Source organism: Delftia sp. WSY_16, assembly GCF_043104415.1.
Classification (GTDB): domain Bacteria; phylum Pseudomonadota; class Gammaproteobacteria; order Burkholderiales; family Burkholderiaceae_C; genus Comamonas; species Comamonas tsuruhatensis.
In genome coordinates this window covers 1-55155 of sequence record NZ_JBICKS010000011.1, presented here as the reverse complement: position 1 = coordinate 55155, position 55155 = coordinate 1, and the positions used below count along the sequence as shown (strand labels likewise).

General features: G+C 66.9%; 53 protein-coding genes and 1 tRNA gene (1 of these 54 only partly in view). 28 read left to right on the top strand and 26 right to left on the bottom strand.

Annotated features, from left to right (window positions below):
* From ACF8O7_RS06645 to ACF8O7_RS06610, 8 genes are all read right to left on the bottom strand, one after another.
* On the bottom strand, positions 1-412 hold the 5' portion of the coding sequence (locus tag ACF8O7_RS06645) for a biopolymer transporter ExbD (RefSeq protein WP_016453907.1). Its footprint begins 14 nt before the window's first position; only the first 412 of its 426 coding nucleotides appear in the window; it begins with the start codon at positions 410-412; its stop codon lies off the left edge, out of view.
* Between the two features lie 30 nt (positions 413-442).
* Entirely contained in the window at positions 443-1147 is a 705-nt protein-coding gene (gene tolQ, locus ACF8O7_RS06640; protein ID WP_016450454.1) for a protein TolQ, read from the bottom strand.
* On the bottom strand, positions 1144-1560 hold the full coding sequence (gene ybgC / locus ACF8O7_RS06635) for a tol-pal system-associated acyl-CoA thioesterase (RefSeq protein ID WP_016450455.1): 417 nt from the start codon (positions 1558-1560) through the stop codon (positions 1144-1146). The genes tolQ and ybgC overlap by 4 nt, the downstream gene beginning before the upstream one ends.
* A 12-nt stretch (positions 1561-1572) precedes the next feature.
* The gene (locus tag ACF8O7_RS06630) at positions 1573-2757 is read right to left on the bottom strand and encodes a pyridoxal phosphate-dependent aminotransferase (protein WP_126311697.1); all 1185 of its coding nucleotides are present in this window, start codon (positions 2755-2757) and stop codon (positions 1573-1575) included.
* A gap of 114 nt (positions 2758-2871) precedes the next feature.
* On the bottom strand, positions 2872-3462 hold the full coding sequence (nusB, locus tag ACF8O7_RS06625; RefSeq protein WP_016453904.1) for a transcription antitermination factor NusB: 591 nt from the start codon (positions 3460-3462) through the stop codon (positions 2872-2874).
* A complete protein-coding gene (gene ribH, locus ACF8O7_RS06620; protein ID WP_016450458.1) occupies positions 3459-3929 on the bottom strand; it encodes a 6,7-dimethyl-8-ribityllumazine synthase in 471 nt (156 codons plus the stop codon). Before ribH ends, nusB begins: the two co-directional genes overlap by 4 nt.
* Before the next feature lie 3 nt (positions 3930-3932).
* Positions 3933-5054 carry a bifunctional 3,4-dihydroxy-2-butanone-4-phosphate synthase/GTP cyclohydrolase II gene (ribBA, locus tag ACF8O7_RS06615; RefSeq protein WP_016450459.1) on the bottom strand — a complete coding sequence of 374 codons (1122 nt, stop codon included), beginning with the start codon at positions 5052-5054 and terminating at the stop codon, positions 3933-3935.
* Between the two features lie 212 nt (positions 5055-5266).
* Entirely contained in the window at positions 5267-5581 is a 315-nt protein-coding gene (locus ACF8O7_RS06610; RefSeq protein ID WP_016450460.1) for a 2Fe-2S iron-sulfur cluster-binding protein, read from the bottom strand.
* 155 nt (positions 5582-5736) lie between these two features.
* Between ACF8O7_RS06610 and ACF8O7_RS06605 the strand changes: the two genes are divergently transcribed.
* The 5 genes from ACF8O7_RS06605 to gshA all read left to right on the top strand — a co-directional run bounded on the left by ACF8O7_RS06605 (position 5737) and on the right by gshA (position 11423).
* On the top strand, positions 5737-6168 hold the full coding sequence (locus tag ACF8O7_RS06605; RefSeq protein WP_126311696.1) for a hypothetical protein: 432 nt from the start codon (positions 5737-5739) through the stop codon (positions 6166-6168).
* Positions 6169-6347: 179 nt separating this feature from the next.
* On the top strand, positions 6348-6494 hold the full coding sequence (locus ACF8O7_RS06600) for an ArsR family transcriptional regulator (RefSeq protein ID WP_126311695.1): 147 nt from the start codon (positions 6348-6350) through the stop codon (positions 6492-6494).
* 669 nt (positions 6495-7163) lie between these two features.
* Complete coding sequence (locus tag ACF8O7_RS06595) at positions 7164-7679, top strand: CC0125/CC1285 family lipoprotein (protein ID WP_128422741.1); 516 nt, start codon at positions 7164-7166, stop codon at positions 7677-7679.
* 1036 nt (positions 7680-8715) lie between these two features.
* On the top strand, positions 8716-9627 hold the full coding sequence (locus tag ACF8O7_RS06590) for an SDR family NAD(P)-dependent oxidoreductase (RefSeq protein WP_016453901.1): 912 nt from the start codon (positions 8716-8718) through the stop codon (positions 9625-9627).
* A 266-nt stretch (positions 9628-9893) separates the two neighbouring features.
* Positions 9894-11423: a glutamate--cysteine ligase gene (gene gshA / locus ACF8O7_RS06585; RefSeq protein ID WP_043791886.1), complete on the top strand. Its 1530-nt coding sequence runs from the start codon at positions 9894-9896 to the stop codon at positions 11421-11423.
* A 7-nt stretch (positions 11424-11430) separates the two neighbouring features.
* Here gshA and ACF8O7_RS06580 read toward each other — a convergent pair whose 3' ends face one another.
* Together ACF8O7_RS06580 and ACF8O7_RS06575 are read right to left on the bottom strand one after the other, a co-directional pair.
* Positions 11431-11643 carry an oxidoreductase-like domain-containing protein gene (locus tag ACF8O7_RS06580; RefSeq protein WP_043791884.1) on the bottom strand — a complete coding sequence of 71 codons (213 nt, stop codon included), beginning with the start codon at positions 11641-11643 and terminating at the stop codon, positions 11431-11433.
* A gap of 2 nt (positions 11644-11645) precedes the next feature.
* Complete coding sequence (locus tag ACF8O7_RS06575) at positions 11646-11888, bottom strand: hypothetical protein (protein WP_013803403.1); 243 nt, start codon at positions 11886-11888, stop codon at positions 11646-11648.
* A 168-nt stretch (positions 11889-12056) separates the two neighbouring features.
* Here ACF8O7_RS06575 and ylqF point away from each other — a divergent pair, with 168 nt between their 5' ends.
* Positions 12057-13010 (top strand): ribosome biogenesis GTPase YlqF, encoded by a 954-nt coding sequence (ylqF, locus tag ACF8O7_RS06570; RefSeq protein WP_016453899.1) that lies wholly within the window; start codon positions 12057-12059, stop codon positions 13008-13010.
* 126 nt (positions 13011-13136) lie between these two features.
* Positions 13137-15425 (top strand): bifunctional diguanylate cyclase/phosphodiesterase, encoded by a 2289-nt coding sequence (locus tag ACF8O7_RS06565; RefSeq protein WP_026062425.1) that lies wholly within the window; start codon positions 13137-13139, stop codon positions 15423-15425.
* A 42-nt stretch (positions 15426-15467) separates the two neighbouring features.
* Here ACF8O7_RS06565 and ACF8O7_RS06560 read toward each other — a convergent pair whose 3' ends face one another.
* Entirely contained in the window at positions 15468-16676 is a 1209-nt protein-coding gene (locus tag ACF8O7_RS06560; protein ID WP_043791882.1) for a M20 aminoacylase family protein, read from the bottom strand.
* A 233-nt stretch (positions 16677-16909) separates the two neighbouring features.
* Between ACF8O7_RS06560 and ACF8O7_RS06555 the strand changes: the two genes are divergently transcribed.
* Positions 16910-17902, top strand: a complete 993-nt coding sequence (locus ACF8O7_RS06555; protein WP_016453896.1) for a DHH family phosphoesterase — start codon at positions 16910-16912, stop codon at positions 17900-17902.
* On the opposite strand, the gene ACF8O7_RS06550 is transcribed toward ACF8O7_RS06555, so the two are convergent.
* Positions 17842-18711 (bottom strand): pseudouridine synthase, encoded by an 870-nt coding sequence (locus tag ACF8O7_RS06550; protein WP_277849656.1) that lies wholly within the window; start codon positions 18709-18711, stop codon positions 17842-17844. The two genes, ACF8O7_RS06555 and ACF8O7_RS06550, sit on opposite strands and share 61 nt — an antisense overlap.
* A gap of 228 nt (positions 18712-18939) precedes the next feature.
* Between ACF8O7_RS06550 and ACF8O7_RS06545 the strand changes: the two genes are divergently transcribed.
* Positions 18940-19938 carry a diaminopimelate dehydrogenase gene (locus ACF8O7_RS06545; RefSeq protein WP_126311692.1) on the top strand — a complete coding sequence of 333 codons (999 nt, stop codon included), beginning with the start codon at positions 18940-18942 and terminating at the stop codon, positions 19936-19938.
* Here the strand turns inward: ACF8O7_RS06545 and ACF8O7_RS06540 are convergent.
* Positions 19935-21308, bottom strand: a complete 1374-nt coding sequence (locus ACF8O7_RS06540) for an MFS transporter (protein WP_016453893.1) — start codon at positions 21306-21308, stop codon at positions 19935-19937. The two genes, ACF8O7_RS06545 and ACF8O7_RS06540, sit on opposite strands and share 4 nt — an antisense overlap.
* Positions 21309-21398: 90 nt before the next feature.
* Between ACF8O7_RS06540 and ACF8O7_RS06535 the strand changes: the two genes are divergently transcribed.
* Complete coding sequence (locus tag ACF8O7_RS06535; protein ID WP_012204400.1) at positions 21399-21746, top strand: hypothetical protein; 348 nt, start codon at positions 21399-21401, stop codon at positions 21744-21746.
* A gap of 356 nt (positions 21747-22102) precedes the next feature.
* The gene (cls, locus tag ACF8O7_RS06530) at positions 22103-23554 is read left to right on the top strand and encodes a cardiolipin synthase (protein WP_061289586.1); all 1452 of its coding nucleotides are present in this window, start codon (positions 22103-22105) and stop codon (positions 23552-23554) included.
* A gap of 64 nt (positions 23555-23618) precedes the next feature.
* On the opposite strand, the gene ACF8O7_RS06525 is transcribed toward cls, so the two are convergent.
* Positions 23619-24461: an META and DUF4377 domain-containing protein gene (locus ACF8O7_RS06525; RefSeq protein WP_016450473.1), complete on the bottom strand. Its 843-nt coding sequence runs from the start codon at positions 24459-24461 to the stop codon at positions 23619-23621.
* A 330-nt stretch (positions 24462-24791) separates the two neighbouring features.
* On the opposite strand from ACF8O7_RS06525, the gene ACF8O7_RS06520 reads away from it, so the two are divergent.
* The gene (locus ACF8O7_RS06520) at positions 24792-25370 is read left to right on the top strand and encodes a DUF2242 domain-containing protein (protein ID WP_016450474.1); all 579 of its coding nucleotides are present in this window, start codon (positions 24792-24794) and stop codon (positions 25368-25370) included.
* Positions 25371-25394: 24 nt separating this feature from the next.
* On the opposite strand, the gene ACF8O7_RS06515 is transcribed toward ACF8O7_RS06520, so the two are convergent.
* The 5 genes from ACF8O7_RS06515 to ACF8O7_RS06495 all read right to left on the bottom strand — a co-directional run bounded on the left by ACF8O7_RS06515 (position 25395) and on the right by ACF8O7_RS06495 (position 31676).
* Positions 25395-26276: a peptidoglycan DD-metalloendopeptidase family protein gene (locus ACF8O7_RS06515; protein WP_016450475.1), complete on the bottom strand. Its 882-nt coding sequence runs from the start codon at positions 26274-26276 to the stop codon at positions 25395-25397.
* A 94-nt stretch (positions 26277-26370) separates the two neighbouring features.
* Positions 26371-28488: a DUF3300 domain-containing protein gene (locus ACF8O7_RS06510; RefSeq protein WP_280048205.1), complete on the bottom strand. Its 2118-nt coding sequence runs from the start codon at positions 28486-28488 to the stop codon at positions 26371-26373.
* 161 nt (positions 28489-28649) lie between these two features.
* Positions 28650-28967 carry a DUF2322 family protein gene (locus tag ACF8O7_RS06505; RefSeq protein WP_016453887.1) on the bottom strand — a complete coding sequence of 106 codons (318 nt, stop codon included), beginning with the start codon at positions 28965-28967 and terminating at the stop codon, positions 28650-28652.
* Positions 28968-29023: 56 nt separating this feature from the next.
* Positions 29024-29740: a class I SAM-dependent methyltransferase gene (locus ACF8O7_RS06500; RefSeq protein ID WP_016450552.1), complete on the bottom strand. Its 717-nt coding sequence runs from the start codon at positions 29738-29740 to the stop codon at positions 29024-29026.
* Between the two features lie 127 nt (positions 29741-29867).
* Positions 29868-31676, bottom strand: coding sequence for a glutamine--tRNA ligase/YqeY domain fusion protein (locus ACF8O7_RS06495; protein WP_280048206.1), 1809 nt, complete (start codon positions 31674-31676; stop codon positions 29868-29870).
* 229 nt (positions 31677-31905) lie between these two features.
* Here ACF8O7_RS06495 and ACF8O7_RS06490 point away from each other — a divergent pair, with 229 nt between their 5' ends.
* The 7 genes from ACF8O7_RS06490 (at position 31906) to ACF8O7_RS06460 (ending at position 37057) form a co-directional block, all read left to right on the top strand.
* Positions 31906-32289, top strand: a complete 384-nt coding sequence (locus ACF8O7_RS06490; protein WP_280048207.1) for a hypothetical protein — start codon at positions 31906-31908, stop codon at positions 32287-32289.
* 125 nt (positions 32290-32414) lie between these two features.
* The gene (gene aroQ, locus ACF8O7_RS06485; protein WP_016450549.1) at positions 32415-32858 is read left to right on the top strand and encodes a type II 3-dehydroquinate dehydratase; all 444 of its coding nucleotides are present in this window, start codon (positions 32415-32417) and stop codon (positions 32856-32858) included.
* Positions 32855-33739 carry an alpha/beta fold hydrolase gene (locus ACF8O7_RS06480; RefSeq protein WP_016453884.1) on the top strand — a complete coding sequence of 295 codons (885 nt, stop codon included), beginning with the start codon at positions 32855-32857 and terminating at the stop codon, positions 33737-33739. Before aroQ ends, ACF8O7_RS06480 begins: the two co-directional genes overlap by 4 nt.
* A complete protein-coding gene (gene arfB, locus ACF8O7_RS06475) occupies positions 33732-34142 on the top strand; it encodes an alternative ribosome rescue aminoacyl-tRNA hydrolase ArfB (protein ID WP_016450547.1) in 411 nt (136 codons plus the stop codon). The genes ACF8O7_RS06480 and arfB overlap by 8 nt, the downstream gene beginning before the upstream one ends.
* A gap of 72 nt (positions 34143-34214) precedes the next feature.
* Positions 34215-35162 carry a dioxygenase gene (locus ACF8O7_RS06470; protein ID WP_047219655.1) on the top strand — a complete coding sequence of 316 codons (948 nt, stop codon included), beginning with the start codon at positions 34215-34217 and terminating at the stop codon, positions 35160-35162.
* Positions 35163-35257: 95 nt separating this feature from the next.
* A complete protein-coding gene (locus tag ACF8O7_RS06465; RefSeq protein WP_016450545.1) occupies positions 35258-35923 on the top strand; it encodes an alpha/beta hydrolase in 666 nt (221 codons plus the stop codon).
* Positions 35924-36145: 222 nt separating this feature from the next.
* Positions 36146-37057, top strand: a complete 912-nt coding sequence (locus ACF8O7_RS06460; protein ID WP_126311687.1) for a DUF3014 domain-containing protein — start codon at positions 36146-36148, stop codon at positions 37055-37057.
* An 18-nt stretch (positions 37058-37075) separates the two neighbouring features.
* Here ACF8O7_RS06460 and ACF8O7_RS06455 read toward each other — a convergent pair whose 3' ends face one another.
* Positions 37076-37546 (bottom strand): Lrp/AsnC family transcriptional regulator, encoded by a 471-nt coding sequence (locus tag ACF8O7_RS06455; protein ID WP_012204416.1) that lies wholly within the window; start codon positions 37544-37546, stop codon positions 37076-37078.
* A 104-nt stretch (positions 37547-37650) separates the two neighbouring features.
* Between ACF8O7_RS06455 and mdeB the strand changes: the two genes are divergently transcribed.
* Positions 37651-40281, top strand: a complete 2631-nt coding sequence (gene mdeB, locus ACF8O7_RS06450) for an alpha-ketoglutarate dehydrogenase (protein ID WP_392442804.1) — start codon at positions 37651-37653, stop codon at positions 40279-40281.
* A gap of 323 nt (positions 40282-40604) precedes the next feature.
* Positions 40605-42785, top strand: a complete 2181-nt coding sequence (locus ACF8O7_RS06445) for a c-type cytochrome (RefSeq protein ID WP_392442801.1) — start codon at positions 40605-40607, stop codon at positions 42783-42785.
* A 241-nt stretch (positions 42786-43026) separates the two neighbouring features.
* On the opposite strand, the gene ACF8O7_RS06440 is transcribed toward ACF8O7_RS06445, so the two are convergent.
* Positions 43027-43842 carry a sulfite exporter TauE/SafE family protein gene (locus tag ACF8O7_RS06440; protein WP_392442798.1) on the bottom strand — a complete coding sequence of 272 codons (816 nt, stop codon included), beginning with the start codon at positions 43840-43842 and terminating at the stop codon, positions 43027-43029.
* A 66-nt stretch (positions 43843-43908) separates the two neighbouring features.
* Here ACF8O7_RS06440 and ACF8O7_RS06435 point away from each other — a divergent pair, with 66 nt between their 5' ends.
* Entirely contained in the window at positions 43909-44877 is a 969-nt protein-coding gene (locus tag ACF8O7_RS06435; protein ID WP_151019580.1) for a LysR family transcriptional regulator, read from the top strand.
* On the opposite strand, the gene ACF8O7_RS06430 is transcribed toward ACF8O7_RS06435, so the two are convergent.
* From ACF8O7_RS06430 to ACF8O7_RS06410, 5 genes are all read right to left on the bottom strand, one after another.
* Complete coding sequence (locus tag ACF8O7_RS06430; RefSeq protein ID WP_016450539.1) at positions 44868-45737, bottom strand: zinc-dependent peptidase; 870 nt, start codon at positions 45735-45737, stop codon at positions 44868-44870. The two genes, ACF8O7_RS06435 and ACF8O7_RS06430, sit on opposite strands and share 10 nt — an antisense overlap.
* Positions 45734-46609, bottom strand: coding sequence for a UDP-2,3-diacylglucosamine diphosphatase (locus ACF8O7_RS06425; RefSeq protein ID WP_016450538.1), 876 nt, complete (start codon positions 46607-46609; stop codon positions 45734-45736). The genes ACF8O7_RS06430 and ACF8O7_RS06425 overlap by 4 nt, the downstream gene beginning before the upstream one ends.
* A gap of 157 nt (positions 46610-46766) precedes the next feature.
* Entirely contained in the window at positions 46767-47273 is a 507-nt protein-coding gene (locus ACF8O7_RS06420) for a peptidylprolyl isomerase (RefSeq protein ID WP_016450537.1), read from the bottom strand.
* Positions 47274-47330: 57 nt separating this feature from the next.
* Positions 47331-47918 (bottom strand): peptidylprolyl isomerase, encoded by a 588-nt coding sequence (locus ACF8O7_RS06415; RefSeq protein ID WP_016450536.1) that lies wholly within the window; start codon positions 47916-47918, stop codon positions 47331-47333.
* Between the two features lie 147 nt (positions 47919-48065).
* Positions 48066-48599, bottom strand: coding sequence for a tetratricopeptide repeat protein (locus ACF8O7_RS06410; RefSeq protein WP_016450535.1), 534 nt, complete (start codon positions 48597-48599; stop codon positions 48066-48068).
* A gap of 204 nt (positions 48600-48803) precedes the next feature.
* Here ACF8O7_RS06410 and cysS point away from each other — a divergent pair, with 204 nt between their 5' ends.
* From cysS to ACF8O7_RS06380, 6 genes are all read left to right on the top strand, one after another.
* On the top strand, positions 48804-50189 hold the full coding sequence (cysS, locus tag ACF8O7_RS06405) for a cysteine--tRNA ligase (protein ID WP_047325717.1): 1386 nt from the start codon (positions 48804-48806) through the stop codon (positions 50187-50189).
* A 49-nt stretch (positions 50190-50238) separates the two neighbouring features.
* On the top strand, positions 50239-51048 hold the full coding sequence (locus ACF8O7_RS06400; protein ID WP_016453875.1) for a DNA-3-methyladenine glycosylase: 810 nt from the start codon (positions 50239-50241) through the stop codon (positions 51046-51048).
* Positions 51049-51131: 83 nt separating this feature from the next.
* Positions 51132-52109: an acetyl-CoA carboxylase carboxyltransferase subunit alpha gene (locus tag ACF8O7_RS06395; protein WP_016450532.1), complete on the top strand. Its 978-nt coding sequence runs from the start codon at positions 51132-51134 to the stop codon at positions 52107-52109.
* Positions 52110-52217: 108 nt separating this feature from the next.
* On the top strand, positions 52218-53249 hold the full coding sequence (gene tilS / locus ACF8O7_RS06390) for a tRNA lysidine(34) synthetase TilS (protein WP_126311679.1): 1032 nt from the start codon (positions 52218-52220) through the stop codon (positions 53247-53249).
* Positions 53250-53425: 176 nt separating this feature from the next.
* A complete protein-coding gene (locus ACF8O7_RS06385; RefSeq protein ID WP_016450530.1) occupies positions 53426-54691 on the top strand; it encodes an aspartate kinase in 1266 nt (421 codons plus the stop codon).
* A 53-nt stretch (positions 54692-54744) separates the two neighbouring features.
* Positions 54745-54837, top strand: a tRNA-Ser gene (locus ACF8O7_RS06380).
* The last annotated feature ends 318 nt before the right edge of the window (positions 54838-55155 follow it).

The following is a 55155-nucleotide window of genomic DNA, read 5'->3' as shown; positions in this document are numbered from 1 at the left end:
TGACGCCGAAGGCCACGCGCTTGACGCCGGCCGATTGCAGGGCCGACATGGCGGCCATCACGGTCTCGAAGGGCAGCTTCTTGTCGGCCGAGATCAGCACGGCGCTGTCGTCGCTTTGCTGGTCCTGCCAGCTCCTGGCGACCGCGCCCAGTTCCTGGATCGTGACGGTCTTGTCGGTGCTGCCGGCCTTGATGCGGATGCCGCCGTCCTTGTCGATCATCACGTCGGCGCGCTTCGGGGGCGTGCGCGCGGCCTTGCCGGCACTGGGCACGTTGATGGAGCCCGGCGTGAGCATGGGCGCTGTCACCATGAAGATGATGAGCAGCACCAGCATCACGTCGATGAAGGGCACCATGTTGATCTCGTTGACGGTGCGGCGGCTGCGGCCGCCGCGCGAGGCTACTGCGGGCATGTGCTCACTCCTTGCAAACTGTGCACGACTTCAATGGCCGGACGGGGTGCTGGAGCCGGTCGCACCCACGTTGCGCTGCAGGATGTTGGAGAACTCTTCGATGAAGGTTTCCTGCTGGCTGGCCACGCGGTCGATCTGGTGGGCGTAGCGGTTGTAGGCCGTGACGGCCGGGATGGCGGCGAACAGGCCCATGGCCGTGGCCACCAGCGCCTCGGCAATGCCGGGGGCCACGGTGGCCAGCGTGATCTGCTCCATGTTGGCAAAGCCGGTGAAGGCGTGCATCACGCCCCAGACGGTGCCGAACAGGCCCACGTAGGGAGAGACCGAGCCCACGGTGCCCAGGAAGGACAGGCCCGATTCGACCTCGTCCATCTCGCGCTGGAAGCTGGCGCGCATGGCGCGGCGGGTGCCGTCCATCAATTGGTTCACATCGGCGATGCGGCGCTCGCGCAGCTTCTGGTACTCGCGCATGCCGCTGGCGAAGATGCGTTCCATGGGGCCGCCCTGCTTGGCGTGGTGGGCCGCCGAGGCATAGAGGTCGTTGAGGCTGGTGCCCGACCAGAAGTCCTGCTCGAAGCCGTCGTTGAGCGTGCGCACGCGCTTCAAGGTCTGCGACTTGCGGAAGATGGTGGCCCAGCTGGCCACCGAGGCGCCCACAAGGATCAGCATGACCAGCTGCACGACCCAGCTGGCCTGCAGCACGAGGCTGAGTATGGACATGTCATGGGAGTTCATGAGAGTTGCTCCAGGATGCGGTTCGGAATTCTTGCGGGGCGCATGGTCGAGCCATCCACCCATCCAATGCGGATCGTGCCTTCGCACAACAGGGGCGGCGGCGCATTGCCATCGCCGGCGGATGCCAGCAGCGCCTGCTGGCGTATTGTCAGCGAAGCGCGGCCACTGCTTTGCAGCTCGGCGGTAACAAGGAGTTGGTCATCGAGCCGGGCCGCCCGCAGGTATTGCAGCTGGGCCTGGGTTACGACAAACATGCCGCCCGTTTGTTCCCGCAGCTGCTGCTGGCCTATGCCCAGTGCGCGCAGCCACTCGGTGCGGGCGCGCTCGAAGAACTTGAGGTAGTTGGCGTAGAACACGATGCCGCCGGCATCGGTGTCCTCCCAGTAGACGCGGATGGGAAATTCGAAGGCCATGTGCGGCGGGCCTCAGGCCAGCAGGCGCTGCAGGCGGCGCACGGCCTCCTGCAGCTGTTCCATGGAGTTGGCCGTGGAAAAGCGCACGAAGTCGGCGGTCTCGAACGTGCCGAAGTCGCGGCCCGGCGTGATGGCCAGGTGGGCGCGCTCCATGACGGCGTAGGCAAAGTCCCAACTGCCCTGGACGCCGAGCTGGGCGGCAGCGGCACGGCAGTCGGCCCAGGCGTAGAAGGCGCCGTCGGGCTGCACGGGCACGGGCAGGCCCAGGGCCTCGAGCGCGGGGATGAAGAAGTCGCGCCGGGCCTTGAACTCGGCGCGGCGGCGTTCGTACTCGGCAATGGACTCGGGCTCGAAGCAGGCCAGGGCGGCGCGCTGCGAGACGGTGCTGGCGCAGATGAAGAGGTTCTGCGCCACGCGCTCGACCACGGGCACCATGGCCTCGGGCACCACCATCCAGCCCAGGCGCCAGCCCGTCATGTTGAAGTACTTGCTGAAGCTGTTGATGCTGATCACGTCCTCACCCAGCGCCAGCGCGGTCTGGCCGAAAGCCGCATCGTACGAAAGGCCCAGGTAGATCTCGTCGATGATGGTCAGCCCGCCCCGGGCGCGCACCACGTCGAGGATGCGGCGCAGCTCGGCCGGCGCAATCGAGGTGCCGGTGGGGTTGGAGGGCGAGGCCAGCAGCACGCCGCGCGTGTGCGCGTTCCAGGCGGCCTCGACCTTGTCGGCGCTCAGCTGGTAGCGCTCGGCCGCCGTGGTCGGCACCATCACGGCCCGGCCTTCGGCTGCGCTCACGAAGTGGCGGTTGCAGGGATAGCTGGGATCGGGCATGAGGATTTCGTCGCCCGCGTCGATGGTCGCCAGGCAGGCCAGCTGCAGCGCGGCCGAGGCGCCGGCCGTGACCACGATGCGCCGCGCCGGCACATCCACGCCGAAGCGCTGCGCATACCAGTGGCTGATGCGCTCGCGCAGCTGGGGCAGGCCCAGGGCCGGCGTGTACTGCGTGGCGCCGTCCTGCACGGCACGGGCCGCAGCCTCCTGCACCAGCGGGGGCGCGGTGAAGTCGGGCTCGCCGATGTTCAGGAAGATCATCGGCGTGTCGCTGTCCGCGCAGCCGCGCGCCATCTCCTGCGCCGCCTTGGCGATCTCCATCACGTAAAAGGGCTCAATGCGGTCGGCGCGGGTCGAAAACTTCATGACGGGTGAAATCCTGAAAGAGGCGCCCGCGCCCGGCAGGCGCGGGCGGGCCAGGGACGGCCGGATGCGGCGGGCCTGTGCCCCGGTGGATGCAGGCGCGTGGCAGGACGCGCTTCAGCCGGCCTGGCCGGCCGCGTCGTCGGCCGCAGGCGCGGCCGGTGCAGCAGGCGCTGCGCTGCTCTTTGCGGCGCGGTCGTGTGCCACCTCATCGGCGCGCAGCGTGGGCGCCAGGCCGTTGAGCACGGCGTTCACGTACTTGTGGCCGTCGGTGCCGCCGAACTCCTTGGCCAGCTCGATGCACTCGTTGAGCACCACGCGCCAGGGCACGTCCATGCAGTGCTGGAATTCATAGACGCCTATCCACATGCTGGCGTGCTCGATGGGCGAGATCTCGGCCATGGTGCGGTCCAGCTTGGGGGCGATCAGTGCGTCCAGGTCCACCTGGGAGTTGATGCAGCCGCGCAGCAGCGCGTCGTAGTGCACCGAGTCGGCCTTGTGAAAGCCCGACAGGTCGCGCGTGAAGCGGTCGATGGCCTCCACGTCGTTGCCGCCCACCAGGTGCTGGTACAGGGCCTGCAGCGCGAATTCACGCGCGCGGCTGCGGTTGGACTTGGAGGCGGCCTTGCGCGCGCCGGTGCTGGTCAGGCCGGTGCGGCTCTGGCGGGGGGGGCGTGCGGAGGCCGGTGTGGAGTGTTCGTCGCTCATGGTCGGTCAATGGTTTGGAGCAGGTTGGCCATTTCCACGGCGACCCGGGCCGCGTCGCGTCCCTTTTCGGTCTGGCGTGCAATGGCCTGCTCGGTGTTCTCGGTGGTGATGATCGCGTTGGCGATCGGCAGCTGGTAGTCCAGGGCCAGGCGCGTGACACCCGCGCCCGATTCGTTGGCCACCAGCTCGAAGTGGTATGTCTCCCCACGGATGATGCAGCCCAGCGCCACCAGGGCGTCGTAGCGGTCGGACTCGGCCATCGCCTGCAGCGCCACGGGCACTTCGAGGGCGCCGGGCACGGTGACGTGGTCGATGTTTCCGGCCTGCACGCCCAGGGCCAGCAGCTCTTCGCGGCAGGCCTGGGTCAGGCTGTTGGTGATGCTTTCATTGAAGCGGGCCTGCACGATGCCAATGCGCAGTTGCGCACCATCAAGATTCAGGGCCTGGCCCTTTTCTGCGTTCAACATTTCTTATTCCTTGGGGATGTAGCCGCTGATTTCGAGGCCGTAGCCGGCCATGCTGGGCAGGCGGCGCGGCTGGCCCATGAGCTGCATGCGCTGCACGCCGCACTCGCGCAGGATCTGCGCGCCCACGCCATAGGTGCGCAGGTCCATGCGGCCGCGCTCGGGCGCCTGGGCGGCGCGTGCGCTGCCGTCGAACTGGGCCAGCAGCTGGTCGCCGCTTTCGCCGCAGTTGAGCAGCACGGCCACGCCGTGGCCCTGGCGGGCGATGTATTCGAGGCTGGTGTCCAGGCTCCAGGAATGCAGGGTGCGGCCGGTCTCCAGCGCGTCCAGCACGGACAGCGGCTCATGCACGCGCACGGGCACGGGCGTGTCGGCATCCCACTGGCCCTTGACCAGGGCCAGGTGCACGGACTGGCTGGGCAGGTCGCGGAAGGCATGGGCGATGAACTCGCCATGTGCCGTCTGCAGCGGGCGCTCGCCGACCTTGCTGAGCAGAGTTTCGTTGCGGCTGCGGTACTGGATCAGGTCGGCAATGGTGCCGATCTTCAGGCCGTGCTCGGCCGCGAACAGCTGCAGGTCGGGCAGGCGGGCCATGGTGCCGTCGTCCTTCATGATCTCGCAGATCACGGCGGCGGGGCTGCAGCCGGCCAGGGCGGCGAAGTCGCAGCCGGCCTCGGTGTGACCGGCGCGCATGAGCACGCCGCCGTCGACGGCCTGCAGCGGGAAGATGTGGCCCGGCTGGACCAGGTCCGTGGGCTTGGAGTCCTTGGCCACGGCCGCCTGCACGGTACGGGCGCGGTCGGCGGCGGAGATGCCGGTGGTCACGCCCTCGGCCGCTTCGATGGAGACGGTGAAGGCCGTGCTGTACACGGTACCGTTGCGCGCGGCCATGGGCGGCAGCTTCAGGTATTCGCAGCGCTCGCGCGTGAGCGTCAGGCAGATCAGGCCGCGGCCGAAGCGCGCCATGAAGTTGATGGCCTCGGGGGTGACATGGTCGGCGGCCAGCACCAGGTCGCCTTCGTTCTCGCGGTCTTCCTCATCGACGAGGATGACCATGCGGCCCGCGCGCATGTCGGCAATGATGTCTTCCACCGGCGAGATGGGCACGGGGGACGTGGAGTTGTTCATGGAGTGCCTTCTGGAGGAGCCGGGTCGTGCGGACGGGGCGCGGCACACGCGCCGGCTTCCTCGGCCTGGCAGGCGTCAGAAGTGGGCTTCCAAAGAACGTGTGGCGCGGCGCAGCCGCTGTCGGCAATCGGCATGACCCGGAATGACCTTGCGAAAGCGCACATTCTATTCCAGCGGCCATCGGCCGCAGGCGGCGCGGGCTTTGGCCGGATTCAGGGGCCGGGGTCCTGCAGCACCACATCGCCTTCGGGATAGGCGATGCAGGGCAGCACGCAGCCCTCGGCCCGCTCCTCGCGCGTCACGCCCGGCCATTCGATCTCGTAGCGCACGCTGCCCGACACCAGCTGCCCGATGCAGGTGCGGCAGGTGCCGTTGCGGCAGGAACTGGGCCAGTCCACGCCGCCCTGCTCCAGCGAGTGCAACAGCGGCTGGTCGGCCCAGGCATCGACCTGCAGGCCGCTGGGCGTGAGGCGGGCCGTGAAGAAGGGCGGGGAAAAAGGGGAGGAGGCGGGGGAATCCTGGCTCATGGTTATCAAGGGGGGCTGCAATTCTGTGGGGCGAAGGGTGTTTGTACCCTGTATCGGGCTCTGTATCGGGCCTATATCAGGCAATGTCTGGCACCAGGGGCCGGGTTGAGGTGGGTCTCCCGGGCAGCGGTCAGCGGTGCGCTAGGCTTGGCTCCATGCATATCAAGCCCTACCTCCTGCCTGTGCTCGTTTTCCTGCTGGTCGGTCCCGGTGTGGGCGTGCTGACCGTGATGCTTGTGGGCGCGGACGGTGCGCCGGTCCTGCCGGTGAACTGGCTGCTCGTCGTGTTCGGCTACGGCATAGGTGCTGTTCCTGCCGCTTTGGCGGGGATGATCTATGTGGTCGGCTGGCCTCTGAGGGGCCTGCTCCAGGTACTGAGCACCAGGGAGTTCGGCGCCGTGCTGGGTGCGGTGAGCGGTGTCGCCGCGCTGGCTGCATGCTTTTCAGCGACCTCCGGCACGCCGTTTCCCAAATCCCTCGGCGTCTATGTCTTTCCCCTGGTTGCCGGTGCCGTCTGCGGGGCGCTTGCAGCGCATGCGCGTGATGAGGCCTATAGGGGAGTGGGCTCGACTAGGGCTGAGTATTAGTTGGCTTGGTGACGAATGGTCAATTGGATATATGGTGATGCGACGAGTTGTGACCCGATCCGCATTGATCAATCCCAGGTCCTTGCAGGCGAGCGGCGCCTTCCCATCCTTCAACGTATCAAGGAGCTAGGAGCGCATTTCGCCCATCAAGCAATGGGAGAGATAGAGGCCATCGGTGTGTGACTGTGGTTGCAGAGATGCTGCAGATGATCCAGCCGACGGTACGCCGGCACCTGGAGTTCCTGAAACATGCGGGATTTCTTCATGCGACGAAGTCTGGCAAGTGGATTTTCTATTCCAAAGATGAGATCGTGCTGGACGGATAAAAGTCCTGGCTATGCAGCCAGATTTGATGCGCGAAGGCATCGAAATGGACAGTGGTGTCCCGGGCGGATGCATGGTGATGCTCTGCTGGGGTGTCTAGGACTTCATGCGGAGTCTGCTGATCGGTTAAATGGACATCGCCGAAAACCCCCTCTGGCTCGCAACAGTGCCACCTTGTCGGTCATCTTGTGCTTGCGCGAAAAGCTGTCATTTGCGACCTGAGGTGCTATTTTGACAATCTCATAGGCATTGCGATTCCGTCCGGCAATGTGCTTCGTAAACTGTGCGGCGGCTCTCAAGGCCTGCGCTACGCCTTGCTGGCCATGTTGGGTTTCAGTATTGATTTCTTCATTTTGGCATATCTGCGGATAGTTCCCATGTCACCGCTGACTTCTTTTGCTTGGCGTTCAGTCAAGTAGTTTCTTTCATGGCTTAGGAAATTTTAGAAATGGAGCGCTGATTCAGTAGATGCGTGGATGCTGCGATTTGTAGCATTACTTATGCAATCGCTTTTGGTCAATGCAGAGTGGGGCTCTACATCTATGCATCTGGCGTTGGCAATCTTTAGCTCGTCGCCCCATTGGTCCGGTTTGAAGGTGCAGGTGTAATGGCCTCAGGCGGGGTTGGATGTGCATCGCTTTTGTGCTATAAACTGAATTGGATAAATTTTGTTGCAAAATTTGCGTAACGTTAATTTGATTTATATGAAAAAACTAAGTGCTATTGTTTTTGTGTGTCTTTTGTCTGGGTGTGCGACGCCATATCAGCCATATAGCTATTTGGGTGGTGGGGGTTATAAAGATGTCCAATTAAGTGAAAATAGTTTCAAAATTACCGTTGAAGCCAATGGTTATACAAGTAAAACTCAGGCGTCGGATTTGGCATTGCTTCGTGCGGCAGATTTGACGCTAGAGAATGATTTTAAGTATTTTGTGATAATTGGCTCTGCGGATGAGGGAGGTGGAGTGGTATACGCAGCCCCTGCAACCACGTCAGTAAATATATATGCAAATAAATATGGAGCCACGGGAACTGCTCAAACTTACGGGGGGCAAACATTTTATGTGGCATTCCCTGCTCCTGTCTTAACCATATTGGCGTTCAAAGATAAGCCAGCCATATCGGGTATGGTTTACGATGCGCAAATTACATCGCGCTCACTTAAAAATCAAATGAATATCAAGTGATTTTATTTGAATAATTGAAAATTGCAGTGCATGGGTGGCTAAAAGCATCAAATCTGTCGTGATAATTGTCGGCTTGATGGCGCCATTCATGTCCTCAGGTACGGAACCTAACATTAACTGCATTTTTCCTGACTTTGCTTCGGATTTATTGATTCCGCTAGGGCTGTTATTTGAAGCAATCGCTTCAGTGACTGGGCGTTCAGCTACAATAATTTTCTAAAGAACTTAACTGTTTTTGTGGAATGAGTGTCTGGAGAATTTTTAAATATAATAGTGCATATTGTCGATAAATTAACGGAATATACTTGAAGCCATTTTGCCAATCGGTGGATATGGTTTTATTGTCTAAGCGATTCAAGCCATGGCTGAAATTTACTGGGAGGGGCTTCGTATCGGTTTGCGTGGGTCACTGTTGTCTTTGCAAGGCTGACCTGGGCTCGTGAACGCCTGACTCGAAGCTGTTGAACGGGCTCCAGAGCCTGCTGATTGCCTATTTTTTGAGCAATTGGCTTGCTTGTTTGTCAAATCAATGACTTATGCTGCGAATTCGGCATTTTTGGCGGCTTGTCCACATGCTTGTCCAGTACGAATGGGGGTAAATGCGTACATGCAGGTTGCGCGGTGGATAAGCGGGACGTGGCCCGAAAATCCGGGGTCTTCTGCCTATTTTTTAAGCGATCCTCCTGTTTCTCTTCTGAATCAATGACTTGCGTGCCTTATCCCGCCCGCTGTGAAAGTTGTTCACAAGATTGTTCAGGGTGAGGCGGGATAAGTCGGGCACACGACTTGTGGATTTGATTAAAAAATAGGCAAAACGAAAAAATCTAATCAAAACAATTACTTAACCAGCCAGTCCCGAGCCTGCACATGGTTTTCCACAGGCTTGTCACGAAATGATGGGGACAAGGCCGGCGGGCCTGCCGCAGTCGCTTCGGCAACCGGAATGCGGCCGGCGTCCGTCTACATTGCTGGGTGGCCGGTGCCCTGCCATCCGGAGGGCGCAACCGGCATCCAACGACACAAAGGGAGCATCTCCATGGCGATTGAGTTTGAAGGCCGCGTGGCCATCGTGACGGGGGCCGGCGGCGGCCTGGGGCGCCTGCATGCGCTGGCGCTGGCGGCGCGCGGCGCCAAGGTGCTGGTCAATGATCTGGGCGGCGCGGTCGATGGCAGCGGCGGTTCGGCCACGGCGGCCCAGGCCGTGGTGGACGAGATCCGCGCGGCGGGCGGCCAGGCGCTGGCCAACGGTGCATCGGTCACCGATTTCGAGGCCGTGCAGGCCATGGTGCAGCAGGCCGTCGATGCCTGGGGCCGCGTGGACATCCTGGTCAACAACGCCGGCATCCTGCGCGACAAGAGCTTTGCCAAGATGGGCATGGACGACTTCCGCCTGGTGGTGGAAGTGCACCTGATGGGCGCCGCGCATTGCTGCAAGGCCGTGTGGCCGCACATGCAGGCGCAGAACTACGGGCGCATCGTGATGACCACCTCGTCCACGGGCCTGTACGGCAACTTCGGCCAGGCCAACTATGGCGCGGCCAAGCTGGCCCAGGTCGGCCTCATGCAGACCCTGGCCATCGAAGGCGCCAAGCACGGCATCCATGTGAATGCGCTGGCACCCACGGCGGCCACCCGCATGACGGAAGGCCTGATGCCCGAGGCCGTGCTGGCCGCCCTCAAGCCCGAGGCCGTGGTGCCCGCCATGCTGGTGCTGGCCCACGAAAGTGCGCCCACACGCACCACGCTGTGCGCAGGCGCGGGCGGCTTCGAGGCCGCCTTCATCACGCTGACCGAAGGCGTTTACCTGGGCCAGGGCGAGCAGGTGCCGGAACAGCTGGCCGCGCAACTGGCCCAGGTGCTGGACCGCAGCGGCGAACAGGTGCCCGCCAGCGGCGCCGCCCAGGGCACGCTGGAAGTGGGCAAGGCCATGGCTGCAGCCCGTCGATGACCAGGGGCTGGCCAGAGATTTCGCCGCTGGCCGGCCTGCCCTTGCCCGGTATCAAGGCAGCGCCGGCCGGGAGGGCGAAACTCTGACATATTCCTTTCGCTCGCGGCGATCCCATGCGGGGCAACAGGCCAAAACGCGTGGTTAAGCGGACAGGCGCCATCGCGTTTCCTGCCGTTTCTCTATCATTCGGCGTCCGGGTCGGGTCCGCCGGGAATCCTGGTGGTTTCCGTGTGGGCCGATGCCCATCAACGAATCGGTAAACAAGAATGAAAACATCGCAGGCATCCATGGCGGTTCCCGGTCCTGAGCGGCTCAAGGGCATACGCCGTGGCATAGAAAAGGAGGGCCTGCGCGTGCTGCCTTCCGGCAGCCTGGCACTGACGCCGCATCCCCTGGCGCTGGGCTCGGCGCTCACGCATCCGCACATCACCACCGACTACAGCGAATCGCAGATCGAGCTGATCACCGGCGCGCGGCTGGGCGTGCAGGAATGCCTGGACGAACTGGTGCAGATCCACCAGTTCGTGCTGCGCAGCCTGCGCGATGCGGGTGGCGAGATGCTGTGGTCGTCCAGCATGCCCTGCCAGCTGCCCACGGACGAGACGATTCCGCTGGCGCGCTACGGCTCCTCGCACTCGGGCCGCTCCAAGAGCGTGTACCGCATGGGGCTGGGCCACCGCTATGGCCGGCGCATGCAGACGATTTCGGGCATCCACTACAACTGGTCGCTGCCCGGCGTGACCAGCGACCAGTATTTCTCGCTCATCCGCAATTTCCGGCGCCATGCCTTCGTGCTGCTGTACCTGTATGGCGCGTCGCCCGCGCTGTGTCCCTGTTTCGTCGAGGGGCGCGAGCACCGGCTGCAGCCGCTGGGCAATACGGGCCAGGCGCTGTACCTGCCCCACGCCACCTCGCTGCGCATGGGACGCCTGGGCTACCAGAGCGATGCGCAGGCCAGCATCAACGTCAGCTACAACGGCCTGGAAGGCTATGCGAATTCGCTGTACGACGCGCTGACCCAGCCCTATCCCGCCTACGAGATGCTGGGAGTGCGCAACCCGGGCGGCGACTACAACCAGTTGGGCACGGGCCTGCTGCAGATCGAAAACGAGTTCTACGGCACCATCCGCCCCAAGCGCACCGTCAGCCGCGGCGAGCGCCCGCTGCACGCGCTGCGCGAGCGCGGCGTGGAGTATGTGGAAGTGCGCCTGATGGACCTCGATCCCTTCGAGGACGTGGGCATTGCCGCGCCCACCATGCGCATGCTGGACGTGTTCCTGCTGCACTGCCTGAACGCCGACAGCCCGCCGGATACGCCGGACGAGATCGCGGAACTCAAGCACAACCAGCACCTGACGGCCGAGCGCGGCCGCGAGCCGGGCCTGCAGCTGGTGCGCGCCGGCCGAGAAGTGCCGCTGCGCGACTGGGCCCATGAAGTGCTGGACCAGTGCCGACCCTACGCCCAGGCGCTGGACAGCACCCACGGCACGCAGGACTACAGCGCCGCCCTGGCCCAGGCGCTGGAGCGCCTGGAGCACCCCGAGCGCACGCCGTCGGCCCATGTGCTGGGCGAGCTGACGGGCGCATACGGCAACAGCTTTGCGAACTTCACGCTGGCCCGGTCCGAGCAGGCCTGCGACTCGCTGCTGGCCCTGCCCTGGAGCCAGGCGCAGCAGCAGCGCTTCGAGCAATGGTCGGCGCAGTCCGTGCAGGAGCAGCGCGACATCGAGGCCGCGGACACGCTGTCGTTCGAGGAATGGCGCCTGCGCTACATGGCGCCGGAGAACCTGCGCTGAGCGCGCTTCAACCCCGCCCGGCGCCCAGCGCCTGGCCTGCGTCCTCGCACCAGAACAGCACGGCGTCGTAGAAGCCCTCCCAGACGCAGCCGTTGCAGCCGCGGCCGCAGCAGCTCGTGGGCTGGGGCGGCACAGGGCGCAGTGCAATGCCTGCGGCCTGGGCGCGCTGCTGCCACAGCTGGATCTGCGACAGCGCCTGCTCCAGCGGCCCCTGCACCATGCTCAGCGCCGCGCCTTGCTGCGGCGCACCGCAAACAGCACGATGAAGGCCGTGCCCAGCAGCAGGGCGAACCAGCCGACCAGGTACGACTGGGCCATCATCTGCACGATGCCCCCGGGCGCCATGAACTGTGGCGCCAGCAGAATCACCAGCCCGATCACGGCGCAGGTCACGCCCTTGATCAGCAGTTCGATGTCTGCCTTGCGCGAGGCGGAGCGGGACGAGGGGGTATCGGGCAAGGACATGGGCAGTGAGGCTGGGCGTAAAAGCGGGGGACAATTGCGGTTTGCGCAAGAAAAAATGGAAGTCTGCGGGTTGCGCCGGGGCGCCGCGCGTTGTTGCATCCTGTCTGCGCAAGCCATGAATTATCCTTGCGCCCCTGCCAGTCCCCCCGTTTCCCAGAAAGTAATCCCATGGCCATACAGTGGTTCCCCGGTCACATGAATCTCACGCGCAAGGTGATCACCGAGCGCGTCAAGGAAATCGATGTGGTCATCGAAGTGCTGGATGCGCGCCTGCCGGGGTCGAGCAGCAACCCGCTGCTGCAGGAGTTGACGGGCCACAAGCCGCGCCTGCAGGTGCTCAACAAGCAGGACCTGGCCGATGCCGCGCGCACGCCGCTGTGGCTGGACTGGTACAACGCCCAGAGCGACACGCGCGCCATTGCGCTGGACGCCTCCGAGCCCGCGCCCACGCGCCGGCTGATCGAGGCCTGCAAGCTGCTGGCGCCGAACCGTGGCGGCATGGCCAAGCCCATGCGCGTGCTGATCTGCGGCATCCCCAACGTGGGCAAGTCCACGCTGATCAACTCCATGAGCGGCAAGCGGCAGGCCAAGACGGGGGACGAGGCCGGCATCACCAAGCTGGAGCAGCGCATCGTGCTGGCCGACGACTTCTACCTCTGGGACACGCCCGGCATGCTGTGGCCGCGCATCATCGTCGAGCAAAGCGGCTACAACCTGGCCGCCAGCGGCGCCGTGGGCCGCAACGCCTATGACGAGGAACTGGTGGCGCTGGAGCTGCTGGGCTATCTGCAGAAGAACTACGCGGACATGCTGGAGGCGCGCTACAAGCTGGGCCTGGATAACGAACGCATCGCCGCCCTGCACGACGACGAGCTGCTGGACGCCATCGGCCGGCGCCGCGGCGCCATGATGGGCGGCGGACGTGTCAATGTGCAAAAGGCGGCCGAGCTGGTGCTCACGGATTTCCGCGCAGCGGTCCTGGGCCGCATCACGCTGGAGACGCCCGAGGAGTACGCGCAATGGCTGGCCGTGGGCCAGCAGCGCGATGCCGAGCGCCAGGCGCGCAAGGACGCCGTCAAGGCGCGCAAGCGGCCGCCGCGCGAGCGCAAAAGCGCGCCCTGAACCGGCGCCCGCATACCCTGTTTGGTGCAAGAGCGCGTCCGACCGGGGCGGTGGCACAACCACCACAGCCGCAGGCGGCGCCGACCGCTAGCATGTTGAGTGTTCTTTCTCTGTTGGGGCTTTTTCATGCGGCGTCATCGAGTCGAGGCGGAAACCCATTTGTCCCTGCGCAGGGTGGTCCTGGTGGGCAGCATATGGATCACCAGCCTCACCGTGATGCTGGCCATGGCGCTGCTGATGCAGGACCCCGTTCCCTGGCTCAGCGTGCGGCTGAACCTGGTTGCCGCAGGCGTGAGCTTCGGTGCCGTGCTGCTGGGCTGGCGCCGGCACTGGCGGCTGGCCTCCAATGTGCTTGTCTGGGGCACCTGGACGGCGGCCGTGACCGTGGTGGCCGCCACGGGCGGCGTGCAAAGCGGCTCGGTGCTGGCCTTTCCTGCCCTGCTGGTCATGTGCGCCTGGGTGCTGGGCGTGCGCACCACGCTGGTCATGCTGGTCCTGTCCGTGCTGACCATGGCCGGTTTCTGGGTGGCGGGCCGGGAAGGCGTTGACTGGATCGGCCAGCGCGAGACCTCGCCCGTGTTCTCCATGCTCTACTTCGTGGGCATGCTGGGGCTGACGGGCACGGTCACGCTGATGGCGCGGCGCAGCCTGATCCGCCGCGCCCAGGAGCTGCAGGACACACTGGGCGCGCTGGAGCAGCACCAGGACGATCTGCGCAAGTTCTACCGCGCCGTGGAGCAGAACCCCGAGAGCATCGTCATCACCGACGTGCACCAGAACATCGTCTATGTGAACGAGGCCTTTTTGCAGCGCACGGGCTTTGCGCGCAACGAAGTCCTGGGCCAGCCCACGCACCGCTACTCCACCATGGGGCTGGATGCTCCGGCCTGGGAAGAGGCGCTGCACCAGCTGGGCCGGGGCGCGCTGTGGCGTGGCCAGATGACCAACCGCACGCGCCAGGGCGAGGACCTGCCCGAGGCCGTGCTCGTGGCGCCGATACGGGCCTCGGACGGCAGCATCGTCAACTACGTGGAACTCAAGCAGGACCTGTCCGAGCGCATGCGCGCGGAGCGCCAGATCCATGCGCTGGCGCATTTCGATGCGCTCACCGGCCTGCCCAACCGCCTGTCGCTGACCCAGCGGCTGCGCGCGCTGGCGCGCGAGTTCCGCGAGGGCGGCAAGGGGGGCGAGCCGCGCCACGGCCTGCTGCTGCTGGACATGGACCGCTTCACGGCCTTCAACGATGTGCGCGGCACGGTGCGCGGCGACGCGCTGCTGGGCGCGCTGGCGCTGCGCCTGGCCGATGCCCTGCCCGACGGCGTGCTGCTGGCCCGCATGGGCGCCGACGAATTCGCCGTGCTGCTGGAGAAGGCAGGCCACGAGGCCGCCGAGGTCGACCAGCACATGCGCGCCCTGGCCCAGGTACTGCAGGACGCGCTGGAGCGGCCGCTATGGCTGGAGGAAACTGGCGAGGAAGTGCAGGCCAGCTGCAGCATTGGCGCGGCCAGCTTTGCTGCCTCGCGCACCGACAGCGGCGGCCATGACGTGCTGCGCCGCGCCGGCGTGGCCCTGCACCAGGCCAAGCAGGCCGGTCTGGGCCAGGTCGTCATCTTCCAGCCCGACATGGCCGAGGCCGTGGGCAAGCGCTTTCGCATCGAAAAGGACCTGCGCCGCGCCATCCCTGCCGGCGAGCTGCAGCCCTACCTGCAGTCCCAGGTGGACCGCATGGGGCGCTGCGTGGGCGCCGAGGTGCTGGTGCGCTGGAACCATCCGCGCCTGGGCATGGTCGAGCCCGGCGACTTCATTGCCGTGGCAGAGGAGTCGGACCTGATCGTGCAGCTGGGAGACTGGATGCTGGAGCAGGCCTGCCGCATGCTGGTGCGGCCCGAATTCGTGCAGCACGGCTGGCGGCTGTCGGTCAACGTCAGCTGGCGGCAGTTCCGCCAGCCCGATGTGGTGAACAAGCTCAAGCGCATCCTGGCCACCACCGGCGCCGACCCGCGCCGGCTGACGCTGGAGGTCACGGAAAGCGTGGTCATGCGCGACGTGGACGAGGCGCGCGAGCGCATGACCGAGCTGCAGCTGCTGGGCGTGGAGATGGGGCTGGACGACTTCGGCACCGGCTATTCATCGCTGGCCTATCTGCAGCGGCTGCCGTTCCGTGAACTCAAGATCGACAAGTCCTTTGTGCAGGACTGCCATGCCTCGCCCGGCAATGCCGCCATGGTCGAGGCCATTTTGCTCATGGCCCGTCGCCTGCACCTGCGCGTGGTGGCCGAAGGCGTGGAGACCGAGGAGCAGGCCGGCACCCTGCGTGCCTGGAACCAGGATGTGCTGTTCCAGGGCTACCACTACGGCCGGCCGCTGCCTGCCGCCGAGTGGGTGGATCTTCAAGTGGGGGCGGCCGGCGTCTGAGGCCGTAGGCACGCCAGGGTCGCGGCCCTGGCGCGGCCTGTCTCAGTCCCTGGCCTGGTTGGCGGGCTGCTCCAGCCAGCGGCGCGCCAGCAGATCCCAAAAGCGTGCGCCACGTCCGAGGTTGTCGTCGTTGAAGTCGTAGCCGGGATTGTGCAGGCCCACGCCGGGCTGGCCCGTGGCGGGACCGTTGCCTATCCAGCCATAGGCGCCGGGCACGGCCTCGAGCATGAAGCCGAAGTCCTCGGCCGTCATGGCCGGCAGGATGTCGGCGTGGGTGCGGTCCTCGCCCACCGCCTCGCGCATCACATCGGCCATGAAGCGGGCCTCGTGCGCGTGGTTGGTGGTGTTGGGGTAGCCGGGCTTGAGGATGAACTCGGCGCGGCACAGATGGGCGGCCGCCACATGCTCGCTGATGCGCTGCATGCCTTCGATGAACATCTGCTGCGTCTCGGTCCTGAGGGCGCGCACCGTGCCGAAGATGCTGGCCTCGTCGGGAATGATGTTCTCCACCGTGCCGCTGGTGATCTTGCCCACGGTGAGCACGGCGCTGTCCAGCGGATCGGTGCTGCGCGACACCAGGGTCTGCAGCTGGCCGACGATGGCGCAGGCCACGGGAATCGGGTCCAGCGTGGTGTGGGGCATGGCAGCGTGCCCGCCCTTGCCGTGCACGCGGATCTCGAAACGCAGCGTGGACGCCATGATGGGCCCCACGCGCACCGCCATTTCGCCGGCAGGCAGGGCAGGCCAGTTGTGCAGCGCGAACACGGCCTCGCAGGGGAATCGCTCGAACAGGCCATCGTCCATCATGGCCTTGGCGCCTGCGCCGCCTTCCTCGGCGGGCTGGAAGATCAGGTGCACCGTGCCATCGAAATCGGGCTGCTGCGCCAGCAGCGTGGCCGCACCCAGCAGCATGGTGGTATGGCCGTCATGGCCGCAGGCATGCATGCAGCCCGGGTTCTGGCTGGCGTGGCCGAAGGCATTGAGTTCCGTCACCGGCAGCGCATCCATGTCGGCACGGATGCCGAGGCTGCGGCCCGGGTTGGCGGCGCTGTGCCCCCGGCCGTGGATGCTTGCCACCACGCCGGTCCGGCCCAGCCCGCGGTGCACCTGCAGCCCCAGCGCCTGGAGATAGGCCGCCACCTTGTCGCCGGTGCGGTGCTCCTCGTAGCGCAGCTCGGGGTGGGCATGCAGGTCGTGGCGGAACTTCAGCAGGGAGCCGAGATGGGGGGTGATGTCGGGTGTGGATCGCATACAGGGGCCGCGACGGCCTGCACGCCAAGCGGGTCCGCAGGCGGTCGCAGCAATTCAATGACAAGGCGGACATGATAGGTCCTGGGGTTTGCCTATGCCGTCTGCCGCGCCGATAGGCCTTGTGCTGCCGAGGCTTTGCGCTACGTTCTTTGATAGCTGCCCGCGCAATGCCCTGGCCCGGGAGTTGGCGCAGATGCAGGGGAATGGCGCCAGGACCGACAATCGCCCCCATCATGAAAAACACCATCCTGCCCCTGCAATTGTTCGTGCGTCCCGAGCATGACGATCCCCAGCCCCTGATCCTGTACCACGGCCGCCGCTGCCCGGACGGCTATGGCGCGGCGCTGGCGGCCTGGCTGTTCTACGGCGGGCAGGCCGAATTCCGCGGGCTGGACCATGGCGAGATCCAGACGGCCGACGACCTGGGCGAGCTGGCCGGCCGCGCGGTCTACGTGCTGGACTTCGCCTTCGAGCCCGAGCTGATGGCCGAGATCGAGTCGCGCGTGTCCAAGCTCGTGGTGCTGGACCACCACAAGAGCGCTGCCGAAAAGCTCACCGGCTACCAGTGCCGCTGCGGCGTCGTGCACTTCGACATGAACAAGTCTGGCGCGCGCCTGGCCTGGGAGTTCTTCCAGGCCGACAAGCCCGTGCCGGGCCTGATCCGCTTCATCGAGGACCGCGACATCTGGAAGTGGGAATTCGCCGAGAGCGCGGGCTTTCTCGCGGCGCTGGACATGGAGCCGCGCAGCTTCGAGCGCTGGGCCGAGATCGCGGCCTTCACGCCCGAGCAGGAAGCTGCCTTCATGGCACGCGGCGGCGCCATGGACGAGAAATTCCAGAAGCTGTGCGCCGACATTTCCGAGTCCGCCCAGCCCCTGGTCTTCAACGGCATGCAGGGCCTGATGGTCAACTGCCCCGGCATGTTCCACAGCCAGGTCGGCGACCTGCTGGCGCGCCAGAGCGGCAGCTTCGCGCTGATGTGGCATGCCAGCACCAAGGGGGTGAAGGTCGGGCTGCGATCGCGCTCGGAGTTCAACTGCATTGCGCTGGCCGAAAGCTTCGGCGGCGGCGGCCATGCCCAGGCCTGCGGCTTCAAGATGGGCAACGAGCGCCTGGTGGAGCTGCTGTCGGGCGTGCTCAAGGCCGATGCCTCGGCCGACTACGCCTACGTGGCCGCGCCGCTGATGGAGCAGCCTGAAACGGGCGCGCCTGCCGAAGCTGCCTGATCCAGCCCGGCCGTCGCCGGCAGGCCCGCACAGGCCTGCCAGCCGGGCAGGGCGCACAGCGCGCGCCAGTGCTGCACATCGGGCACATGGCCCAGCCGGCTCCAGTCGGCCTCGAAGCGCAGCGGCTCGCCCGTCATCGGGTGCGCCAGCTCCAGCGCATGGGCATGCAGCCACAGCCGCTGCAGGCCCAGGCGCTCGGCCCACCAGCGGTTCAGCGGCCCCTTGCCGTGCGTGGCGTCGCCAATGATGGGATGGGCCACATGCTTGAGATGGCGGCGTATCTGGTGGCGGCGGCCCGTGGCAGGCAGCGCCTGGACCAGCGAGATCCGCGTGGCCGCATGGCGCGGATCAAAGGCCTCGGGCCATTCCAGGCGCGCCAGGCAGCGCAGCGCAGTCCGTGCGGGCTGGGCTGGCGCGTCCTCGGGCGCATCGTCGGGTCGGAGCGCGTGGTCCACCTCCACCGCATCGGGCAGCCAGCCGCGCACCAGCGCCAGGTATTGCTTGCGCACTTGCTGCCCGGCAAACGCCTGGCCCAGCCGCTGCGCGGCCTGGGCATGCAGGGCCATCACCAGCACGCCGCAGGTGCCCTTGTCCAGCCGGTGCGCAGGGTGCACATGGCAGCCCAGCTGGTCGCGCAAGGTCTGCAGCACGAAGCGCGTCTCGTGCGCGTCCAGTCCCGTGCGGTGCACCAGCCAGCCTGCGGGCTTGTAGACCGCCACCAGGTGCTCGTCGCGCCAGAGGATGTGCAGCGGTGCGTCGCCGCACTCCGAGGGCAGCGGCTGGGCGATGGGGGATGAGGGCTGGGACATGAGGGCGTGAGTGTAGGCGCTGCTGTCCACCACGGCCCTCGACCCACTCCCAATGCCCCTGCCCAACATCGCCGCTCAGTACCCCCGCGCAGGGCAACGCAGTGCTGCCCGGCAGTGCACGACTGGCGGCTCCGTGGCGATGCAAGATCGCGCCTGGTTCTGCGCTGGCGCATGAACCTCATTTTCGAGCCGCAGTTTTTGAACCTCATCGCAAAGGCACCGCACCGCATGGACCATCGCAGCACCGCTCCCATCCGCATCGCCATCGTCGGCCACGGCAACCTGGGCCGTGGCGTGGAGGCGGCCATTGCCCGCAACCCCGACATGGTGCTGGCCGGCATCTACACCCGCCGCGATCCGGCGCAGCTGCGTCCGCTGCAGCCCGGCACGCCCGTGCACGACATGGACAGCCTGCTGGCCCATCGCGCAGGCATCGACGTGCTGGTGCTGTGCGGCGGCTCCAAGGACGACCTGCCGCAGCAGTCCCCCGCGCTGGCCGCACATTTCAGCCTGGTGGACAGCTTTGACACGCATGCGCGCATTCCCGGGCATTTCGAGCTGGTCGACGCGGCGGCCCGCGCGGCGGGCACCACGGCGCTGATCTCGGCCGGCTGGGACCCGGGCATGTTCTCCCTGCAGCGCCTCATGGGCGAGGCCCTGCTGCCCGATGGCGCCACCTACACCTTCTGGGGCAAGGGCCTGAGCCAGGGGCACTCCGACGCCATCCGCCGCATTCCCGGCGTGGCCGGCGGCGTGCAGTACACCATTCCCGTGGACGAGGCCGTGCAGCGCGTGCGCAGCGGCGTGCGGCCCGAACTGTCTGCGCGCGAGCGGCACCGGCGCGAGTGCTTTGTGGTGCTGGAGCATGGGGCCGATGCCGACGGCGTGCGCCAGGCCATCACCGGCATGCCGCATTACTTCGACGAGTACGACACCACGGTGCACTTCATCAGCGCGCAGGAGCTGGCCCGTGACCATGCGGCCATGCCGCATGGCGGCTTCGTCATCCGCAGCGGCAGCAGCTCCGATGGGCTGCGCCATTCCATCGAATACCGGCTGCAGCTGGACAGCAACCCGGAGTTCACGGCCAGCGTGCTCGTGGCCTACGCGCGCGCCGTGCACCGGCTGCAGCAATCGGGGCAGACGGGCTGCAGGACCGTCTTTGACGTGGCGCCCGGCCTGCTGTCGCCCAAAACTGCGCAGCAGCTGCGGGCCGAGCTGCTTTAGCCCTGGCCCACGCGGGCCGCGTCTTCCAGCCGGTCCACGTCGCGCAGCGGCTTGAACAGGGTCATCCAGCTGCCGACCACGCCCAGTGTGCACAGGCTGCCCACCACGGCGGCGGGCACCGCGCCCAGCCAGGCGGCGCTGGTGCCGGCACGGAACTCGCCCAGTTCGTTGGACGAGCCGATGAACAGCATGTTCACCGCGTTCACGCGCCCGCGCATGGAGTCGGGCGTGGAAAACTGCACCAGGGCCGAGCGGATGTACACGCTCACCATGTCGGCCGCGCCAGCCAGCATCAGGGCGGCCATGGACAGCCAGAACCAGTGCGACAGCGCAAACACCAGGTTGGCAACGCCGAAGATGGCCACGGCGGCGAACATCACGCGGCCCACATGGCGCTGTATGGGGCGGGCCGACAGCCACAGGCCCATGGCCACCTCGCCCACGGTCATGGACGAGCGCAGCAGGCCCAGGCCTTCGGGCCCGACCTTGAGCACCTCGTGCGCGTACACGGGCAGCAGGGCCACCACGCCGCCCAGCAGCACGGCGAACAGGTCCAGCGAAATCGTGCCCAGGATGATGGGGCGCGTGCGGATGAAGTGGATGCCTTCGCCAAAGCGCAGCCACAGCGAGCCGCCGGCCGGCGCCATGGCTTCGGCATAGCGCACGGGCACCGTGCCCAGCAGCAGCACGGCCAGCACCAGGGACACGCCGCAGACCGCATAGGTCAGCACGGCGCCGCCCCAGGCGTAGAGCAGGCCGCCCAGCACGGGCGCCGCGATGGCGGCCGTGCGCATCAGCATGCTGTTGGTGGCCAGCGCCTGGGCCAGCTGCTCGCGCGGCACGATCTGCGGCAGCAGGCTTTGCAGGGCCGGCCCCGTGAAGGCGCGGCTACAGCCGAACAGCACCAGCACGGCGTAGATCCAGTGCACATCGTGCGCGGCAGCGCCCTCGTGCCAGGACAGCCACAGCAGCAGCAGGGAGCACAGCGCCGCCACGGCCCAGCTGCCCGACAGCAGGCGCTTGCGGCTCATGCGGTCGCTGAGGTCGCCTGCCGGAATCAGCAGCGCCAGCATGGGCAGGAACTGGGCCAGTCCCACATAGGCCAGGGACATGGGGTCGCGCGTCAGGTCGTAGACCTGCCAGGCGACGACCACGGCCTGCATCTGCTGGGCGAACATGGACAGCATGCGCGCCATGACGAAAGGGACGAAGGCGCTGTTGCGCAGGCCGGCGGCGGGGCTGTCGGCCGAAGAGGGGGGAAGCGGGGAGGAGGGCAAGATCGGAAGTCCGTGGCAGAGCACGCGCAGTATCTGCGAAATGCCGCCGCCCTGCAGGCCGGACCGCCTGCGCCATGCTGCCGACGAAGGCATGCGGCCTGCTCCCACAAACACCGGGGACGCGGCGCGTGAACATGCCATCACGGGTCAGGCCAGAACCCCGCATCAGAGGAGCAACACACCATGTCCATGTTGTCCATGCAATACGCCGGCACCTTGATCGGGCGCGAAGCGGTCATCGATTTCCCCGATAGCAAGGCTGATGTGCGGTACACGCCGCAGGGCCAGATGGTCTGGCATGTGGTCGATTCCCTGGGCCATGTGTCCGACGGCTGCGAACGGCTCAGCTACCTGCAGGTCAGCGACAGCCTGCACTTCCTCAACTGGATCGAGAAAACCGGTTTCACCGTCAGCCAAGTCATAGACACGGCGCAGGGAACGGTGCAGGCCTTCTGGTCCTTTGCCGATCCGGCCAGCGAGGGCGGCCACCGGTCCTCCATGTTCGTCGAAGGCCGTTTCCGCTTTCGCTGAGAACCCTGCCGGTGCTGCGTGAAACATTGCGGCGGCGGCGCAACATGCCTGTTTTTTGAGCGCCACCGGCAAAGCCAAGGCTGGCGCCGCAAACACGGGTTGTCCCGAAGCTTGTCCACAGGCAGGCCCACAGTCGCTGGGCATAACCGTCACGCCATCGTCATTTTCTTCATCCAACGGAAAAGTTCCGTGGGATGTGTGCGTGTACTTTCGTCATGATTCAGGTTTTTCGTGGAATTCTGTTCCTGTATCCATGGCCGGGGGGGTAGCCGCCCGCCGCAGATCAAGGCCCGTGCCCCCGTGAAACATTGCGCGCCTGAGAAACAGGTCCGCAATGCCGCCGCTATGCTGGCCGCATGACCTGGCTGCTTATCGCATTGCATCTGCTGCTCATCGCGGGTTTCGGCCTGCGCATCCTTTTGCGTGACGATGTGCGCCCCGACGTTCGCATGGGCTGGCTCACCGTCATCGTGCTGCTGCCCTACGTCAGTTGCGCGCTGTACTACCTGTTTGGCGAAGTCACGCTGCGCCGCCGCGGCCGGGCCCGGTACCGCAAGGTGCAGGACTTCGCGGCAGGCGCTGCCATGGACCACGGCGCCGCCGTGCCGATAGCGGGCATCGCCCCGCAGTGGCAGGCTGCCTTCGGCTATGCGGCCTCCATCAACCGCTTTGCCGCACAGCCGGGCCACACCGCGCAGCTCATGGCCGATGGCGCTGAGGCCCGCGCCCGCATGCTGGCCGACATGGACGCCGCCCAGCATGAAATCAACGTGCTGTACTACATCTGGCTGGCTGATCACACGGGCACGGCCGTGGCCCAGGCGCTGGTGCGCGCGGCACGGCGTGGCGTGGTCTGCCGCGCCATGGTGGACGGCCTGGGCTCGCGCGCGCTGCTGCGCACCGACCTCTGGCAGCAGATGGCCCAGGCGGGCGTGCAGCTGGCCGTGGCCCTGCCCACCAGCCATCCGATCCGCGTGATGTTCACCAGCCGCCTGGACCTGCGCAACCACCGCAAGATCACCGTGATCGACCAGCGCATCACCTACTGCGGCAGCCAGAACTGCGCGGATGAAGCCTTTGCCGTCAAGGCCCGCTATGCGCCCTGGGTCGATGTCATGCTGCGCATGCAGGGTCCGGTGGTGGCGCAGATGCAGCAGGTGTTCGCCAGCGACTGGGCGCAGGCACGCAGCGTCGCCCAGATTCCTCCCATGCCGTTGGCTGTCCGGTCCGCAAACGGTCTGCCCGAGCGGCCTGCAGGCGGCTTTGCCGCCGTCGTCATTGCCGAAGGCCCGGCCGAGCGGCCCCGCTCCACCTCGCAGCTCGTGTCCACGCTGCTGGCCAGCGCACGGCGCGAGGTCGTGATCTCCACCCCTTACTTCATTCCCGACGCCACGGTGCTCGAGGCCCTGTGCGCCGCCGCCTGGCGCGGCGTGCAGGTCAGTCTCATCCTGCCCGCGCGCAACGATTCGTGGATCGTGGGCGCGGCCAGCCGCAGCACCTACCGCTACCTGCTGCGTGCCGGCGTCATGCTCCATGAATTCCGCCCCGGCCTGCTGCATGCCAAGACCCTGTGCGTGGACGGGCAGGTGGCTTTGCTGGGCTCCACCAACCTGGACCTGCGCAGCTTCGACCTGAACTTCGAGAACAATGTGCTGCTGCAGGACGAGGCCGTGACCCAGGCCATCCGCCGGCGCCAGGCCGACTACATCCGCCAGTCCGACCGCATCACCGCCGCCCAGGTCCACGCCTGGCCCTGGGGCCGGCGCATCTGGAACAACCTGCTGGCGATGCTCAGTCCGGTGCTGTGAGGCGCAGCCCACAAAAAAGGCCTGCGCAGTGCAGGCCTTCAGGGCTGTGGGGCAGCAGGCGCGCTCAGCGGCCCACGCGCTCGCTCTCGACCACCATGTCCAGCACATAGGCGTAGGCCGATGCGTCGGCCGGCACGTTCTGGCGCTTGTAGCGCTGGATGCGCAGCACGTTGCGGATGCCGGGCTCGTGCTTGTAGCCCTCGATCTCGCTGTAGAAGTTCTCCCACTCGCCGGTGGAGGTCTTCACGCCGTTGTCGCCGTAGCGGATCTCGCGCACGCGCAGGCACTGGAAGTCCTTGATCAGCGGGTGGTTGCAGGCCGTGCGCTGGGGCGCCACTTCCAGGAAGATGCGTTCGCCTGCGCTGCCGTACTGGGTCTGGGCCGTGGGCGAGCCGTCGAGCTGCCAGCGCGTGCCGTCGATGAAGGTGAGCGTCAGGCGCGCAGGCTGCTTGCCTTCGCCCAGTTGCACGGACCATTGCTTGGCCGTGGGCAGGATGCGGGCCACCTTTTGCTCCAGCGCCATCAATTGGTCGTCATCGCAGGCCATCAGCGTGCTGGCGGCGCGCTGGGTGGCGATGCGGTTGCCTTCGGTGCGGTAGCCCGTGGTCACCACGTTGCACAGGTTCTTGACGGCCAGGCGCTGGTCGGCGAACTCCAGTTGCAGGGGCCGCTTGCGCGAGGCGGCCGTCAGGAACCAGCTCTGGTCTTCGGTGCCCTGGGGCGTGAAGGCCTGGCGAAGACTCCAGTGGTAGGCGGTCAGCGATTGGGCGTCACCGGGCGGGCCGGCAGGAGCCGACACCTGGGGCTTGGCGCCGTCTTCGGCGTTGCCGCCCTTGTCGATATGGCTGCAGGCGCCGAGCCCCATGGTGACGATCACGGGCAGGCACCAGGTCCAGCTTGGCTTCATGTTGAGTTCCTTGGTTGATGGGTACAGGTACAGGCGCAGCGGCGGCAGGCTTGGGCAGCCCGGGTGCGGCATGAGCCGCACCGGCCCTGGCCGAACCGGGGCACCATAACGCAGATGCGCGGCGGCGCTTGTCAGAACGGGGCGCTATTCACATTCGTTTGCATCTATTTGATGCAGACGGAAAAACCGATTGCTGCAAAGTTGCCGGCCATTGCATTGCGCTCGGGTGAGAATAGGCGGCCAGCCGCCATGCCATCCGCAGGCAGCGGCACCGGAGCAAGGAGCAGGTTCGTGTATCGACGTTGGAGTGCAGCAAACAGGGTGCGTGGCATGCGCTGCGCAGGGGCTTTGGCCGTCATCATGGTGCTGGCGGGCTGCGGCTCGACGATTCCCCAGCATGTGCCGGTGCAGGAGAGCTTCGGCTCCACCGAGACCTTCTCGCGCATGTTCGATGCCTCGCCGGCCCAGACCTGCGAGGCCGCGCGCCGCGCGCTGCTGAGCCAGGGCTACATCGCCATGGCGCGCACGGCCGAACTCATAGAAGGCAGCAAGAGCTTCCAGCCCGACCCGGAGCTGAACCTGCAGATGAACATCCGCGTGGTCTGCGTGCCGGAGACCGCCGACGGCCAGGTCAGCATCGGCTTTGTCACGGCGCTGCAGGACCGCTATACCCTGAAGAAGAGCGCCAACTCGGCCAGCCTGGGCGTGGGTGCGCTGGGGTCCGTGTCGCTGCCGTTCTCCTCGGGCAGCGACTCCATGGTCAAGGTGGGCAGCGAGACGATTGCCAAGAGCGGCTTCTACGACAGCTTCTTCGAGCTGGTCTCGCGCTACCTGGCGCAGGACCGCGACTCCATCGCCGTGCCCACGCCGGTGGCGCCGCAGAACACGATTCCCTCGGCCGACCACTGACGCCGGCGGGCGCCACAGCCCCGTTCACGCCGCCAGGAACAGCGCCGGGTCCACCATGCTGCGGTTGAGCATCACGCCCCAGTGCAGGTGCGGGCCGGTGACGCGGCCCGTGGCGCCGACCTTGCAGAAGGCCTCTCCCGTGTCCAACTGATCGCCCAGCTTGCACTGCACGCTGCTCAGGTGGCAGTACATGCTCAGCAGGCCGCCGCCGTGGTCCAGCCACACGGTGCCGCCGTTGAAGAAATAGTCGCCCACGTCCACCACCTTGCCCGGCAGCGGCGCGACGACGTTGGTGCCGGTGGCTGCCGCGATGTCCATGCCGCTGTGCGGATTGCGCGGCTGGCCGTTGAACACGCGGCGCAGGCCGAAGCTGCTGCTGCGCCGGCCCGGCACGGGCTGGCGCATGCGCAGGTCGCCGGGGCGTGCGGGCGGCTCGGTGAACAGCGCCATGATGGTCTGCTGGTGGGCGCGCTCACGCTGGTAGCGCGCATCGTCCTCGGGCGACAGGTCCACGGTCTTGGGCGAGACCTTCAGGCGCTGCTCGGTGTACTTCTTGTCACGCACCTCGTAGGCCAGGGAGCGCGCTGCGCCTTCGCCCTTCACGGTCACGCTGTGGGTGCCAGGTGCGGCCGACAGCGCAATGCCGACCACGGCCGTCCATTCGATCATGTCGCCCACCACCAGCACGGGCACGTCGCCGGCCAGTACCTGGGGCCGCTGGGATGCGGGCCCCAGCGACAGGCGGGCCACGCCGCCGGGCACGCGGCTGTCATGGGGCCAGGGGGATTCGCTGGAGGGCGCTGCGGCCTTGGCGGCCCAGGAGGGAAGGATCAGGCCCGCGCCCGAGGCGCACAGGGATTGCACGAACAGTCGGCGGGAGCGGGGATTCGTCGTCGGTATCTGCATGGATGAAGCGGCGGGCTTGGCGCCGGCATGGGGCCGTTATCGATCGCCCCATTGTCCGCCAAGCGTGCGCCAAGCCAAACCTCTGCCGGGCCGTTCAGCGGTCCCGGCGTTCGTCACGTCCGCCGCGCCGTTCCTGCGGGCGGGATGCGTTGGCCATGCGCTGCTGCTGTTGGCGCTGCTCCTGCTGCGCGCGGGCCTGCTGCTGCTGGGCGCGCGCCTGGGCCTGCTGTGCCTGCTGGAGCTGCATGCGTTGCTGCTGCGCCTGACGCTCCTGCATCTGGGCCTGTCGTTGCGCTTGCTGCTGCGCCTGTTGTTGGGCCTGCATTCTGGCCTGCATCTGCTCCTGCGCACGGGCTTGTTGCTGTTGCTGTTGTTGCTGCAACTGCTGCTGACGGGCCTGCATCTGCGCCTGTTCGCGGGCCTGGTCCCTGGCCTGCACCTGCATCTGCATCTGTGCCTGGCGCTGGGCCTGTTGTTGCTGCCGTTGCTGCCGCGACTGCTCCTCGCCGCGCAGGCGGGCGGTCTGCATCTCCATCTGCTGTTGCTGCTGCTGGCGCATGCGCGCGGCATCGGCCATGGAACGGTCGCGGTCCTGCCGGTCCTGCTGCCGCATGCCCTGCTGCGCGGCGGCAGACGACCACGAAGGCACGCGGGAATCGCGGCCCCGCTCGCCCGGCATGGCGGCAGCGGGCAGGGCGGCTGGCGGGCGCTGCACCCCTGCAGCCTGGGTCGAATGCGGAGCCTGCGGCCACTTGCCGAACTGGCCCGGCTGCGAGGCCGGCACCGGGTTCATCCTGGGCTGCAACGCTGCCTGCGGCCGGTCATCGGGCCGCAGGCCCGGGCGGCCGCGATCGGCGCCGTCATGCCGGGCAGATCCTTGCGTGGCGCCGGGCGGCAGCATGCCTTGGGAAGACGCCGGCGGGCCGCCCTGCGGTGGCCTCAGGCCCAGCCGCTGCGGCATGCCGCCATGCGCTGCGGCGGCCGCGCCTGCCATGCCGGCGGCGCCGGCCAGGGCCGCCGCGGCCATGCCGCCCGGGCGCGGATCGCCGCCCTGTGGCGGGTTGGGCGGGTTGCCGGCAGGGCGGGGCTCGAAGTGCGGGTTGTTCGCGATGTGGGTGACGTTGCCACCGTTGTTGATCTGCGTGTTGCGGATGTTCTGCACCACCGTGGTCGAGCGCGTCACATAGGTGTTGTTGTTGTAGATCACGGCTGGCCGGCGCGAGGGCGGTGGCGGCGGCTCGTTGCGGTGCCAGCGGTAGCCGGGCTCGCCCCAGCGCATGCCCCAGGAGTTCCAGCCCCAGGGGCGACGGTCCACGGACTCGGCGAGGATCACGCCTGCGCCAAAGCCGATCAGCCCCGCCACCACGGGCGCGGCCGAACTGCCCACGTAGACGGGCTGCGGCGCCACGATGGGGCGGTAGCCGCCATACACCGGCAGCGGCTCGCCATACACCACACCCGGGTCGTACTGCGGCACATAGACGGTGTCGGGCTGGGCGGGAGTGATCTCGATGAACTGCGAGGGCGCATCGATCACCGGCACCGGCAGCATGGACGACAGGGGCTCGCCCATGTCCTGGGGCGCTGGCTGGGGATCGCGCGGCGGGGCGTCGGCCGCGGCCACGGCCACCTTGAGCCGGCTGGAGTCCTTGAGCGTACCGGCCTTGTAGGCGCGCTGGCGCATCACCTGGATGGCGTTCATCACGTCGGCCGGATCGTTGTAGTAGGCCCTGCCCAGGGCCGTGGTCCAGGGAATGTTGGAAGACAGCTGCGCCAGCACGTTGGGAAACTGGGCCAGGGACTTGACCGACGGGTCCCAGTCCTGGCCGTTGACGGCGTCCTGCAGCTCCTGGGGCTTGAGGCCCGGGTTCTGCCCCAGCCAGACCTCGGCGGCGCCGACCTGGTCGGGATAGGTGGAGGCGGCCAGCACCTGGGCCACGAGCTTGTCGGGGTACAGCGCAATGGGCGCCACCATCTGGTAGAGCGTCTCGGCCGACGGCGGCACATAGGCCACGGGCGTGGCGACGGGCTGGGCGCTTTCGGTGGCAGGCGGCAGCGGCACGCTGGCGGCCTGCGGGGGCTTGTCCTGGGATTCGTTGCAGGCGCTCAGCGCCAGGGCGGCGGCCAGGCCCAGCACGCTCAGGCGCAGGGCGCCGGCGTGGGAAGCTGAGGGGGCCATGGTGCGTGCTCTGGGCACGGCGGATTGCAGCATTGCGTTCTCCTGGGCAGGAACGCCTTGCGCGCCGAAGCGGCAAGGCACATGTCATTTGAACGCCAAAGTGCACGCTGCGTTGACACCGGCGTGTCAGCCGATGCCCCCAGTCCGCGCAACTTCTGTGACGCGGTGTTTACCCAGGCGGAATCAGGCCGCGATCAAGCCGCGAGCAGGCGGGCCTGGTAGCTCTCGGCACCCTTGGACCAGGCCAGCAGGCGGTCGATGTTGGGGTGCTTGCCAGGGAAGGCGATGGCGTCCTGCGTGTGCTCGGCATACCACTCCAGGCCCAGTTCGGCGGCGGCGGGCGTGATGCTGCCGCCGTAGAGGGCGGCCAGCGCGTGGTACACGGCCAGCGAGCCGGTCTGGCCGGGCTTGTTCTCGATGGTGGCCACGACCTGGCCCTGGGCATCGGCCAGCTGCAGCGCGGCGAGGTGGGTGACGGTGGGCAGTTGCTGAAGGCGTGCGGAGAAGTTCATGCTGAAAGGCAAATCAAAGAAAGGAAGGCGGAGAAAGAACGATCGGCTCGGGGCGATCAGGCCTTGGCGGCAATCCACGCACACCAGAACAGGCTGGAGAAAAAGCGCTTGGCCTGAACGAAGCCGGCCTGGGCCAGCATCTGCTCCACTGCCTCTTCCGAGGCGGGTGGAACCGCGCCCTGCCGGATCTTGCCGAGTTTCGCATGGACGGCGGCCTCGTCCGCGCCTGCCATGCGCCAGCGCATGGCCCAGGCTTCGAGAAACAGCGGCTCGCTGTCGTAGCGATGGCGATTGCAGGCCAGGATGAAGGGCGCACCCGGCGCCAGCCTGGCCGACAGGGCCTGCAGCAGCCTGAGCTTGTCCGCATCGTCAGGAATGTGGTGCAGCACGCCGATCAGCGTGGCCGCGTCGAACACCGTGCCGGCGGGCAGGTCCTCCACCGCACAGGGTGCTGCACGCACCTGGGCCGACAGGCCGGCGGCTGCGATGCGGTCCATGGTCTGGTCCAGCATGGGGGGCGAAGGGTCGGCGGCCGTGAATGTCCACTGCGGCCTGAGCCGCGCCGTGGCCAGGATTTCCTGGCCCGTGCCACCGGCGCCGCCAATCAGCACGGACTTCGGCCCGGCATCCAGGCTGGCTGCCAGCAGGCAGGCGGCCAGCTCGTGGCAGGCGTCGTAGCCGGCCAGGGCGATGCGGCTTTGCGTCTCGTACTCGGCCGCGCGGGAGGTGTCGAACTTGGCGGCGGAAGCCGCCTGTGGCAAGGCTTGGTTCATGGCCTGGAATTGTGCTGAGGCCATGGTCACTGCAAAAGCGCCGATGTGCGATGGCCCACCCCTGCAAAGCAGGATGGTGGGCCATCTTCGGGGGAGCGGTGCAGGTGCCCGCCAGCGGGCCGTGCGCCTACTTGCCCCAGGAGTCCTTGAGACCCGTTGCGCGGTTGAACACGGGCTTGCCCGGTGCGTGGTCCTTGCGGTCGGCCACGAAGTAGCCGAAGCGCTCGAACTGGAACTTGTCGTCAGGCTGTGCCTGGGCCAGCGACGGCTCCACGTAGGCCGTCACGACCTTGAGGCTGTCCGGGTTGAGCAGGGCCAGGAAGTCCTTGCCGCCCGCATCGGGCTGCGGGTCGGTGAACAGGCGGTCGTACAGGCGCACTTCGGCCTGCACGCCGTCGGCCGCGCCCACCCAGGTGATGGCGGCCTTGACCTTGACGCTGTCGGCGCCCGGCGTGCCGCTCTTGGTGTCGGGCACCACGGTGGCCAGCACCTTGGTGACGTTGCCCTCGGCATCCTTCTCGCAGCCCGTGCACTCGATCACGTAGCCGCCCTTCAGGCGAACCTTGTTGCCGGGGAAAAGGCGCTTGTAGCCCTTGGGCGGCACTTCGGCGAAGTCCTCGCGCTCGATCCACACCTCGCGGCCCAGCGTGAAGCGGCGCACCGGCACCTGCTGGCCTTCGGCGGCGTGGGGCAGGGCGGGCAGCTCGCAGGCTTCCAGGTGGTCGGCGCTGCCGAAGACCTCGGCCCAGTTGGTCAGCTCCAGCTTCAGCGGGTCCAGGGCCACCATGCCGCGATGGGCCTGGTTCTCCAGGTCTTCGCGCAGGCAGCCTTCCAGCGTGGAGTAGTCGATCCAGGCGTAGTCCTTGGTCACGCCGATGCGCTCGCAGAAGGCCTGGATGCTTTGCGGCGTGTAGCCACGGCGGCGCAGGCCGACGATGGTGGGCATGCGCGGATCATCCCAGCCGCTGACGATGCCGTTGTCCACCAGGTGCTTGAGCTTGCGCTTGCTGGTGATCACATAGGTCAGGTGCAGGCGCGAGAACTCGTACTGGCGCGGCTGCGGCGCGGCGATCAGGCCGCCTGCGCGCAGGTGGTCCAGCAGCCAGTCGTAGAACGGGCGCTGGTCCTCGAACTCCAGCGTGCAGATGCTGTGGGTGATGTGCTCCAGCGCGTCCTCGATGGGATGGGCGAAGGTGTACATCGGGTAGATGCACCACTGGTTGCCGGTGTTGTGGTGCTCGGCATGGCGCACGCGGTAGATGGCGGGATCACGCAGATTGATGTTGGGCGATGCCATGTCGATCTTTGCGCGCAGCACGGCAGCGCCATCGGGCAGCTTGCCGTCGCGCATTTCGCGAAAGCGCGCCAGGTTCTCGGCCGCCGTGCGGCTGCGGAACGGGCTGTCCACGCCGGGGCGCGAGAAATCGCCGCGGTTGGCCTTCATGTCGTCGGCGCTTTGCTCGTCCACATAGGCCAGGCCCTGCTCGATCAGGTACTCGGCGGCGCGGTACATGAAGTCGAAGTAGTTGCTGGCGAAGTACAGGTTCTCGTGACCGTCGGCTTCCTTCCAGCCGAAGCCCAGCCAATGGACGGCATCGATGATGCTGTCCACGTACTCCTGGTCTTCCTTCTCGGGATTGGTGTCGTCGAAACGCAGGTGGCAGGCGCCTTGGTAGTCGCGCGCCAGGCCGAAGTTCAGGCAGATGGCCTTGGCGTGGCCCACGTGCAGGTAGCCGTTGGGCTCGGGCGGGAAGCGTGTGCGGATCTTCGCCACGTCCACCTGGCCCTGGTTGTGGTGGTCGCCATCACCGGGGCTTCCACCCCAGCGGCGCTGGGCGTAGGTACCGTTGGCCAGGTCGGCCTCGATGATTTGGCGCAGAAAGTTACTCGGTTTGACCGGATCTTTGGAGATGGGGGAGGCGTCAGCAGAGCTCATCGCAGCATTGTAGGCGCGCGCCTGCCGACCCGCTCCGGACGGCTTTCGGACAGCCGCGCCAGCCAAGGGTTGAGGCATTTGGAAACAAACTTGTATAAAAGCCTGCCATCCGTAGACCCCTCTCGCGCGTTGAGAATGCAGGGCGTATGCCGTCCCCTGTGCCAAAGTGCGGGGAGGCGGCACCAGCGGCAATGCCTGCCACGCCTGTCCAACTTCGAGGAGAGACACCATGACAACGACAGCTTCCCCGTGGGTTGCAAGAGCAGCAGCAGCCGGCCTCGCATTGGCCGCCCTGGTGGCTTCGGGCGCCGCCCAGGCCCGGGGCGATGTGCACTGGTCCATCAGCCTGAATTCGCCGGGCATGTATGGCCCGCCCGTCTATGTGGCGCCGGCCCCCGTCTATGTGGCGCCGCCCCAGCCCATCTACTACGCTCCCCCGCCTCCGGTCTACTACGCGCCGCGCGCCGTCTACCGTGCGCCGCCCGTCGTGGTCGTTCCCGGCTATGGATACGGCTATCGCGGCGGCTACCGTGGCGGATACCGCCATGGTCATGGCCATGGTCACGGTCACGGTCACGGTCACGGTCACGGTCACGGTCACTGGCGCCGTTGAGCCGGACCGGGCTGGATTGACTTGTGCCGCCCTCCGGGGCGGCTTTTTCCGTGGTGCCAGCGTTGCGGCCGGGCCCGGGATGGCCCGCATAATCCAGCCCGTTGGAAACCTGGAGTGTCCCCGCCGTGAAAACCGTCTATGTCCTCAATGGCCCGAACCTGAACCTGCTGGGCCTGCGTGAACCCGCCATCTATGGCTCCCAGACCCTGGCCGATGTGCGTGCGCTGTGCGAAGCCGCCTGTGCGCGCTACGGTCTGGCCCTGGAGTTCCGCCAGAGCAACCATGAAGGCGAGCTGGTGGACTGGATCCACGAGGCCGGCCGCGTGCACGCCGAAGGCCGCCTGGCCGGCCTGATCTTCAACGCCGCCGCCTACACCCACACCAGCGTGGCCCTGCTGGATGCCGTCAAGGGCACGGGCGTGCCGCTGGTGGAGCTGCACATCAGCAACGTGCATGCGCGCGAGAGCTTCCGCCACCACTCCTACCTGTCGGCTGCGGCGCGCGCCGTGATGTGCGGCTTTGGTGTGGCCGGCTACGGCCTGGCCATCGACGCCGTGGCCCAGTGGTGAACACGCCTGTCGCCATAGAGCGCCTGCGCGCCCGTGCGCGGCGCCTCACCACGCCGCTGTCTGCCGCGCGGCCCGAAGACGGCCACATGGTCTGGCATGTCTGGGGCGAGGCGCGCGCGGGCGTGCTGCCGGTGGTCATGCTGCACGGCGGCAGCGGCAGCTGGACGCACTGGCTGCGCTGCATGGACGCTCTGCTGGCCCAGGGCCGCCAGCTGTGGATACCGGACCTGCCGGGCTTTGGCGATTCCGATGGGGTGCCAGGCGGCCAGGATGCCGACACCCTGGTCGAGCCGCTGCGCCAGGGCCTGCGGCAACTGCTGGCCGATGGCGGAGCGCCCGCCGCCCCGCTGTGCGATCTGGTCGGCTTCTCTTTTGGCGGCATGACGGCCGGCATGCTGGCGGCTGCCGACGGCACGCTGGCCCGGCGCCTGGTGCTGGCCGGGGCGCCCGGCATGGGCGTGGGCAAGGGCTTGGCCGTGCGGCTCAAGGGCTGGCGCCACCTGGCCACGCCCGAGGCGCAGGCCGTGGCCCACCGCTACAACCTGCAGGCGCTGATGCTGCATGACGCCAGCCTCATCGACGAGGACACGCTGGCCCTGCATGTGCTCAATGTGGAGCGCGACCGCCTTCCACGCCGCCGCCTCTCGCACACCGATGTGCTGGCCCGCGCCCTGCAGGCCGTGGACGGCCCCGTATGGGCCATCTATGGCGAGCACGACGCGCTCTACCCGGGACCGATGATGCAGGAGCTGGCCCAGGCCTTTGCACGCCATGCGCGCGACTTCCGGGGGCTGGCCCTGGTGCCCGGCGCAGGCCACTGGGTCATGCATGAGCGTCCCGATGCCTTTGTGGCGGCATTGGCCGCTGCGCTGGATGCCTGAGCGCATGCGCCCCATCGAGCTGCACGAGGTGCAGTGGACCGCCATGCGCGCCCAGGGCGCGGGCGGCCAGAACGTGAACAAGGTCTCCAGCGCCGTGCACCTGCGCTTCGACGTGCGCGCCTCGCGCCTGCCCGAGGCCGTGCAGCAGCGCCTGCTGGCCCTGCGCGACGGCCGCATCACCAACGAGGGCGTGGTCGTCATCAAGGCCCAGCAATACCGCACGCAGGAGCAGAACCTGCGCGCCGCGCTGCAGCGGCTCAACGCGCTGGTGGCCGCCGCCTATCCCGAACCCATTCTTCGCCGCGCCACCCGGCCCACGCTGGGATCGCAGCGGCGGCGCCTGGACAGCAAGAGCCGGCACAGCGCCACCAAGGCCCTGCGGGGCCGCCCGCGCGACGATTGAGCCGGCCAGCGCAACAATGTGTGCCGCCTTTGGCGGCTTGGCGCGGCCCGCTTGCGTCCCTACATTAGGGGAATGCAAGATTTTCACGCTTCCCTCGATTCCGGCGCATCCTCCATAGCCGCTTCGGCCGGCACTCGGCTGCCCGTGCTCTACGTCTCCCATGGCTCGCCCATGTTCGCGCTGGAGCCGGGTGAAACAGGCCCCGTGCTCGCGCAATGGGGCAGGGCGCTGCGCCAGGCCCACGGCCCGCTGCGCGGCGTGGTCGTCATGTCGCCGCACTGGATGTCGCATGGCGTGGAAGTCATGACCGGAGCCACGCCCTCCACCTGGCACGACTTCGGCGGCTTCCCGCCCGCGCTCTACGAACTGCAGTATCCGGCCCCCGGCGCGCCCCAGCTGGCGCAGGAAGTCATGGACCGCCTGCAGGCCGCAGGCATTGCCTCCACCGCCAACGCGCAGCGGCCCTTTGACCATGGCGCCTGGGTGCCGCTGATGCATTTGCTGCCGGATGCCGACCTGCCCGTGGTGCAGCTGTCCCTTCCCGCCTCGGCCGGGCCGGCCGAAACCCATGCGCTGGGCGCGGCCCTGGCGGCGCTGCGCGATGAAGGGGTGCTCATCGTCGGCTCCGGCAGCATGACGCACAACCTGGCCGAATTCCGGGGCGGTATGGGCGAGGCCACGGTGCGGGTGGACGACGCCGTGCAGGCCCTGCGCAGCCAGGATGGCCTGCAGGACGACCATGCCGTCGGCGGCTCCAGCGCCTCCTCGCCCTACGTGCAGGATTTCAGCCGCTGGATCGAGTCGCGCCTGCAGGCGCAGGACCTGCCCGCGCTGCTGGACTACCGCGCACGCGCTCCCTCGGCCCGGCGCGCCCATCCCAGCGAAGAGCACTTCATGCCGCTGTACTTCGCCCTGGGCGCGGCCGGCGCCACGGCGCGGCCTCGGTATCTGAGCCGCGAAGTCATGTACTCCATCCTGGCCATGGATGCGATGGCCTTCGAGGACGCGCAGGCGGCATAACCTCCTGCCCCCGCGGACTTGGCGAGGCGCCACAATGGCGCGTTGCCCGGGACCACCCCGGTCCCGGAAATCGCTTAAAAACCAAGGAGTCCGTGATGATCGACCTGCCCCTGCTGGCGCTGGAGCGCCCCGCACAACCCGCACCGGGGCAGCAGCCCTGGCTGCTGGTGCTCATGCATGGCGTTGGCAGCAATGAACAGGACCTGTTCGGCCTCGCATCGTTCGTGCCGCCGCAGTTCCACGTGCTCAGCCTGCGTGCCCCGTTTTCCATGGGGCCCAGTGCCCATGCCTGGTTCCAGTTCACGGTGGATGCCAACGGCACGCGCCACATCCACGCATCGCAGGAAGAGCACAGCCGCGCCCTGGTGGCCCAGACCGTGCAGCAGGCTGGCGCGCGGCTGGGCATTCCTGCCCAGCGTACCGTGGCGGGCGGCTTCAGCCAGGGCGGCATCATGGCGCTCAGCCTGCTGCTGACCCAGCCCGCGCTGCTGCGCGCCGCCATGTGCTGGCACAGCCGCCTGCTGCCCGAGGCCTTGCCGCACCAGGCTCCTGACGCGGCCTTCGACGGCAAGTCGCTCTGGGTCAGCCACGGCACCTACGACAACGTCATTCCGCTGACCAGCGCCCACGCCATTCGCAGCCACGTGCAGCGCCTGCCGCTGCAACTGAGCTACCACGAATACCCGAGCATGCATGAGATCCGCCCCGACGAGCTGCAGGCCGCCATGGCCTGGCTCCAGGATCTGGGCACGCAGGGCTGAGCCTGCTGCACCGCCCCCTTCTTGTGCGCAGGCTGGCCGCGTAAGCCGGGTAACGCCTTGTTGCCTGGCGCGCACAAGGGCCTGCGCGGGCAGCGGGGCGGCTTATAAACACCAGTCAGGGGCTGGTGTCAGGAAAGCCCGGGAACCCCGGTTGTGCTTTGCTGTCGCACGTCCTGCGGCAACTGTGCTGCCAGCCCCCTGCCCAAGCCAAAGGACCCATCCATGCCAGAACGCGACCCCCAAGACTTCCGCCCCCGCGCCAGATCCTCCGGCCCATCGGCTTTCGGCATCGCCGCAGCGGTACTGGCGGCTGCCGCCTTGGGGGGCGCAGCCTGGTGGTACTGGTGGCGTCCCGCCGACGTGCCCGAGGCGCCGCCCGAAGTGGCAGAGGCGCCCGCCCAGCCTGCCGAGCCTGAACCCGTCCCCGCGCCCGAGCTGACCGAGCCCCAGAACCCTGTCGATGCGCTGGAGCCACCCGCGCCCGGCCTGCCCGCGCTGCAGGACTCCGACGCCCATGTCGCCCAGGCCCTCAACGGCCTGCTGGGCCGTGACAAGGCAGGCAGCTTTCTGCAGATGGACGGTTTTGTGCGCCGCGCCGTGGCCACCGTGGACAACCTGACCCGCTCCCAGGCCCCAGCACGGCTTTGGCCCGTGCACCCCGCGCCGCAGCGTTTCACGGTGGAGGGCGCCGCGGAGGCCGGGGAGGCACAGGCCATCTCCCCCGCCAACGCCGCACGCTACAAGGCCTTCGTGGCCTTCGCCGAGTCCATTCCCATGGACGGGGCCGTCAAGCTCTATGCCCGGCTGTATCCCCTGTTCCAGACCGCCTATGAAGACCTGGGCTATCCCAGCCGCTATTTCAACGATCGTCTCATTGCCGTCATAGACCATCTGCGCGCCGCGCCCGAGCCCGCGGGTCCGGTGCAGGTCAGGCTGACCAAAGTGGAGGGCGAGGTGCCCTCCGTCCAGCCCTGGGTGCGCTACGAATACGCCGACCCGGAGCTGCAGGCCCTGTCCAGCGGCCAGAAGATGCTGGTGCGCGTGGGGCTGGACAACGAGCGCCGCCTCAAGGCCGTGCTGGGCGAGCTGCGCCGCCGCATCGCCACCGGCGAGATGGCCAAGCCTGCGGGCTGAGGCCAGTCTCCATCGGCCTCAGCCTGCGGCCGGCAGGGGCAGGGCGGTCTTGTACCGCACCTGCTTGAGGGTGAAGCTGGAGCGGATCTTCTCTATGCCCGGAATCGGCGTGAGCTGCTCCACGATGAAGCGCTCCAGCGCGCCGATGTCGGCCAGGGCCACGCGGATCAGGTAGTCGGCGTCGCCGCTCATCAGGTAGCACTCCATGACCTCGTCGTGCTCGGCAATGCGGCGCTCGAAGTCGGCCAGCGATTCCTTGGCCTGGGACTTGAGGCTGATGTTGATGAACACGTTCAGCCCCAGCCCCAGGGCCGACGCATTGGCCAGCGCCACATAGCGCGCGATCACGCCGGCCTTCTCCAGCGCCTTGACGCGCGCCAGGCAGGGCGAGGGCGACAGGTGCACACGCCGCGCCAGCTCCACGTTGGACAGCGAGCCGTCCGTTTGCAACTCGGCCAGAATGCGCAAGTCGATGGTGTCCAGTTTCATGTGCCGGATTTTATGTAGATGCCGGCATGAAATGCTGGAATATGGCGTTTCCCTTATCCATGAACGGCTGCTCATGCCGGTCCGCCAGTCCTAAAGTGGCGGGCATGAACGCACCCACGCCGCTGGCCACGCTGGCCGATATCGATACCGATCCCCAGGAAACCACCGAATGGCGGGAGGCCTTCGCGGCCCTGGTCGCCGCCGAGGGGTCGCAGCGCGCGCGCTTCGTGCTCGAAGAGCTGGCGCGCATGGCGCGCGAGCAGCGCCTGGGCTGGCAGCCCGACCTGAATACGCCCTATGTGAACACCGTGGCCGCGCAGCAGCAGCCGGTGTTTCCGGGCGACCTGGCCATGGAGGAGCGGCTGGCGTCCATCATGCGCTGGAATGCGCTGGCCATGGTGGTGCGCGCCAACCAGGCCTATGGCGAGCTGGGCGGGCACATCGCCAGCTACGCCAGCGCGGCCGACCTGTTCGAGACCGGGTTCAACCATTTCTTCCATGCCCGGGAGGGGCTGGCGCCGGGCCAGCACCGAGGCGACCTGGTGTTCTTCCAGCCGCACAGCGCCCCCGGCGTGTATGCGCGCGCCTTCCTGGAAGGGCGGCTGAGCGAGCAGGACCTGCAGCACTATCGGCAGGAGATCAGCGCGCCGGCCGCTGGCGCGCAAGGCCTGTCCAGCTATCCCCATCCCTGGCTGATGCCCGATTTCTGGCAGTTCCCGACGGGCTCCATGGGCATAGGCCCCATCAGCAGCATCTACCACGCGCGCTTCATGCGCTATCTCACGCACCGCCGCCTGCTGGACTGCCAGGAGCGCAAGGTCTGGGGCGTGTTCGGCGACGGCGAGATGGACGAGCCCGAAAGCATGAGTGCCCTCACGCTGGCCGCGCGCGAGGGGCTGGACAACCTGGTCTGGGTGGTCAACTGCAATCTGCAGCGCCTGGACGGCCCGGTGCGCGGCAACGGCCGCATCGTCGATGAACTGGAGCGGCTGTTCGCCGGCGCGGGCTGGAACGTGGTCAAGCTGCTGTGGGGCAGCGACTGGGACGGGCTGTTGGCTCGCGACATCACCGGCACCCTGGCACGCACGCTGGGCGGCACGGTGGACGGGCAGATGCAGACCTTCGCCGCCAAGGACGGCCGCTACAACCGCGAGCATTTCTTTGGACAGAACCCCGAGCTCGCCGCCCTGGCCCAGGGCCTGACGGACGAGCAGATCGACCGCTTGAAGCGCGGCGGCCATGATCTGGTGAAGATCCATGCGGCCTATGCAGCGGCTGCCGCCCATCGCGGCCAGCCCACGGTGATCCTGGCCCATACCAAGAAGGGCTACGGCATGGGCTCGGCCGGGCAGGGCAAGATGACCACGCACAGCCAGAAGAAGCTGGACGAGACCGACCTGATCGAGTTCCGCAACCGCTTCAACCTGCCGCTGAGCGACGAGCAGGCCAAGGGCCTGGCCTTCCACAAGCCTGCCGATGACAGTGCCGAGATGCAGTACCTGCGCGAGCGCCGAACGGCCCTGGGCGGCGCACTGCCGCGCCGCGAAACGGTGTGCGACCGCGTGCCCGTTCCAGCGCTGGAGCAATACGCCCAGTTCGCGCTGGCGCCTGCCGGCAAGGAAATGAGCACCACCATGGCCTTCGTGCGCATGCTGGGCAGCCTGCTCAAGGATGCGCAGCTGGGCCCGCGCATCGTGCCCATCGTGGCCGACGAGGCGCGCACCTTCGGCATGGCCAACCTGTTCAAGCAGGTGGGCATCTACAGCAGCCTGGGCCAGCGCTACGCGCCCGAGGACATCGGCTCGGTGCTGTCCTACCGCGAGGCGCTGGACGGCCAGATCCTGGAGGAGGGCATCAGCGAGGCCGGCGCCGTCGCCAGCTGGACGGCGGCGGCCACCAGCTACAGCGTGCACGGCCTGGCCATGCTTCCGTTCTACATCTACTACTCCATGTTCGGCTTCCAGCGCGTGGGCGACGCCATCTGGGCGGCGGCCGACCAGCGGGCGCGCGGCTTTTTGCTGGGCGCCACCTCGGGCCGCACCACGCTGGGCGGAGAAGGCCTGCAGCACCAGGACGGCTCCAGCCATCTGGTGGCGGCCACCATTCCCAACTGCAAGGCCTGGGACCCTGCGCATGCCGGCGAACTCGCCGTGATCCTGGACGCCGGCATGCGCGAGATGCTGGTCGAGCAGCGCGATGTCTTCTACTACGTCACGCTGATGAACGAGAACTATGCCCAGCCCGACCTGCCCGCAGGCGCTGCCGAAGGCGTGCTGCGCGGCGCCTATGTGTTCAGCCGTTTTGGCGATGCGGACCGTGCCACGCAGCATGTCACCTTGCTGGGATCGGGCGCCATCCTCACCGAAGTGCTCAAGGCCGCCGAGCAATTGGCCAGCGAGGGCATGGCCGCCACCGTGGTCAGCGTGACCAGCTGGAGCGAGCTGGCGCGCGATGGCGTGGCCTGCGAGCAGCGCATGCTGGCGGGCGAGGCACCTGGCCAGCCCTGGATCGCGCAGCTGCTGCAAGGTACGCAGGGCCCGGTGATTGCCGCCACCGACTATGTGCGCGCGGTGCCCGAGACCGTGCGCGCCTTCCTGCCCGCAGGCCGCCGTTTCCTCACGCTGGGCACGGACGGCTTCGGCCGCAGCGACACGCGTGCGGCGCTGCGCGGCTACTTTGGGGTGGATGCACACAGCGTGGCGCAGGCCGCGCGCCGGATGATCCACGCGGGTTGAGCCGAGCCTGTCCACGCACCCGGGGCATCCCCGGGATGTACACATGGCGGCCCCTTCGCGGGGCCGCTTTGCATTGCTGCGCCCCATTTGCGCCGCCACTTTTCCTGTGGATGGATTAAGCCCGCGTTAAATGCGCAAGTGGCTTATCTTTTTCGTCGGCTTGCATCAAAAAATAGGGTGATTCCACTAGAATTTGTATATATAAGAAGATATTGCGCAAAGAGATTGATATTTGCTGCAATGGTTGCATGCGTTGGGTGGAATATCTCGTCAATATCCGATTTTCTCTTTCAATAATAATTTATTTCACGGGATAGAAGACGATGAAACTCTCGCTCAAGCAAGGCCTGCTGTGCGTGGCCGTGCTGTCGGCTGCCGCATGGCAGCTCGCCATCTCGGCGCCGGCGCCCGAGGTGGATCATGCGCAAATGCCGCAGATCATCGATGACCTGCCCGCCGACTATGCGGCGGACCTGACCGCCGAGCAAAGAACCCTGGTAGACCGTGGCCGTTATATCGCGCGACTGGGTGATTGTGTGGCCTGCCATACCGGAAATAAAACACAGCCCATGGGCGGTGGCCTGGCGCTGGAGACGCCATTCGGCAAGATCTATTCCACCAATATCTCGCCTGACGCCGATACGGGCATGGGCAAATACAGCTTCGATCAGTTCGACCGCGCCATGCGCAAGGGCGTGGCGGCCGATGGCCGCAACATGTACCCGGCCATGCCCTATCCCTCCTACGCCAAGATGACGGCCGAGGACATGCAGGCCCTGTATGCCTACCTGATGCAGGGCGTGGCGCCCGTGAAGGCGGCCAACAAGGAGTCCGACCTGGGCTTTCCCTTCAACCAGCGCTGGGGCCTGGCGCTGTGGAACTGGGTGTTTCTGGATGACGCGCCCTTCCAGCCCCAACCGCAGCAAACTGCCCAGTGGAACCGGGGCGCCTACCTGGTGCAGGGCCTGGGCCACTGCGGCGCCTGCCATACGCCGCGCGGCGTGGGCTTCCAGGAAAAGACCATGACCGGCGAGGGCCGCAAGGGCGAGTACTTCCTGGCCGGCGAGACCGTGGAGAACTGGCGCGCACTGAGCCTGCGCGACCTGTGGACACCCGAGGAGACCGCCCAACTGCTCAAGACCGGGCGCAACAGCCACGGCACGGTCTCCGGCAACATGGTCGATGTGGTCCAGCACAGCACCCAGTACATGAGTGACGAGGACCTGTTGGCCATCGGCATCTATCTGAAGTCGCTGCCCGCAGGCAAGAACGACCTGCCCATGCAGGTGGCCCAGGGGCCGGGGCCGGTCATCGCCCCGCATCCGGCGCCGCAGGCCTCCGGGCATGCGCCGTCCGCCACGTCGGCAGTGTCTTCCGACGTGCCTGCGGATCTCTACGCCAGCCGGGGCGGTCTGGGCTATCTGCAGTTCTGCGCCGACTGCCACCGTGCCGATGGCGGCGGCGTGAAGGACGTGTTCCCGCCACTGGCCGGCAATTTTTCGCTGCAGTCGCAGGACCCGTCCACGCTGATCCATCTGATGCTGGTGGGCTGGAAGGCGCCCGTCACGCAAAGCCATGCACGGCCGCTGACCATGCCGGCCTTCGCACAGCTCAAGGATGCGGAGATCGCCGACATCCTCAACTTCGCCCGCAAGAGCTGGGGCCGTGCCGATGCGCGCGAGATCCATGCCAAGGAGGTGCAATCCATGCGCAAGCAGCTCGATGCCAAGGGCGAAAGCGCACGCCCCTTCGAGACGCCGCGCCTGGCCGCCATGCTGGACGAATCCAACGCGAAGCAACTGGTCTACGGCGCCCGCCTGAACATAGAGACGCGTGACCTGCTGCCCAGGAATGTGGGCAATGCGCTGAACTGCGCCAGCTGCCACCTGAACGCGGGCACGGTGGCCGATGGTTCGCCCTACATCGGTGTCTCGGCCTTCTTTCCTGGCTATGCGCCGCGCGCGGGCCGCGTCATCACGCTGGAGGACCGCATCAATGGCTGCTTCCTGCGCTCCATGAACGGCAAGCCCCTGCCGCTGGAGTCCGACGAGATCAAGGCCATGGTCGCCTACTTCGACTGGATGCGCCGCGAAACCAAGCCCGAGGACAAGGTCGAAGGCCGGGGCGTGGGCAAGATCAGCCAGTCCATCGTGCCCAACGTGGACAACGGCAAGAAGGTCTATGCGGCCCAGTGCGCGGTCTGCCATGGCGGCGAGGGCGAAGGCGTGAAGAATGCCAAGGGACAGTGGGTCTATCCGCCGCTGTGGGGTGACCAGTCCTTCAACATCGGCGCGGGCATGGCGCGCACCTACACGGCAGCGGCCTTCGTCAAGCGCAACATGCCCATCGCCTTCCATGGCAATTTCCCGCTGGGCCAGGGCGGCCTCAGCGACCAGGAGGCCGTGGACGTGGCCGAGTACTTCAGCCACCAGCCGCGCCCGGACTTTGCCAACAAGCACAAGGACTGGCCCAAGGACAAGAAGCCGGCCGACGCGCGGTACTGATGCGCCATCGAGGGAGAAGAAGGCGTTCCCGCCACGCGGCGGGCGCCTGAAGGCGGAGCAGGGAGCGATTCCTGCCCCGCCTTTTTTCGAAGGCAGTGCCCAGTCTTGCGCGCGCTGCAGATCCTTCTTGGCGGCGGCCAGTTCATTGCCCAGCCCCTGCACGTGTTGCTGCCGTTGCCTGGTCATCTGCTGCAGCCCGCAGGCTTGGTTCCAGGCCTTCCCGGCAGCGCGTTCGGCGCGCTCAGCCCGCGCGCTGCAGCAGCACCGGCACCGAGGAGGCCAGCAGCGCCACGCCGGACAGGCACAGCAGGCCCAGCACGATCTGCCGGAAACGCATCTCGCTGATGCCGATATAGAGCCTGGAGCCCAGCAGCGATGGAATGAGCATGGCCGGCGCCACGATGGCGAACAGCGGCAGCATGCTGCGCGCGACCATGCCGGTGCCCAGGTAGGTGGCCATGGTCACGGCCAGCATGGACAGGTTGAAGTTCTGGATGACCGAGCGCTGCTCATCCTTGGGGTAGCCGCGCAGCGTGCACCACAGCGTGGGCAGCGTGCCCGTGAAGCCGCCCAGTCCTCCCATCACGCCGCCCGCCAGGCCCACGGCGCCGTCTGCCACACTGCCGCCGCGCGCCAGCCTGGGCAGGCGGGCCGACAGCAGCATCACCGGGCACCACAGCACCAGCATGCCGCCCAGCAGGGCCTTGAACCAGGCCATGTCCAGGTGCGGCAGCAGCAAGACACCCAGCGGAATGCCGGCAAGACCGCCCAGGATGAAGGGAAGCAGCTTTGCCAGCGCAAACCCGCGCCGCACGGTGATGGCCGACAGCACCTGGCCCAGCAGCGAGCCGAGGACGGTGAGCACGGCCGCATCGCGCGGCTCCAGCACCCAGGCCCAGAACGACATGGCCACCATGCCGAAGGCAAAGCCCGACAGGCCCTGCACGAATCCGGCCGCCGCCGCGCCCAGCGCGATGATGAAAAACATGCCATCCATGGTCTGCCTGGTCCTTTCGTTCTGGGTGTGCAAGACGCAGGAATTCTGGAACGCATGCATAAGCAGAAATTCGTTTGTTTTTATTGTTCAATATGGTTTTGCTTATGACGCGCCACGCCTGAAGCCATGCCGCAAAACCGCACTGCATCGACCACTGCCCAACTGGCCCACCGCATGGCCACGCGTTTGAAGATGAAGCATTTGCTGCTGCTGCGCTCCATCAGCGAGCTGGGCACGCTGACCCGCGTGGCCGAGCGCATGGCCACCAGCCAGCCCGCCGTGACCCAGGCCCTGGCCGAGCTGGAGTCATTGTTCGGCGCGCCGCTGTTCCTGCGTTCTGCGCGCGGCATGGAGCCTACGGAGCTGGGTGCGCTGGTGCTGGCGCGCGCCCGGGGCATGCTGGCCGATCTGGACCATTGGGCCCACGACATCGAGGCCGTGGGGCAGCAGCGTGCGGCGCACCTGCAGGTGGGTGTCATCCCCTTCCTGCCGGCGCGCATGCTGGCCGAGGCCATCGGCAGGACGCGGCCGCAAGGCCGGCGCATCACGGTCACGCTGCATGAGGACACCAGCGACCGCCTGCTGCAAAAGTTGCGCGCACATGAGCTGGACTGCGTGATTGGCCGCGCCTCGGCCGTGCTGGACATGAGCGGCATACGGCACAGCGTGCTTTATGAGCAGGAGCCTCGCCTGATCGCCCACCGCAGCCTGGCCACGCGGCTGGGGCGCCGGCCTCTGCAGTGGGCCGAACTCACGGGGCTTGACTGGGTGCTGGGCCAGCGCCGCACGCCCATGCGCGAGCAGATCACCGACTTTTTTCTGCGCGCGGGCGTGGAGCCACCGCCGCCGTTTGTGGAAACGCTCTCGGCCAAGGTGATCGGCGAACTGGTGGCGGCCAATGAGCGGGCCGTGTCCATCGTGCCGGCCGACATTGCCGAGGAACTGGTGCGCATCGCGGGCGTGGGCATCGTGCGCCACCGTTTTGGCTGGACCCTGCCACCCATCACCCTGTTCGAGCGCAAGGCGGGCGGGCAGTACGAGGAGCAGCGCCTGTTCGCCCAGACGCTGAAGGAGGTTTGCTCCGATCAGGGGTGACGGGTGGCCGGCTTGAAGAGCGCAGCCAGCAGCGGCTCCAGCGTGGGGAATTCCAGGGCAAAGCGGGCGCGGTCCACGAAGAAGGCTTCGCAGGCCACGGCGAAGAATTCGGCGGGCGCCGTGGCGCCATAGCCGTCCAGCCAAGGCCATTCGCCGCCAAAGCGTTCGGCGATGGTGATCTGCTCACGGAAGGCGTCGTAGGCCGGCGCCCAGGCGGCCTGCCATATCTCGCGGGCCTGGCGCGCGGAGCCGCTGCCCATGAAACCGGGCGGCAGGGGCGGGCAGCCATCGGCGCCGCCGTTGCGCATGTCGATCTTGTGGGCGAATTCGTGGATCACCACGTTGGCGGCCTGGCCGCCGTGACCGTGGTGGCTGGCATGCGGCCCGCGGCCTGCGCCGATGGCCTGCCAGCTCAGCATGACGGGGCCGCCATGCATGGCCTCGCCCATGATCACTTCGTCGTAGTCGTGGATGACGCCGGCCTCGTCCATGCTCTGGCGCCGTGCCACGGCATCGCCCGGGTGCACCACGATGCCGACAAAGTCGTCATACCAGGACAGCGCGCCCTGCGGCTCGCCCCAGTGCAGCAGTGGCAGGCAGGCCTGGGCGGCAATCTCCAGCGCCATGGCGTCGCTCACTTGCAGGCCGTGCGCGCCGTGGAAGCGCTTGCGCTGCAGGAAGACGGCGGCCAGTGCGCGCAGCTTCGATTGCTCCTCCAGCGTCAGCGAGGAAAGAAAGGGGTAGGCGGCCAGCGTGGACAGCCACAGCGGCGCTGGAATCTCAGGCACCGGCGAGACGGCGGAGCGTGCGCGGCGGCCCAGCCGCCGGACCCAGTGGCCCAGTTGTCGCCAGAGGCTCATCGTTGGGGCGCCTGTTCAAGTACTTCGGACAGCGGCAGGCGCCGCAGGCCCTGGCCCTGCTCCCAGCGCAGCACTTCGGCGCGCGGCACGGCGGCTGCCAAATCCCAGTCGCTGAGCACCACACGCCGCAGGCCATCGCCCAGTTCATGGTCGGCCGGGCGGTGCGTGTGGCCGTGGACCAGGGTGGCGGCGCGTGCGGCGCGCAGCCAGCTGCGCGTGGCCTCGGCATCCAGGTCGGCATAGGTGGGCATGGCGGCGGTGTGGCTGGCGGAGGGGGCGGCTGCGTCCGCTCCGGCCGATTCACGTTTGCGCGATTCGCTCTCCTGCCGGATGCCGCGTGCCTGCTCGCGGCGCAGCGGCAGCGGCTGCGCCAGGAAGGCCGCCTGCCACGCGGCGGAGCGCGCCATGGCGCGAAAGCGCTGGTAGTCCGTATCGTCCAGGCACAGGGCATCGCCATGGCTGAGCAGGATGCGCTGGTCGCCGCAGTCGAGCACGGTGGGGTCGGCCAGCGTGGTCGTGCCGCACAGCGCATCGAACTGCGCTCCGGTCAGGAAGTCGCGGTTGCCCTGCATGAAGAACAGCGGCCTGCGGGCGGCGGCCTCGCGCAGGGTGGCGGCGCAATCGGCCTCGAAACTGCCGGGCTCCAGCAAGGCGTCGTCGCCCACCCAGACTTCGAACAGGTCACCGAGCAGAAAGACGGCATCGGCCTGCGTGGCGTGCAGGTAGCGGCGAAAGGCCTGCACGGTGGCGGGCTCGCAGGCCTGCAGGTGCAGGTCGGAGATGAAGTCCAGCGTGCGCCAGGCCGCGGGCAGTGTCCATTCGGCCGCAATGGGCGGCACGCAGGGAGGGCGAGGTGCGGCAGTCTGGGCCATGGGCGGGTGCGCGCCCGGCAAGGGCGCTGCATGAAGGCTGGGGAAGGCTCTGGAGCAGGGCTGTTGTCCATGGGCACGGCCAGGGGCGGGCCATGTGCATGGACAACAGGGCGGCTGCACGCCAAGGGGGCAGCCGCCTTGTCGGAAGGGCGCCTGATTACAGGGCCACGGCCTTTTCGATGATCACGTCATCCTTGGGCACGTCCTGGTGGCCGCCGTTGCGGCCGGTCTTCACGCCGCGCAGCTTGTCCACGATCTCGGTGCCCTTGACCACCTTGCCGAACACGGCATAGCCCCAGCCCTGGGCGCTGGGCGAGGTGTGGTTCAGGAAGCCGTTGTCGGCCACGTTGATGAAGAACTGGGCGGTGGCCGAGTGCGGGTCGCCGGTACGGGCCATGGCGATGGTGTACTTGTCGTTCTTCAGGCCGTTCTTGGCCTCGTTCTCGATGGGCGCATCGGTGCCCTTTTGCTTCATGCCGGGCTCGAAGCCGCCGCCCTGGATCATGAAGCCATCGATGATGCGATGGAAGATGGTGTTGTCGTAGTGGCCCTTGTTCACATAGGCCAGGAAGTTCTCAGTGCTCTTGGGGGCCTTGGCGGCGTCGAGTTCGAGGGTGATGACGCCGTGGTCGGCGATGTGGAGTTCGACTTGGGGATTGCTCATGGCGATTCCTTGTTGGGTGGAGGGCAGGGGCGTGCCACGCTGGGCGCGGCGCGCGGTTTACTTGACTTCGGTGGCCGAGAGGATGGTCACCGGCTTGGTGGGTACATTCTGGTGCATGCCCTGGTTGCCCGTGGCCACCGTGCGGATTTTGTCCACCACATCCATGCCCTGGACCACGCGGCCGAAGACGGCGTAGCCGTGTCCGTCAGGCTTGGGTGCGTTGAGCATGTCGTTGTTCACCACGTTGATGAAGAACTGCGAGGTGGCCGAGTTGGGATTGCCCGTGCGCGCCATGGCGATGGTGCCCCGGTCATTCTTGAGACCGTTGTCCGCTTCCAGCGGAATCGGCGCGCGCGTGGGCTTTTCCTTGAGGCTGGCGTCCATGCCGCCGCCCTGGATCATGAAGCCGTCCATCACGCGGTGGAACACCGTGCCGTCATAGTGCTTGTCGCGCACGTACTGCATGAAGTTGGCCACGGTCTTGGGGGCCTTGGCCTCGTTCAGCTCCAGCACGATGTCGCCCATGCTGGTCTTGAGCTGCACCTTGGGTGTGGCGTTCTGCGCCATGGCGGGTAGGGCGGTGCAAAGGGAAGCGGCCAGGGCCATGCCGGCCAGGGAAAGCGACGCAATGCGGCGTGTGGTCATGCAAATCTCCTGAGAAAGCCAAAGGGCTGGGGGATGGAGTGGGAAAACCGGGGCAGGTTCCTGCGCGTGCGCGCAGGCGTGGCAAGACCCAAATGGCGTGCAGACCGCCGTGCCTGGGCGCCGGGGTGCGCGTGCGGGCCGTGTCTTCTATTTGGTGCCGGTGACTGGAGCCAGCAATTCGCGCAGCAGCTTGAGCTTGGGCCGCACGCTGGCAGCACGGCCGTCCAGGCCTTGTGCCTTGCCGTAGGCCTCGTAGGCCAGGCGGGCGTGGATGTCGCCCAGATTCTCGTAGGCAACGCCGTAGTTGGGGTTGTTGCGCACGGCCGACTCCAGGGCAGAGCGGGCCTTGTCGAGCTGGTTCTGGCCTGCGTAGATGACGGCCAGGTTGTTGTAGGGCTCGGGCAGCTCGGGGTAGTCCTCGATGAGCTGGTTCAGCGCGGCGATGGCCTCGTCGGTCTTGCCGCTGTCGGTCAGGGCCACGGCCTTGAGAAAGCGCATCTGGGGGTCGCGTGCGTTCTTGGCAAGATAGGCTTCGGCGCGTGCCAGGGCCTGGGTGCTTTTGCCGTTGCGCAGCAACTGGTTCACTTCCGTATAGTCGTCGGCGTGGGCGTGGCCTGTTGCGAGCAGGGCCGCCAGTGCCGCGAGGCGCAGGGCGGAGCGAAACGAGTTGCGTAGAGGCATGTAGGTGCTTTCGGGGCCTCGGGGAAACGCCCCGCGGCGCGGGCTTATACTGCTGTGAATTGTAGCTGAGGGGTGTGCTGGGTCACACGGGCTCTGCGCCTGCCGCTCCTGCTCCCTGCTGAGCATGCCTGCATCGGCGCCAAGGGTCCGGCGGCGCGTGGGACGCGCCCCCTGCAGCGGCCCTTTCTCCCCTGATGAACATCCATGAGTTTGCGTATCTACAACACGCTGTCGCGTGCATTGGAAGCGTTTTCGCCAATCGAACCGGGCCATGTGCGCATGTATGTGTGCGGCATGACCGTGTACGACCTGTGCCACCTGGGACACGCGCGCTCCATGGTCGCTTTCGACGTGGTGCAGCGCTGGCTTCGGGCCAGCGGAAATCGCGTGACCTATGTGCGCAACATCACCGATATCGACGACAAGATCATCCGTCGTGCCGTGGAGAACGGCGAGACCATTCGTTCGCTGACCGACCGCATGATCGACGCGCTGCACCAGGACGCCGACGCCCTGGGCATCGAACGCCCCACGCATGAGCCGCGCGCCACCGAATACGTGCCGCAGATGCTGTCCATGATCGGCCGCCTGCAGGACAAGGGCCTGGCCTACCAGGGCAGCGATGGCGACGTGAACTTTGCCGTGCGCAAGTTCCCCGGCTACGGCAAGCTGTCGGGCAAGTCGCTGGACGAATTGCAGGCCGGCGAACGCGTGGCCGTGCAGGACGGCAAGCAGGACCCGCTGGACTTCGTGCTGTGGAAAAGCGCCAAGCCCAGCGAGCCCGACGAGGTCAAGTGGGCCAGCCCCTGGGGCGCGGGCCGGCCGGGCTGGCACATCGAGTGCTCGGCCATGGGCTGCGAGATGCTGGGCGAGAGCTTCGACATCCACGGTGGCGGTGCCGATCTGCAGTTCCCGCACCACGAAAACGAGATTGCCCAGAGCGAAGGCGCGACCGGCAAGCCTTTCTCGCAGGTCTGGATGCACAACGGCTTCATCAACGTGGACAACGAGAAGATGTCCAAGTCGCTGGGCAACTTCTTCACCATCCGCGACGTGCTCAAGGAGTACGACGCAGAGACCGTTCGCTTCTTCGTCGTGCGCAGCCACTACCGCAGCCCGCTGAACTACAGCGACGTGCATCTGAACGATGCGCGCGGCGCGCTCAAGCGCCTGTACACGGCGCTGAGCCTGGTGGCCCCTGCCGAGGTCGCCATCGACTGGAGCCATCCCGCTGCCGCGCGCTTCAAGGCTGCGATGGACGAGGACTTCGGCACGCCCGAGGCCGTGGCCGTGCTGTTCGAGCTGGCTGCAGAAGTCAATCGCAGCAAGAGCGCCGAGACGGCGGGCCTGCTCAAGGCCCTGGCTGGATGCCTGGGCTTGCTGCAGGGCGACCCCCAGGCCTTCCTGCAGGCAGGAGCGGCAGATGTGGATGCCGCCGCCATCGAGGCGCAGATTGCCGCACGCGCAGCTGCCAAGGCGGCCAAGGACTGGGCCGAGGCCGACCGCATCCGCAAGGCCCTGCTGGAGCAGGGCATCGTGCTCAAGGACTCCCCTGCAGGCACGACCTGGGAGGCAGCCGCCAAGGGCTGATCCGTATGCCTTGCCAGATGTGCCGCGCCAGGTGCGGGGAGGTGCTTTGATGGCCTCCGCCAAACCCCTGGACACCATGGATTTCGAGCAGTTGCCGCTGGTGGCCGATCTGCCCGTGCCCGAACAGCAACCGGCCCCGCTGCCGGTGGTGACGCTGGGTGCGCGCGCAGGCTCGCCGCCTGCCGCCGCAGCGGCCGCTGCCGCCACGCCCAAGGCCAAGATATCGCTGCCCGCGCCGCCCGAAGGCGCGCCTGCCTACTGGGCCGAGGCCTGCCGCCAGCTCGTGCGCCGCGACCGCGTGATGAAGCGCCTGATCCCGCGCTTTGCCCACCTGGCCCTGCAGCCCGGTGGCGATGCCTTTGCCACGCTGGCGCGCTCCATCGTGGGCCAGCAGATCTCGATGAAGGCCGCGCAGACGCTGTGGAACAAGTTCGCACGCCTGCCTGCGCGGATGACGCCTGACCTGGTGCTCAAGCTCAAGGTGGACGACATGCGCGCCGTGGGCCTGTCCGCCCGCAAGGTGGACTACCTGGTGGATCTGGCCATGCATTTCACCGAGCACCGCCTGCACCAGGACGACTGGCAGGGCATGAGTGACGAAGCCATCGTGGCCGAGCTCATGTCCATCCGCGGCGTGGGCCGGTGGACGGCCGAGATGTTCCTCATCTTCTACCTGCAGCGGCCCAATGTGCTGCCGCTGGACGATGCAGGCCTGATCTCGGGCATCAGCCAGAACTATTTTTCAGGCGACCCCGTCAGCCGCAGCGAGGCGCGCGAGGTTGCCGAGGCCTGGAAGCCGTGGTGCACCGTGGCGACTTGGTATATTTGGCGCTCGCTCGAGACGCAGCCTGCCGCCTGAAGACAAACCGATCACACCCGATCAACCCCCGTTTTCCGGCCGGAACGCATGCACCGTGCCTGGCTGGGACAAGGAGAAACAAGTTGGCGAAAAAGAACTTTCTGGATTTTGAGCAGCCCATTGCCGAGCTCGAATCCAAAATCGAGGAACTGCGCTACGTGCAGACCGAAAGCGCAGTCGACATCTCGGAAGAGATCGAGCAGCTCAGCAAAAAGAGCCTGCAGCTGACCAAGGACATCTACAGCGACCTCTCGCCCTGGCAGATCACCAAGATCGCGCGCCATACCGAGCGTCCCTACACGCTGGACTATGTGCGCGACTGCTTCACCGACTTCATCGAGATGCACGGCGACCGGCACTTTGCCGACGACCAGTCCATCGTGGGCGGGCTGGCGCGCTTCAATGGCATGTCCTGCATGGTCATCGGCCACCAGAAGGGCCGCGACACCAAGGAGCGCACGCTGCGCAACTTCGGCATGACGCGCCCCGAGGGCTACCGCAAGGCCCTGCGTCTCATGAAGACGGCCGAGAAGTTCGGCTTGCCGGTCTTCACCTTCGTGGACACGCCCGGCGCTTTCCCCGGCATCGAGGCCGAGGAGCGCGGCCAGTCCGAAGCCATCGGCCGCAACATCTATGAGATGGCCCAGCTGCAGACCCCCATCATCACCACCGTCATCGGTGAAGGCGGCTCGGGCGGCGCACTGGCCATTGCCGTTGCCGACCAGGTGCTGATGCTGCAATACGCCGTCTACTCCGTGATCAGCCCGGAAGGCTGCGCGTCCATCCTCTGGAAGACCGGCGAAAAGGCCCAGGACGCGGCCGATGCCATGGGCATCACGGCTCACCGCCTCAAGGCCCTGGGCCTGGTGGACAAGATCGTCAACGAGCCCGTGGGCGGCGCCCACCGCGACCCCAAGCAAATGGCCGCCTTCCTCAAGCGTGCGCTGGGCGATGCCTACCGCCAGCTGGCCGACCTCAAGCCCAAGGAGCTGCAGGACCGCCGCTACGAGCGCCTGCAAAGCTACGGCCGTTTCGCCGATACCAAGGCAGACAATCGCTGAAGGCCTGCGCCACGCTCTGGCACACTGAACGGCTCCCCCTGGGAGCCGTTTTCTTTTTGCGCCGGGACTCGGCCTGAGCCCTGGCATACCTGATCCAAGCCTGTGGAAATGCCGATCACCGACCTGCCGCAGAACCTGCCGGACACCTCGCCAGACGCCGCGTCAGACGTCGCGTCAGGCGCCGCCTTGGGTGCTGCCATCCAGCGCTTTGCACCACCGCTGCCGCTGGCCGTTGCCTTCAGCGGCGGAGCGGACTCCACTGCGTTGCTGCTGGCCTGCGCCGAGCGCTGGCCGGGCCAGGTCGTCGCCATCCATGTGCACCACGGTTTGCAGTCGGCCGCCGATGCCTTTGTGCTCCAGTGTGTAAAAACCTGTGCGCAGCATGCCGTCCCCTTGAAGATCTGCCGCGTGGATGCGCGCCACGCGCCGGGCCAAAGCCCTGAGGATGCGGCGCGTCAGTTGCGCTACGCCACGTTGATCAAGGCGGCCAACGAGCCCTGGCCTGCGCAGGGCGGTGTGCCCATGCCTGCCGTTCGCAGCCTGGCCCTGGCTCAGCATGCCGACGACCAGGTCGAGACGCTGCTGCTGGCACTGTCGCGCGGCGCCGGCGTTGCGGGGCTGGCCGCCATGCCGGCGCAGTGGAGCAGGGCGGGACTTGCGTGGTATCGACCGCTGCTTGATCTGCCTGGCCAGGTATTGCGGGACTGGCTTGCTGCGCGCGGCCAGGAGTGGGTGGAAGACCCTTCCAATGCCGATGCCCGCTACACCCGCAATCGCATCCGCGCCCAGTTGCTGCCGGCGTTGCACCAAGCCTTCCCCCAGTTTCGCGCCACCTTTGCGCGCAGCAGCCGGCATTGCGCCGAAGCGGCCGAGCTCCTGCAGGAGATGGCCCAGGCCGACCTGGGTGCGGTGGGCAACCCGCCCCGCATCGCCGCATTGCAGGCGCTGAGCCCAGCGCGCCAGGCCAATGTGTTGCGCCACTGGCTGCGCAGCGTGCATGCCACCACCCCGAGCGCCGCGCAGCTCGATCAACTGCTCGCGCAGGTCGGCGTTTGCCGTACGCGAGGCCACCGCATCCATCTCAAGATGGGCAGGGGTTTTGTACGGCGCCTGGGGTCAGTGCTCGATTGGTACAATTGACAGGTTTTGGTCCAACTTTGCACGAAAACCGGCGGCGCGCCAAAACCAAATGGCTTGCGCAAGACGGGTCTGGACGGACATTTCGCTACATGCGCAGTCCTCTTGAGCACCTGGCTTGCACAAGCACCCCCTGTCGTACAGCGCCGTGCCTAGCAGTTTCGTCACCCTGATATCCAATGGCACTGATCGTTCATAAATACGGCGGCACCTCGATGGGCTCGACAGAGCGCATCCGCAACGTTGCCAAGCGCGTGGCCAAGTGGGCTAGGGCCGGTCACCAGATGGTGGTCGTCCCCAGCGCCATGAGTGGCGAAACCAACCGTCTGCTGGGCCTGGCCAGCGAGCTGGCTCCCAGCTCGGCCAAAACGGCGTACTACCGTGAACTCGACATGCTCGCCTCCACGGGCGAGCAGGCGTCGTCGGCACTGCTGGCCATTGCGCTGCAGGCCGAAGGCCTGGAAGCCATCAGCTTCTCGGGCTGGCAGGTTCCCGTGCGCACGGACAGCAGCTTCACCAAGGCGCGCATCGAGTCCATCGATGACAAGCGCGTTCGCGCCGAACTCGACGCTGGCCGCGTGGTCATCATCACCGGCTTCCAGGGCATTGATCCCAACGGTCACGTCACCACGCTCGGCCGTGGCGGCTCCGACACCTCGGCCGTGGCCGTGGCTGCGGCGCTGAAGGCGGCCGAATGCCTGATCTACACCGACGTGGACGGCGTCTACACCACCGACCCGCGCGTGGTGCAGGCTGCCAAGCGCCTGAACACCGTGAGCTTCGAGGAAATGCTGGAGATGGCCAGCCTCGGCTCCAAGGTGCTGCAGATCCGCTCCGTGGAATTTGCCGGCAAGTACAAGGTGCCCATGCGTGTGCTCTCCAGCTTCACGCCCTGGGACATCGACCTGGAGGAAGAGTCCACCTCCGGCACGCTGATTACTTTTGAGGAAGACGAAAAAATGGAAAAGGCCGTCGTATCCGGCATCGCATTCAACCGCGGCGAAGCCAAGATCTCCGTTCTCGGCGTGCCCGACACCCCCGGCATCGCCTACGGCATCCTGGGCCCGGTGGCCGACGCCAACATCGAAGTCGATGTGATCATCCAGAACATCAGCAAGGAAGGCAAAACCGACTTCAGCTTCACCGTCAGCCAGGGCGACTACCAGCGCGCCATGGAACTGCTGCGTGACAAGGTCGTGCCTGCCCTGGGTGCCTCCGAAGTCGTCGGCAATCCCAACATCGCCAAGGTCAGCATCGTCGGTATCGGCATGCGCAGCCATGTGGGCGTGGCCTCCACCATGTTCCGTGCGCTGAGCCAGGAAGGTGTGAACATCCAGATGATCTCCACCTCCGAGATCAAGACCTCCGTCGTCATCGACGAGAAGTACCTGGAGCTGGCCGTGCGCGCGCTGCACACCGCCTTCGGCCTCGACAAGACGGAATAAAATCGATGTTTTGCCGAAACCGGCAAAAAAGCACGTTACAATAACGTCATTCCGGAAACGTGACCGAGTGGCCGAAGGTGCTCCCCTGCTAAGGGAGTATGGGGTGTAGAGCCTCATCGAGGGTTCGAATCCCTCCGTTTCCGCCAAAATCAAAAAGCCACCCGCAAGGGTGGCTTTTTTTTATGAGAGGGTTGCTTCGGTGGCCTGATCAAGTGGCTGGGGCTGATGCTCTGGTTGCGGTGGCGAAGTTCTTCTTGTTGGCTTGTTGGGAAAACGTGCTACAATGCAAGGCTCTGCTGAAGAGAGCGATGCAGATCGCTGGTGTTGAAAAGATCGAAGAAATTTGATTGCAACGACGCTAAAAACTGTGCTAGAATTCAAGACTTCGCTGATCGCAGCAAGTCAGAAGCAAAGAAGAAATTCTTCGCTTCGATCCTTAAAAATATACAGCCGATAAGCGTGGG

Bases quoted from the DNA above. Each gene is read 5' to 3' on its own strand.
- tilS (WP_126311679.1), top strand. From the start codon at position 52,218: ATGCCGATCACCGACCTGCCGCAGAACCTGCCGGACACCTCGCCAGAC.
- ACF8O7_RS06525 (WP_016450473.1), bottom strand. From the start codon at position 24,461: ATGAAGCCAAGCTGGACCTGGTGCCTGCCCGTGATCGTCACCATGGGG.
- ACF8O7_RS06495 (WP_280048206.1), bottom strand. From the start codon at position 31,676: ATGAGCTCTGCTGACGCCTCCCCCATCTCCAAAGATCCGGTCAAACCG.
- ribBA (WP_016450459.1), bottom strand. From the start codon at position 5,054: ATGAACAACTCCACGTCCCCCGTGCCCATCTCGCCGGTGGAAGACATC.
- ACF8O7_RS06505 (WP_016453887.1), bottom strand. From the start codon at position 28,967: ATGAACTTCTCCGCACGCCTTCAGCAACTGCCCACCGTCACCCACCTC.
- ACF8O7_RS06410 (WP_016450535.1), bottom strand. From the start codon at position 48,599: ATGCCTCTACGCAACTCGTTTCGCTCCGCCCTGCGCCTCGCGGCACTG.
- ACF8O7_RS06460 (WP_126311687.1), top strand. From the start codon at position 36,146: ATGCCAGAACGCGACCCCCAAGACTTCCGCCCCCGCGCCAGATCCTCC.
- ACF8O7_RS06545 (WP_126311692.1), top strand. From the start codon at position 18,940: ATGGACCATCGCAGCACCGCTCCCATCCGCATCGCCATCGTCGGCCAC.
- ACF8O7_RS06425 (WP_016450538.1), bottom strand. From the start codon at position 46,609: ATGGCCCAGACTGCCGCACCTCGCCCTCCCTGCGTGCCGCCCATTGCG.
- ACF8O7_RS06580 (WP_043791884.1), bottom strand. From the start codon at position 11,643: ATGGTGCAGGGGCCGCTGGAGCAGGCGCTGTCGCAGATCCAGCTGTGG.
- ACF8O7_RS06500 (WP_016450552.1), bottom strand. From the start codon at position 29,740: ATGAACCAAGCCTTGCCACAGGCGGCTTCCGCCGCCAAGTTCGACACC.
- ACF8O7_RS06465 (WP_016450545.1), top strand. From the start codon at position 35,258: ATGATCGACCTGCCCCTGCTGGCGCTGGAGCGCCCCGCACAACCCGCA.
- tolQ (WP_016450454.1), bottom strand. From the start codon at position 1,147: ATGAACTCCCATGACATGTCCATACTCAGCCTCGTGCTGCAGGCCAGC.
- ACF8O7_RS06565 (WP_026062425.1), top strand. From the start codon at position 13,137: ATGCGGCGTCATCGAGTCGAGGCGGAAACCCATTTGTCCCTGCGCAGG.
- ACF8O7_RS06630 (WP_126311697.1), bottom strand. From the start codon at position 2,757: ATGAAGTTTTCGACCCGCGCCGACCGCATTGAGCCCTTTTACGTGATG.
- cls (WP_061289586.1), top strand. From the start codon at position 22,103: ATGACCTGGCTGCTTATCGCATTGCATCTGCTGCTCATCGCGGGTTTC.
- ACF8O7_RS06420 (WP_016450537.1), bottom strand. From the start codon at position 47,273: ATGAGCAATCCCCAAGTCGAACTCCACATCGCCGACCACGGCGTCATC.
- ACF8O7_RS06440 (WP_392442798.1), bottom strand. From the start codon at position 43,842: ATGCATGCGTTCCAGAATTCCTGCGTCTTGCACACCCAGAACGAAAGG.
- ACF8O7_RS06470 (WP_047219655.1), top strand. From the start codon at position 34,215: ATGCAAGATTTTCACGCTTCCCTCGATTCCGGCGCATCCTCCATAGCC.
- ACF8O7_RS06435 (WP_151019580.1), top strand. From the start codon at position 43,909: ATGCCGCAAAACCGCACTGCATCGACCACTGCCCAACTGGCCCACCGC.
- ACF8O7_RS06520 (WP_016450474.1), top strand. From the start codon at position 24,792: ATGCGCTGCGCAGGGGCTTTGGCCGTCATCATGGTGCTGGCGGGCTGC.
- ACF8O7_RS06605 (WP_126311696.1), top strand. From the start codon at position 5,737: ATGCATATCAAGCCCTACCTCCTGCCTGTGCTCGTTTTCCTGCTGGTC.
- ACF8O7_RS06445 (WP_392442801.1), top strand. From the start codon at position 40,605: ATGAAACTCTCGCTCAAGCAAGGCCTGCTGTGCGTGGCCGTGCTGTCG.
- ACF8O7_RS06515 (WP_016450475.1), bottom strand. From the start codon at position 26,276: ATGCAGATACCGACGACGAATCCCCGCTCCCGCCGACTGTTCGTGCAA.
- ACF8O7_RS06610 (WP_016450460.1), bottom strand. From the start codon at position 5,581: ATGAGCCAGGATTCCCCCGCCTCCTCCCCTTTTTCCCCGCCCTTCTTC.
- ACF8O7_RS06415 (WP_016450536.1), bottom strand. From the start codon at position 47,918: ATGACCACACGCCGCATTGCGTCGCTTTCCCTGGCCGGCATGGCCCTG.
- ybgC (WP_016450455.1), bottom strand. From the start codon at position 1,560: ATGGCCTTCGAATTTCCCATCCGCGTCTACTGGGAGGACACCGATGCC.
- arfB (WP_016450547.1), top strand. From the start codon at position 33,732: ATGCCTGAGCGCATGCGCCCCATCGAGCTGCACGAGGTGCAGTGGACC.
- ACF8O7_RS06385 (WP_016450530.1), top strand. From the start codon at position 53,426: ATGGCACTGATCGTTCATAAATACGGCGGCACCTCGATGGGCTCGACA.
- ACF8O7_RS06555 (WP_016453896.1), top strand. From the start codon at position 16,910: ATGAAAAACACCATCCTGCCCCTGCAATTGTTCGTGCGTCCCGAGCAT.
- ACF8O7_RS06400 (WP_016453875.1), top strand. From the start codon at position 50,239: ATGGCCTCCGCCAAACCCCTGGACACCATGGATTTCGAGCAGTTGCCG.
- ACF8O7_RS06490 (WP_280048207.1), top strand. From the start codon at position 31,906: ATGACAACGACAGCTTCCCCGTGGGTTGCAAGAGCAGCAGCAGCCGGC.
- mdeB (WP_392442804.1), top strand. From the start codon at position 37,651: ATGAACGCACCCACGCCGCTGGCCACGCTGGCCGATATCGATACCGAT.
- ACF8O7_RS06590 (WP_016453901.1), top strand. From the start codon at position 8,716: ATGGCGATTGAGTTTGAAGGCCGCGTGGCCATCGTGACGGGGGCCGGC.
- ACF8O7_RS06535 (WP_012204400.1), top strand. From the start codon at position 21,399: ATGTCCATGTTGTCCATGCAATACGCCGGCACCTTGATCGGGCGCGAA.
- ylqF (WP_016453899.1), top strand. From the start codon at position 12,057: ATGGCCATACAGTGGTTCCCCGGTCACATGAATCTCACGCGCAAGGTG.
- gshA (WP_043791886.1), top strand. From the start codon at position 9,894: ATGAAAACATCGCAGGCATCCATGGCGGTTCCCGGTCCTGAGCGGCTC.
- nusB (WP_016453904.1), bottom strand. From the start codon at position 3,462: ATGAGCGACGAACACTCCACACCGGCCTCCGCACGCCCCCCCCGCCAG.
- ACF8O7_RS06560 (WP_043791882.1), bottom strand. From the start codon at position 16,676: ATGCGATCCACACCCGACATCACCCCCCATCTCGGCTCCCTGCTGAAG.
- ACF8O7_RS06455 (WP_012204416.1), bottom strand. From the start codon at position 37,546: ATGAAACTGGACACCATCGACTTGCGCATTCTGGCCGAGTTGCAAACG.
- ACF8O7_RS06550 (WP_277849656.1), bottom strand. From the start codon at position 18,711: ATGTCCCAGCCCTCATCCCCCATCGCCCAGCCGCTGCCCTCGGAGTGC.
- ACF8O7_RS06430 (WP_016450539.1), bottom strand. From the start codon at position 45,737: ATGAGCCTCTGGCGACAACTGGGCCACTGGGTCCGGCGGCTGGGCCGC.
- ACF8O7_RS06575 (WP_013803403.1), bottom strand. From the start codon at position 11,888: ATGTCCTTGCCCGATACCCCCTCGTCCCGCTCCGCCTCGCGCAAGGCA.
- ACF8O7_RS06540 (WP_016453893.1), bottom strand. From the start codon at position 21,308: ATGCCTTCGTCGGCAGCATGGCGCAGGCGGTCCGGCCTGCAGGGCGGC.
- ACF8O7_RS06510 (WP_280048205.1), bottom strand. From the start codon at position 28,488: ATGCTGCAATCCGCCGTGCCCAGAGCACGCACCATGGCCCCCTCAGCT.
- cysS (WP_047325717.1), top strand. From the start codon at position 48,804: ATGAGTTTGCGTATCTACAACACGCTGTCGCGTGCATTGGAAGCGTTT.
- ribH (WP_016450458.1), bottom strand. From the start codon at position 3,929: ATGTTGAACGCAGAAAAGGGCCAGGCCCTGAATCTTGATGGTGCGCAA.